Origin of the sequence: Rhodococcus sp. ACPA1 (assembly GCF_002300195.1) — a bacterium.
GTDB classification, from domain to species: Bacteria; Actinomycetota; Actinomycetes; order Mycobacteriales; family Mycobacteriaceae; genus Rhodococcus_F; species Rhodococcus_F opacus.
On record NZ_NSDX01000002.1, the window covers coordinates 169,517 to 226,131 of the forward strand.

The 56,615-nt window shown below is 67.1% G+C and carries 59 protein-coding genes and 1 pseudogene (2 of these 60 running past the window's edge); 40 read left to right on the forward strand and 20 right to left on the reverse strand.

The genetic code is table 11. The features are described 5' to 3' along the window. The 9 genes from CJ177_RS07405 to CJ177_RS07445 all read left to right on the forward strand — a co-directional run. Positions 1-186, forward strand: partial view of a TIGR02611 family protein gene (locus CJ177_RS07405; protein ID WP_061043632.1) — the final stretch only. The gene continues 246 nt to the left of window position 1, outside the view; only the last 186 of its 432 coding nucleotides appear in the window; the start codon falls outside the window, past its left edge; its stop codon occupies positions 184-186. A 95-nt stretch (positions 187-281) separates the two neighbouring features. After that, entirely contained in the window at positions 282-2,339 is a 2,058-nt protein-coding gene (gene thrS, locus CJ177_RS07410) for a threonine--tRNA ligase (protein WP_061043633.1), read from the forward strand. Between the two features lie 5 nt (positions 2,340-2,344). Further along, complete coding sequence (locus CJ177_RS07415; protein WP_061043634.1) at positions 2,345-2,920, forward strand: HIT domain-containing protein; 576 nt, start codon at positions 2,345-2,347, stop codon at positions 2,918-2,920. Between the two features lie 79 nt (positions 2,921-2,999). Further along, positions 3,000-3,665 carry a phosphatidylinositol phosphate synthase gene (gene pgsA / locus CJ177_RS07420; RefSeq protein WP_061043635.1) on the forward strand — a complete coding sequence of 222 codons (666 nt, stop codon included), beginning with the start codon at positions 3,000-3,002 and terminating at the stop codon, positions 3,663-3,665. Continuing rightward, a complete protein-coding gene (locus CJ177_RS07425; RefSeq protein ID WP_061043636.1) occupies positions 3,662-4,567 on the forward strand; it encodes a phosphatidylinositol mannoside acyltransferase in 906 nt (301 codons plus the stop codon). Before pgsA ends, CJ177_RS07425 begins: the two co-directional genes overlap by 4 nt. Beyond that, positions 4,564-5,691, forward strand: a complete 1,128-nt coding sequence (locus CJ177_RS07430) for a glycosyltransferase family 4 protein (protein ID WP_061043637.1) — start codon at positions 4,564-4,566, stop codon at positions 5,689-5,691. Before CJ177_RS07425 ends, CJ177_RS07430 begins: the two co-directional genes overlap by 4 nt. Further along, positions 5,688-6,710, forward strand: coding sequence for an NUDIX domain-containing protein (locus CJ177_RS07435; protein ID WP_061043638.1), 1,023 nt, complete (start codon positions 5,688-5,690; stop codon positions 6,708-6,710). Before CJ177_RS07430 ends, CJ177_RS07435 begins: the two co-directional genes overlap by 4 nt. Before the next feature lie 153 nt (positions 6,711-6,863). Beyond that, a complete protein-coding gene (pdxS, locus tag CJ177_RS07440) occupies positions 6,864-7,766 on the forward strand; it encodes a pyridoxal 5'-phosphate synthase lyase subunit PdxS (protein WP_011598631.1) in 903 nt (300 codons plus the stop codon). Between the two features lie 159 nt (positions 7,767-7,925). Beyond that, a complete protein-coding gene (locus tag CJ177_RS07445; protein WP_095867504.1) occupies positions 7,926-8,747 on the forward strand; it encodes an acyl-CoA thioesterase II in 822 nt (273 codons plus the stop codon). Between the two features lie 6 nt (positions 8,748-8,753). On the opposite strand, the gene CJ177_RS07450 is transcribed toward CJ177_RS07445, so the two are convergent. Continuing rightward, positions 8,754-9,377 carry a hypothetical protein gene (locus tag CJ177_RS07450; RefSeq protein ID WP_095867505.1) on the reverse strand — a complete coding sequence of 208 codons (624 nt, stop codon included), beginning with the start codon at positions 9,375-9,377 and terminating at the stop codon, positions 8,754-8,756. A 56-nt stretch (positions 9,378-9,433) separates the two neighbouring features. Between CJ177_RS07450 and tesB the strand changes: the two genes are divergently transcribed. Further along, positions 9,434-10,288, forward strand: coding sequence for an acyl-CoA thioesterase II (gene tesB / locus CJ177_RS07455; RefSeq protein ID WP_095867506.1), 855 nt, complete (start codon positions 9,434-9,436; stop codon positions 10,286-10,288). Then, positions 10,285-10,893 carry a pyridoxal 5'-phosphate synthase glutaminase subunit PdxT gene (gene pdxT / locus CJ177_RS07460; RefSeq protein WP_005240983.1) on the forward strand — a complete coding sequence of 203 codons (609 nt, stop codon included), beginning with the start codon at positions 10,285-10,287 and terminating at the stop codon, positions 10,891-10,893. The genes tesB and pdxT overlap by 4 nt, the downstream gene beginning before the upstream one ends. Here pdxT and CJ177_RS07465 read toward each other — a convergent pair. Together CJ177_RS07465 and CJ177_RS07470 are read right to left on the reverse strand one after the other, a co-directional pair. After that, complete coding sequence (locus tag CJ177_RS07465; RefSeq protein WP_061045222.1) at positions 10,890-11,810, reverse strand: hypothetical protein; 921 nt, start codon at positions 11,808-11,810, stop codon at positions 10,890-10,892. The genes pdxT and CJ177_RS07465 overlap by 4 nt on opposite strands. Beyond that, the gene (locus CJ177_RS07470; protein ID WP_005240987.1) at positions 11,807-12,163 is read right to left on the reverse strand and encodes a GntR family transcriptional regulator; all 357 of its coding nucleotides are present in this window, start codon (positions 12,161-12,163) and stop codon (positions 11,807-11,809) included. The genes CJ177_RS07465 and CJ177_RS07470 overlap by 4 nt, the downstream gene beginning before the upstream one ends. Before the next feature lie 144 nt (positions 12,164-12,307). Between CJ177_RS07470 and CJ177_RS07475 the strand changes: the two genes are divergently transcribed. The 10 genes from CJ177_RS07475 to CJ177_RS07520 all read left to right on the forward strand — a co-directional run bounded on the left by CJ177_RS07475 (position 12,308) and on the right by CJ177_RS07520 (position 23,758). Next, a complete protein-coding gene (locus CJ177_RS07475; protein ID WP_005260882.1) occupies positions 12,308-13,060 on the forward strand; it encodes a YebC/PmpR family DNA-binding transcriptional regulator in 753 nt (250 codons plus the stop codon). 130 nt (positions 13,061-13,190) lie between these two features. Continuing rightward, positions 13,191-13,760 carry a crossover junction endodeoxyribonuclease RuvC gene (ruvC, locus tag CJ177_RS07480; RefSeq protein WP_061045221.1) on the forward strand — a complete coding sequence of 190 codons (570 nt, stop codon included), beginning with the start codon at positions 13,191-13,193 and terminating at the stop codon, positions 13,758-13,760. Then, positions 13,757-14,359: a Holliday junction branch migration protein RuvA gene (ruvA, locus tag CJ177_RS07485; protein WP_061045220.1), complete on the forward strand. Its 603-nt coding sequence runs from the start codon at positions 13,757-13,759 to the stop codon at positions 14,357-14,359. The genes ruvC and ruvA overlap by 4 nt, the downstream gene beginning before the upstream one ends. Then, on the forward strand, positions 14,356-15,453 hold the full coding sequence (ruvB, locus tag CJ177_RS07490; RefSeq protein ID WP_005240995.1) for a Holliday junction branch migration DNA helicase RuvB: 1,098 nt from the start codon (positions 14,356-14,358) through the stop codon (positions 15,451-15,453). Before ruvA ends, ruvB begins: the two co-directional genes overlap by 4 nt. A 136-nt stretch (positions 15,454-15,589) precedes the next feature. Beyond that, positions 15,590-15,967, forward strand: coding sequence for a preprotein translocase subunit YajC (gene yajC / locus CJ177_RS07495; protein WP_061045219.1), 378 nt, complete (start codon positions 15,590-15,592; stop codon positions 15,965-15,967). Between the two features lie 144 nt (positions 15,968-16,111). After that, a complete protein-coding gene (secD, locus tag CJ177_RS07500; protein ID WP_005240999.1) occupies positions 16,112-17,782 on the forward strand; it encodes a protein translocase subunit SecD in 1,671 nt (556 codons plus the stop codon). Then, complete coding sequence (gene secF / locus CJ177_RS07505; protein WP_061045218.1) at positions 17,779-19,011, forward strand: protein translocase subunit SecF; 1,233 nt, start codon at positions 17,779-17,781, stop codon at positions 19,009-19,011. The genes secD and secF overlap by 4 nt, the downstream gene beginning before the upstream one ends. A gap of 1 nt (position 19,012) precedes the next feature. Further along, positions 19,013-20,749, forward strand: a complete 1,737-nt coding sequence (locus tag CJ177_RS07510; protein ID WP_061045217.1) for an ABC transporter substrate-binding protein — start codon at positions 19,013-19,015, stop codon at positions 20,747-20,749. Beyond that, entirely contained in the window at positions 20,746-21,279 is a 534-nt protein-coding gene (locus CJ177_RS07515; RefSeq protein ID WP_025432422.1) for an adenine phosphoribosyltransferase, read from the forward strand. Before CJ177_RS07510 ends, CJ177_RS07515 begins: the two co-directional genes overlap by 4 nt. A gap of 103 nt (positions 21,280-21,382) precedes the next feature. Then, the gene (locus CJ177_RS07520; RefSeq protein WP_005241006.1) at positions 21,383-23,758 is read left to right on the forward strand and encodes a bifunctional (p)ppGpp synthetase/guanosine-3',5'-bis(diphosphate) 3'-pyrophosphohydrolase; all 2,376 of its coding nucleotides are present in this window, start codon (positions 21,383-21,385) and stop codon (positions 23,756-23,758) included. A gap of 69 nt (positions 23,759-23,827) precedes the next feature. Here CJ177_RS07520 and CJ177_RS07525 read toward each other — a convergent pair whose 3' ends face one another. Together CJ177_RS07525 and CJ177_RS07530 are read right to left on the reverse strand one after the other, a co-directional pair. After that, on the reverse strand, positions 23,828-24,622 hold the full coding sequence (locus CJ177_RS07525) for a peptidylprolyl isomerase (RefSeq protein ID WP_005241007.1): 795 nt from the start codon (positions 24,620-24,622) through the stop codon (positions 23,828-23,830). A 21-nt stretch (positions 24,623-24,643) separates the two neighbouring features. Beyond that, positions 24,644-25,522: a peptidylprolyl isomerase gene (locus CJ177_RS07530; RefSeq protein WP_061045215.1), complete on the reverse strand. Its 879-nt coding sequence runs from the start codon at positions 25,520-25,522 to the stop codon at positions 24,644-24,646. 181 nt (positions 25,523-25,703) lie between these two features. Between CJ177_RS07530 and CJ177_RS07535 the strand changes: the two genes are divergently transcribed. From CJ177_RS07535 to CJ177_RS07545, 3 genes are read left to right on the forward strand one after another with little or no spacing between them, the layout of a single operon-like run. Next, a complete protein-coding gene (locus CJ177_RS07535) occupies positions 25,704-26,384 on the forward strand; it encodes an MBL fold metallo-hydrolase (RefSeq protein WP_005566972.1) in 681 nt (226 codons plus the stop codon). A 15-nt stretch (positions 26,385-26,399) separates the two neighbouring features. Further along, a complete protein-coding gene (gene hisS, locus CJ177_RS07540) occupies positions 26,400-27,671 on the forward strand; it encodes a histidine--tRNA ligase (RefSeq protein ID WP_005241014.1) in 1,272 nt (423 codons plus the stop codon). Beyond that, positions 27,634-28,293 (forward strand): hypothetical protein, encoded by a 660-nt coding sequence (locus CJ177_RS07545; protein WP_005241016.1) that lies wholly within the window; start codon positions 27,634-27,636, stop codon positions 28,291-28,293. The genes hisS and CJ177_RS07545 overlap by 38 nt, the downstream gene beginning before the upstream one ends. Before the next feature lie 4 nt (positions 28,294-28,297). Here the strand turns inward: CJ177_RS07545 and CJ177_RS07550 are convergent, their stop codons facing one another. Genes CJ177_RS07550 through CJ177_RS07560 form a run of 3 tightly spaced genes read right to left on the reverse strand, consistent with a single transcriptional unit; the run spans position 28,298 to position 30,782 of the window. Next, entirely contained in the window at positions 28,298-29,689 is a 1,392-nt protein-coding gene (locus tag CJ177_RS07550) for a hypothetical protein (protein WP_095867507.1), read from the reverse strand. Next, on the reverse strand, positions 29,686-30,015 hold the full coding sequence (locus tag CJ177_RS07555; protein WP_005241020.1) for a type VII secretion target: 330 nt from the start codon (positions 30,013-30,015) through the stop codon (positions 29,686-29,688). Before CJ177_RS07555 ends, CJ177_RS07550 begins: the two co-directional genes overlap by 4 nt. Positions 30,016-30,074: 59 nt before the next feature. Continuing rightward, positions 30,075-30,782, reverse strand: coding sequence for a TetR/AcrR family transcriptional regulator (locus CJ177_RS07560; protein WP_005241021.1), 708 nt, complete (start codon positions 30,780-30,782; stop codon positions 30,075-30,077). 221 nt (positions 30,783-31,003) lie between these two features. Here CJ177_RS07560 and CJ177_RS07565 point away from each other — a divergent pair, with 221 nt between their 5' ends. Genes CJ177_RS07565 through CJ177_RS07580 form a run of 4 tightly spaced genes read left to right on the forward strand, consistent with a single transcriptional unit; the run spans position 31,004 to position 36,030 of the window. Next, complete coding sequence (locus CJ177_RS07565; protein ID WP_095867508.1) at positions 31,004-32,548, forward strand: amino acid permease; 1,545 nt, start codon at positions 31,004-31,006, stop codon at positions 32,546-32,548. Position 32,549: 1 nt separating this feature from the next. Beyond that, positions 32,550-33,395 (forward strand): urea amidolyase associated protein UAAP1, encoded by an 846-nt coding sequence (locus CJ177_RS07570; protein ID WP_095867509.1) that lies wholly within the window; start codon positions 32,550-32,552, stop codon positions 33,393-33,395. Continuing rightward, positions 33,392-34,048, forward strand: coding sequence for an urea amidolyase associated protein UAAP2 (locus CJ177_RS07575; RefSeq protein ID WP_095867510.1), 657 nt, complete (start codon positions 33,392-33,394; stop codon positions 34,046-34,048). The genes CJ177_RS07570 and CJ177_RS07575 overlap by 4 nt, the downstream gene beginning before the upstream one ends. Then, complete coding sequence (locus tag CJ177_RS07580; protein WP_005241028.1) at positions 34,045-36,030, forward strand: 5-oxoprolinase/urea amidolyase family protein; 1,986 nt, start codon at positions 34,045-34,047, stop codon at positions 36,028-36,030. Before CJ177_RS07575 ends, CJ177_RS07580 begins: the two co-directional genes overlap by 4 nt. A 6-nt stretch (positions 36,031-36,036) precedes the next feature. Here the strand turns inward: CJ177_RS07580 and CJ177_RS07585 are convergent, their stop codons facing one another. The 4 genes from CJ177_RS07585 to CJ177_RS07600 all read right to left on the reverse strand — a co-directional run bounded on the left by CJ177_RS07585 (position 36,037) and on the right by CJ177_RS07600 (position 38,654). Further along, positions 36,037-36,660, reverse strand: coding sequence for a dihydrofolate reductase family protein (locus CJ177_RS07585; protein WP_082764862.1), 624 nt, complete (start codon positions 36,658-36,660; stop codon positions 36,037-36,039). A 14-nt stretch (positions 36,661-36,674) separates the two neighbouring features. Further along, positions 36,675-37,151 carry an SRPBCC family protein gene (locus CJ177_RS07590; RefSeq protein WP_005241031.1) on the reverse strand — a complete coding sequence of 159 codons (477 nt, stop codon included), beginning with the start codon at positions 37,149-37,151 and terminating at the stop codon, positions 36,675-36,677. Beyond that, positions 37,148-37,504: a helix-turn-helix transcriptional regulator gene (locus CJ177_RS07595; protein ID WP_005241034.1), complete on the reverse strand. Its 357-nt coding sequence runs from the start codon at positions 37,502-37,504 to the stop codon at positions 37,148-37,150. Before CJ177_RS07595 ends, CJ177_RS07590 begins: the two co-directional genes overlap by 4 nt. 64 nt (positions 37,505-37,568) lie before the next feature. Further along, the gene (locus tag CJ177_RS07600; protein WP_005241036.1) at positions 37,569-38,654 is read right to left on the reverse strand and encodes a dihydrodipicolinate reductase; all 1,086 of its coding nucleotides are present in this window, start codon (positions 38,652-38,654) and stop codon (positions 37,569-37,571) included. A 455-nt stretch (positions 38,655-39,109) separates the two neighbouring features. Between CJ177_RS07600 and CJ177_RS07605 the strand changes: the two genes are divergently transcribed. Next, positions 39,110-40,702, forward strand: coding sequence for an HD domain-containing phosphohydrolase (locus CJ177_RS07605; RefSeq protein WP_025432428.1), 1,593 nt, complete (start codon positions 39,110-39,112; stop codon positions 40,700-40,702). Between the two features lie 38 nt (positions 40,703-40,740). On the opposite strand, the gene CJ177_RS07610 is transcribed toward CJ177_RS07605, so the two are convergent. After that, positions 40,741-42,438 carry an ATP-binding cassette domain-containing protein gene (locus CJ177_RS07610; RefSeq protein ID WP_257014465.1) on the reverse strand — a complete coding sequence of 566 codons (1,698 nt, stop codon included), beginning with the start codon at positions 42,436-42,438 and terminating at the stop codon, positions 40,741-40,743. A gap of 177 nt (positions 42,439-42,615) precedes the next feature. Between CJ177_RS07610 and CJ177_RS07615 the strand changes: the two genes are divergently transcribed. Beyond that, positions 42,616-43,740 (forward strand): serine hydrolase, encoded by a 1,125-nt coding sequence (locus tag CJ177_RS07615; protein ID WP_179443167.1) that lies wholly within the window; start codon positions 42,616-42,618, stop codon positions 43,738-43,740. A gap of 109 nt (positions 43,741-43,849) precedes the next feature. Here CJ177_RS07615 and CJ177_RS07620 read toward each other — a convergent pair whose 3' ends face one another. After that, positions 43,850-44,116 (reverse strand): hypothetical protein, encoded by a 267-nt coding sequence (locus tag CJ177_RS07620; RefSeq protein WP_005241045.1) that lies wholly within the window; start codon positions 44,114-44,116, stop codon positions 43,850-43,852. Between the two features lie 868 nt (positions 44,117-44,984). Between CJ177_RS07620 and CJ177_RS07630 the strand changes: the two genes are divergently transcribed. From CJ177_RS07630 to CJ177_RS07665, 8 genes are all read left to right on the forward strand, one after another. After that, complete coding sequence (locus CJ177_RS07630) at positions 44,985-45,332, forward strand: hypothetical protein (RefSeq protein ID WP_005241050.1); 348 nt, start codon at positions 44,985-44,987, stop codon at positions 45,330-45,332. A 786-nt stretch (positions 45,333-46,118) separates the two neighbouring features. Then, positions 46,119-46,532: a hypothetical protein gene (locus CJ177_RS07635; protein WP_061045209.1), complete on the forward strand. Its 414-nt coding sequence runs from the start codon at positions 46,119-46,121 to the stop codon at positions 46,530-46,532. A 105-nt stretch (positions 46,533-46,637) separates the two neighbouring features. Further along, positions 46,638-47,093, forward strand: a complete 456-nt coding sequence (locus CJ177_RS07640; RefSeq protein ID WP_061045208.1) for a hypothetical protein — start codon at positions 46,638-46,640, stop codon at positions 47,091-47,093. Then, the gene (locus CJ177_RS07645) at positions 47,090-47,737 is read left to right on the forward strand and encodes a hypothetical protein (RefSeq protein ID WP_095867511.1); all 648 of its coding nucleotides are present in this window, start codon (positions 47,090-47,092) and stop codon (positions 47,735-47,737) included. Before CJ177_RS07640 ends, CJ177_RS07645 begins: the two co-directional genes overlap by 4 nt. Positions 47,738-47,747: 10 nt before the next feature. After that, positions 47,748-48,281 (forward strand): hypothetical protein, encoded by a 534-nt coding sequence (locus CJ177_RS07650; protein WP_061045207.1) that lies wholly within the window; start codon positions 47,748-47,750, stop codon positions 48,279-48,281. A 52-nt stretch (positions 48,282-48,333) separates the two neighbouring features. Further along, a complete protein-coding gene (locus CJ177_RS07655) occupies positions 48,334-49,038 on the forward strand; it encodes a hypothetical protein (protein ID WP_061045206.1) in 705 nt (234 codons plus the stop codon). Then, positions 49,038-49,685 (forward strand): hypothetical protein, encoded by a 648-nt coding sequence (locus CJ177_RS07660; protein WP_061696996.1) that lies wholly within the window; start codon positions 49,038-49,040, stop codon positions 49,683-49,685. The genes CJ177_RS07655 and CJ177_RS07660 overlap by 1 nt, the downstream gene beginning before the upstream one ends. Positions 49,686-49,740: 55 nt before the next feature. Beyond that, a complete protein-coding gene (locus CJ177_RS07665) occupies positions 49,741-50,265 on the forward strand; it encodes a hypothetical protein (protein WP_025432432.1) in 525 nt (174 codons plus the stop codon). Positions 50,266-50,449: 184 nt separating this feature from the next. Here CJ177_RS07665 and CJ177_RS07670 read toward each other — a convergent pair whose 3' ends face one another. The 3 genes and pseudogenes from CJ177_RS07670 to CJ177_RS47290 form a co-directional block, all read right to left on the reverse strand. Then, on the reverse strand, positions 50,450-51,331 hold the full coding sequence (locus CJ177_RS07670) for a phytanoyl-CoA dioxygenase family protein (RefSeq protein ID WP_257014415.1): 882 nt from the start codon (positions 51,329-51,331) through the stop codon (positions 50,450-50,452). A gap of 301 nt (positions 51,332-51,632) precedes the next feature. Then, positions 51,633-52,321 (reverse strand): annotated as a pseudogene (locus CJ177_RS07675) (enoyl-CoA hydratase-related protein). 283 nt (positions 52,322-52,604) lie between these two features. After that, positions 52,605-52,748: a hypothetical protein gene (locus CJ177_RS47290; protein ID WP_009760382.1), complete on the reverse strand. Its 144-nt coding sequence runs from the start codon at positions 52,746-52,748 to the stop codon at positions 52,605-52,607. Positions 52,749-53,048: 300 nt separating this feature from the next. On the opposite strand from CJ177_RS47290, the gene CJ177_RS48115 reads away from it, so the two are divergent. Next, the gene (locus tag CJ177_RS48115; RefSeq protein ID WP_226955734.1) at positions 53,049-53,531 is read left to right on the forward strand and encodes a hypothetical protein; all 483 of its coding nucleotides are present in this window, start codon (positions 53,049-53,051) and stop codon (positions 53,529-53,531) included. Between the two features lie 120 nt (positions 53,532-53,651). After that, entirely contained in the window at positions 53,652-53,774 is a 123-nt protein-coding gene (locus CJ177_RS48120) for a hypothetical protein (RefSeq protein ID WP_257014416.1), read from the forward strand. Positions 53,775-54,082: 308 nt separating this feature from the next. Here the strand turns inward: CJ177_RS48120 and CJ177_RS07685 are convergent, their stop codons facing one another. From CJ177_RS07685 to CJ177_RS07695, 3 genes are all read right to left on the reverse strand, one after another. Continuing rightward, complete coding sequence (locus CJ177_RS07685) at positions 54,083-54,439, reverse strand: hypothetical protein (RefSeq protein ID WP_061045204.1); 357 nt, start codon at positions 54,437-54,439, stop codon at positions 54,083-54,085. Between the two features lie 180 nt (positions 54,440-54,619). Next, complete coding sequence (locus tag CJ177_RS07690) at positions 54,620-55,624, reverse strand: AraC family transcriptional regulator (protein WP_143548646.1); 1,005 nt, start codon at positions 55,622-55,624, stop codon at positions 54,620-54,622. A 41-nt stretch (positions 55,625-55,665) separates the two neighbouring features. Continuing rightward, positions 55,666-56,615 carry the 3' portion of an FAD-dependent oxidoreductase gene (locus CJ177_RS07695; protein ID WP_095867513.1) on the reverse strand. The gene runs 481 nt beyond the window's last position, so 950 of the gene's 1,431 nt are visible here — the last part of the coding sequence; its start codon lies off the right edge, out of view — the gene reads right to left on this strand; its stop codon occupies positions 55,666-55,668.

Below are 56,615 nucleotides of genomic sequence, written 5' to 3' on the forward strand. Positions count from 1 at the left end.
CACTACGCGCGCCGGCGCTACGACAAGTTCATCGACTGGTTCTCGCGGCAGTCGCTGGTGGTCAAGGGGGCGGGTGCGCTGCTGACGTGTGCCGTCGTCCTCGCCACGTTGTGGTTGCTCGGGACGTTCGGTCTCGTCGGAACGTGGATCGGTCTCGACTACCCGTGGCTGGAGAGCCCGCTCTAGCCGGACGCATGGTTGGGTGTGACTGCTGGGCCGATAACATGGGCTGGCACATTCACCATGTCTGCACCGCACACCTCACCTAGGAGAACATCGCCGTGAGCACCCCCGCATCCGCCGCCCCAGCCGCCCTCGTCCGGGTGCCCGCGGGGACTACGGCCGGTACAGCGGTTCGGGAGGCCGGCTACCCGAGCAAGGGCCCGGACGTCGTCGTCGTGGTCCGTGACGCGGAGGGCCAGCTCAAGGACCTGTCCTGGGTGCCCGACACCGACGTCGAGGTCGAGCCGGTCGCGTCGAACACCGACGACGGCCGCAGCGTCATCCGCCACTCGGCGGCCCACGTGCTCGCGCAGGCCGTCCAGCAGGAATTCCCCGAGGCGAAGCTGGGCATCGGTCCGCCGATCAAGGACGGGTTCTACTACGACTTCGCCGTCGATCGCCCGTTCACCCCCGACGACCTCGCGAACCTCGAGAAGCGGATGAAGAAGATCATCAAGGGGTCGCAGCGGTTCTCCCGCCGCGTCGTCGAGTCGCTCGAGGACGCGCGTGCCGAGCTGGCGAAGGAGCCCTTCAAGCTCGAACTCATCGACGACAAGTCGGGAATCGACGATCCGGAGATCATGGAGGTGGGCGGCAACGAGCTCACCATCTACGACAACCTGGACCCGCGGACCGGCGAGAAGGTGTGGGGAGACCTGTGCCGCGGCCCGCACATCCCCACCACCAAGCACATTCCGGCCTTCAAGCTCACCCGCAGCTCGGCGGCGTACTGGCGTGGTAACCAGGACAACGCCGATCTCCAGCGCATCTACGGCACCGCATGGGAGTCGGCGGAGGCGCAGGACCAGCATCTGGAACTGCTCGCCGAGGCGGAGCGCCGCGACCACCGCAAGCTGGGGTCGGAACTCGACCTGTTCAGCTTTCCCGACGAACTCGGCTCCGGACTGCCCGTGTTCCATCCGCGGGGCGGGATCATCCGCACCGAGATGGAGGACTACTCCCGCAAGCGGCACGTCGAGGAGGGGTACGAGTTCGTCAACACCCCCCACATCACCAAGGGGCATCTCTACGAGGTGTCGGGCCACCTGGACTGGTACCGCGACGGCATGTTCCCGGCGATGCACATCGACGAGGAGCTGAACGAGGACGGCACCGTGCGCAAGCCGGGCCAGGACTACTACCTCAAGCCGATGAACTGCCCGATGCACAACCTGATCTTCCGCTCCCGCGGCCGGTCGTACCGCGAACTGCCGTTGCGGCTCTTCGAGTTCGGCTCGGTCTACCGGTACGAGAAGTCCGGTGTCGTCCACGGTCTCACCCGCGTGCGCGGCATGACGCAGGACGACGCGCACATCTACTGCACCCGCGAGCAGATGCGCGACGAACTGGCGACCACCCTGCAGTTCGTCCTCGGCCTGCTGAAGGACTACGGACTCGACGACTTCTACCTCGAGCTGTCCACCAAGAACCCGGACAAGTTCGTCGGCGACGACGCCGTGTGGGAGGAAGCGACGGCGACGCTCGCCGAGGTCGCGGAGTCGTCGGGGCTGAACCTCGTTCCCGATCCGGGCGGCGCAGCGTTCTACGGACCGAAGATCTCTGTGCAGGTGCAGGACGCCCTGGGCCGCACCTGGCAGATGTCGACCATTCAGCTCGACTTCAACCTGCCCGAGCGTTTCGACCTCGAGTACACGGCCAACGACGGCACCAAGCAGCGTCCGGTCATGATCCACCGGGCCCTGTTCGGTTCCATCGAACGGTTCTTCGGCGTGCTCACCGAGCACTACGCGGGTGCGTTCCCGGCGTGGCTGGCGCCGGTCCAGGTGGTCGGCATCCCGGTCGCCGAGACGTTCGCCGACCACCTCTTCGACGTGGTGAAGCGGCTGAAGGCGGCCGGTATCCGCGCCGAGGTCGACGCGAGCGACGACCGCATGCAGAAGAAGATCTTCAACAACACGGCGCAGAAGGTGCCGTTCATGTTGCTGGCGGGTGCGCGCGACGTCGAGGCGGGCGCCGTCAGCTTCCGATTCCGCGACGGCACCCAGGTCAACGGGGTGCCTGTGGACGACGCCGTGCGCATCGTCACCGACTGGATCGGTCGCCGCGAGAACGCCTCGCCGACGGCCGAACTGCTGCAACCCGGCAAGGAAGGGTGAGGCACATGACCGGAGGTGACGACGTGACGGCCGACGAGATGCTCGGCGGCCCCGGCCGCCTCGTCGACCGCGGCCCCGGCGAACCCGATCACCTTCAGCGGATCTGGTCGCCGCACCGCATGTCGTACATCGCCGAGGCGCCGAAGTCGCGGGACACCCCCAACGAGCCGTTCATCGACATCCCGAAGATGGACGACGAGGACGGGTTGATCGTCGCCCGGGGTGAGCACGTCTACGCCGTGCTCAACCTGTACCCGTACAACCCGGGGCACCTGATGATCGTTCCCTACCGCAAGGTCGCGGCGCTCGAAGACCTGACGGAAGAGGAAAGCGCCGAGTTGATGTCGTTCACGCAGCAGGCTCTGCGCGTGATCAAGCGGGTGTCGCGGCCGGACGGTTTCAACGTCGGCCTCAATCTCGGTGCGGCGGCAGGCGGTTCGCTCGCCGAGCACCTGCACCAGCACATCGTTCCGCGCTGGGGCGGGGACGCGAACTTCATCACGGTCCTCGCCGGGGTCAAGGTCATGCCGCAGTTGTTGCGCGAGACCCGGGGGCTGCTGGCGAAGGCCTGGAATGAATGACTCGATAGATGAATGACGCGCGAGTCGCTGACTCACGCGTTCGGGGTTCCTGGCAGGAAGTGAAGAACGGGGTGGAGAGGTGCTGAGCTTCTTCGGACGGGCATCCGTGTCCAAGGTGACGGCGCCATTGGGGAAGGCCCTGGTGAAGACCGGGCTCACGCCCGATTCCGTCACCGTCATCGGCACCGTGGCGACCGTGGCCGGCGCGGTCACGCTGTTTCCCAGCGGACATCTGTTCTGGGGAGCGATGTTCATCTGGCTGTTCGTCATGTTCGACATGCTCGACGGTGCCATGGCCCGCGCCCGCGGCGGCGGCACCCGGTACGGCGCCGTTCTCGACGCCACCTGCGACCGGGTGGCCGACGGTGCGATCTTCGCCGGTCTCGCCTGGTGGGCGGTGTATCACGAGAACAGCAAGCCGCTGCTGATCGCGACTCTGCTGTGCCTCGTCACCTCGCAGGTGATCTCGTACGCCAAGGCGCGCGCCGAGGCGAGTGGATTGTCCGCCGACGGCGGACTCATCGAACGACCCGATCGGCTGATCATCGTGCTGGTCGGTGCCGGCGTCACCGGGCTCGGAGTCCCGTGGGCCATTCATGTCGCGATGTGGTTGCTGTCGGTGGGCAGCGTCATCACGGTGTTCCAGCGGGTACTGGCGGTCCGCCGGTCGCCGGGCGCGCGCGACGTGCTGCCCCTGCCTCCGACGGACACGACGCCGGAAGACGGACAGGCGAGCGAGCAGTGAGCGGCGTGTCGGAACGCATCAGTGATCTGGGGTACGCGGTCGGCTGGCGGCTGGTCCGCGCGCTGCCGGAGAAGGTCGCGGTCGCCTTGTTCGACAGGGGAGCCGACTTCGCCGTCCGGAACGGCGGGCCGGAACAGTTGCGCCGCAATCTTGCCCGCGTGCTGGGTGTGCCCGCCGCGGAGGTGCCGGACACCCTGATGCAGGCCTCGATGCGGTCCTACGCGCGCTACTGGCGGGAGGCGTTCCGGCTGCCTTCGATGGACCTCGTGAAGACCGGCGCGGCCCTCGACGAGCTGATCGAAGGGCAGAAGCACCTCGACGCCGCGAAAGAAGCCGGCCGGGGCGCGATTCTGGCGCTGCCGCACAGCGGAAACTGGGACATGGCGGGTGTGTGGTGCGCCCAGCACTGGGGCGGTCTGTCCACGGTCGCCGAGCGGTTGAAGCCCGAGTCGCTGTACCAGCGGTTCGTCGACTACCGCGAAGGGCTCGGTTTCGAGATCTTCCCGCTCAGCGGGGGAGAGCACCCACCGTTCGTGGAACTGTCGGCCCGACTGCGGGACAACGGGATCGTGTGCCTCCTCGGTGAACGCGACCTGGCGAAGAAGGGTGTCCCGGTGACGTTCTTCGGGGAACCGACGCGGATGCCCGCCGGTCCCGCCAAGCTGGCGATCGACACCGGCGCGCCGCTGCTGCCGGTGCACTGCTGGTTCACGGACGGCGGGTGGGGTTTCCGCATCGACCCGCCGATCGACACCACCATGGGGGTGGCCGCGGCGACCCAGGCACTGGCGGACCGGTTCGAGACCAACATCGCGGCACATCCGGAGGACTGGCACATGCTTCAGCCGCTGTGGCTCTCCGATCTGTCCCAGGCGAGGCTCTCCCGCATGGAGAACTCGTGAAGATCGGAATGGTCTGCCCGTACTCGTTCGACGTCCCGGGCGGAGTGCAGGCTCACGTCGTCGACCTCGCGGAGGTCCTGATCGAGCGCGGGCACAAGGTGAGCGTCCTGGCGCCGGCGTCCGACGACGTCGACCTGCCCGACTTCGTCGTCTCCGCGGGCCGCGCCCTCGCCATTCCCTACAACGGCTCGGTGGCCCGGCTGAGTTTCGGCCCCGCCGCGAGCGCCCGCGTGCGGCGCTGGATCTCGGACAACAACTTCGACGTCCTGCACATCCACGAGCCCAACGCGCCGAGCCTGTCGATGCTCGCCATGCGCGTGGCCGAGGGGCCCATCGTGGCCACCTTCCACACGTCGACCACGAAGTCGTTGGTGCTGAGCACGTTTCAGGGTGTGCTCCAGCCCTACCTGGAGAAGATCAGCGGCCGCATCGCGGTGTCGGAACTCGCGCGACGCTGGCAGGTGGAATCACTCGGCTCCGATGCGGTCGAAATCCCCAACGGCGTCGACGTCTCGGCGTTCGCGAACGCCGAGCCGCTGCCCGGCTACCCGCGTCGCGGAAGAACCATCCTCTTCCTCGGACGCTACGACGAGCCCCGCAAGGGCATGGCGGTGCTTCTCAAGGCGCTGCCCACCCTGGTGGAGAAGTATCCCGACCTCGAGGTGCTGGTGGTCGGCCGCGGCGACGAGGACAAGCTGCGCCGGGAGGCCGGCCCGGTCTTCGGGCACCTGCGTCTGCTCGGCCAGGTCGACGACGCCGAGAAGGCGTCGGCGCTGCGGAGCGCCGACGTGTATTGCGCACCCAACCTCGGCGGTGAGAGCTTCGGCATCGTGCTGGTGGAGGCGATGGCCGCGGGTGCCGCCGTCGTGGCGAGCGAACTGGACGCGTTCCGCCGCGTCCTGCGGGACGGGCAGGCGGGCGTCCTGGTGCCGGTCGGGGATGCGGCGGCGCTCGCTGCCGGGATCGACTCGGTGCTCGGTGACCCCGAGCGCAGCGCCGCGCTCACCGACTTCTCTCGGACGGTGGTCACCGAATACGACTGGCCGGTGGTGGCCGAACAGATCCTGCGCGTCTACGAGACGGTCACCGTCGGCCGCGACGGCGTCCGGGAGGTCGGCTCGTGACGTTCTCCGCCCTCACGATCCTGGTTCTCGCCCTGGTCGCAGCCGTCGTCCTGGCGATCGGCCTGTGGGCGTACGGGACGGCCAACCGCCTCGACCGCCTGCACGTCCGCTCCGATCTGTCCTGGCAGGCCCTCGACGCGGCCCTCGCGCGCCGGGCGGTGGTCGTGCGTGCGGCCGCCGCAGCGATGGACCCACCCGAGGGCAGGTCGCTGGCCGCGCTGTCGGCCCGGGCGGAACGGTCGGACCGGGCAGACCGGGAGATCGCCGAGAACGCGCTGTCCAGTGCGCTCTCGTCCCTCGACCCGGACACCCTGCGCCCCCAGCTGGTGGCGGAACTCGCCGATGCGGAGGCGCGGGTGCTGATCGCCCGCCGATTCCACAACGACGCCGTCCGCGACACCCTCGCTCTCCGCACCCGGCGACCTGTCCGATGGCTGCACCTCGGGGGCACGGCACCGCTGCCGACGTACTTCGAGATCACCGAACGCTCGTCCGCCGCGGCGGTCACCGAGGGTCTGGCACTCGACTCCGTCCGGACATCGGCCCGGGTGGTGCTGCTCGACGGCGAGGGCCGGGTCCTGCTGCTCCGGGGTCACGACCCCACCGTCCCCGATGTCTACTACTGGTTCACGATCGGCGGTGCCGTCGAGAAGAGGGAGAACCTGCGGGCGGCCGCTGTCCGGGAGATCGCCGAGGAGACCGGGCACACCGCGTCGCCCGAACAGCTGCGCGGACCCATGTGGCGTCGGGTGGCCATCTTCTCGTGGAACGGGCAGCTCATCCGCTCCGAGGAGCTGTTCTTCGCGCTGCGCACCGACGGGTTCGAGCCGCACCACGGGGGCTTCACCGAACTCGAGAGCCGCACCATCACCGGTCACCGGTGGTGTACCGCCGACACGGTTCGTGAACTGGCGGCGGCAGGTGAAGCCGTGTACCCGCACGATCTCGCGGATCTCCTCGACGAGGCAGACGCGGTCGCGTCGGCCGCGGACGAACCCGAGGTGCGCGCGATCACCTGAGCCGCCCCGCCAGTCCGAAGAAAGCCAGCAATCGCGGACTGGCTACGGAAGTGGACTGCCGCTCTGTCCTAGAATCGGGTACTGCAGCGTGAACGTCGTCGTTCACGCATGCCGCTATCGAAATCAATCCACGCCACAACCCAGGAGTTCGCTGTGAGCACCCCCGACACCACCCCCACCACCGGTACGGCGCGCGTCAAGCGTGGCATGGCCGAGATGTTGAAGGGCGGGGTCATCATGGACGTCGTCACCCCCGATCAGGCGAAGATCGCCGAGGACGCCGGTGCGGTGGCGGTCATGGCGCTCGAGCGGGTGCCGGCGGACATCCGGGCGCAGGGTGGGGTGTCCCGGATGAGTGATCCGGACATGATCGACGGCATCATCTCGGCGGTGTCGATTCCGGTGATGGCCAAGGCCCGGATCGGGCACTTCGTGGAGGCGCAGATCCTGCAGTCCCTCGGGGTCGATTATGTCGACGAGTCCGAGGTGCTGACCCCGGCGGACTACGCCAACCATATCGACAAGTGGCAGTTCACCGTCCCGTTCGTCTGTGGTGCCACCAATCTGGGTGAGGCGCTGCGGCGGATCACCGAGGGTGCGGCGATGATCCGGTCCAAGGGTGAGGCCGGTACCGGTGACGTGTCGAACGCGACCACGCACATGCGGACGATCGGTGGGGAGATCCGCCGGTTGACCTCGCTGAGCGAGGACGAGCTGTATGTGGCGGCGAAGGAGCTGCAGGCGCCGTACGACCTGGTCGTCGAGGTCGCCAAGGCCGGGAAGTTGCCGGTCACGATGTTCACTGCCGGTGGCATCGCCACCCCGGCGGATGCGGCGATGATGATGCAGCTCGGTGCGGAGGGTGTGTTCGTCGGGTCGGGCATCTTCAAGTCCGGTAATCCGGCCGAGCGGGCCGCGGCGATCGTGAAGGCGACCACGTTCTTCGACGACCCGGACGTGCTGGCGAAGGTTTCCCGCGGGCTGGGTGAGGCGATGGTCGGGATCAACGTCGACGACATCCCGGTCCCGCACCGGCTCGCCGAACGCGGCTGGTGATCCCCGCGATCGATCTGTGATCGATCGCGGCGCTCCCGGCGCCGCACTGTTTCCATTCGCACCGCACGAGGCCCCGACACGGGACTCGTGCGGTGCGGTGCGCCGGTGCCCAGGACCCGTGTGAGAGTGTCAGCCGACGAGCATCGGAAGGGGCCGTGGATGGCGACGATCGAAGAGATCCTGGAAGTGGAACGCCTCGAGGAGAACATCTTCCGAGGCATAGCGACCGAAACCATGCTTCCCCGGACGTTCGGTGGGCAGGTGGCCGGTCAGGCACTGGTGGCAGCGGTCCGCACCGTCGACCCCCGCTTCATGGTGCATTCGCTGCACGGATACTTCCTCCGACCCGGAAACCCCACGATGCCGATCGTGTACCTCGTCGACCGCATCCGGGACGGTAGGTCGTTCGTCACCCGGCGGGTCAGCGCCGTCCAGGACGGTCAGGCGATCTTCACGATGTCGGCGTCGTTCCAGGTCGAGGACGACGGCATCGAGCACCAGGACGAGATGCCCGTGGTCCCACCGCCCGATGCGCTGCCGTTCGCCAGTGACTCCGACGACCCGGAGATCGCCTGGCTCGCCCAGGAGTGGTCCGACTGGGACATCCGGATGGTCGGACACGGCGAGGTCGACCGCCGGCGCGGTGCGGCCGCTCAGCAACAGGCGTGGTTCCGGTCCCGCAAGACGCTGCCCGACGACCCGGTCTTCCACGTCTGCGCACTGGCCTACATGAGCGACATGACGCTGATCGGTTCCGCCATGACCCCGCACCCCGGTGTCGAGATCAACGGTGCCTCACTCGATCACGCGCTGTGGTTCCTGCGGCCGTTCCGGGCCGACGAGTGGCTGCTGTACGACCAGACGTCACCGTCCGCCGGTTTCGGTCGGGCGCTTGCGCAGGGCCGGATCTTCGACCGGAAGGGCAACCTGGTCGCTGCCGTCGTGCAGGAAGGGCTGACCCGGTTCCTGCGCACGACGTGAGCGGGCTCAGCGGCCCGCCCGAACGGCGGGCCTCGGCGGATGGTCGTACCGCACCAGCAGGTCGGGTTCGACCGTGACGTCGGCAGCGCGGCGCAGCAGAGCGGGGACGGTCCATCGTTGATCGGCCGGGGTTCGGCGGATCAGGGCCCCCTCGCCCAGATGGAGTTGCACGGTGACGTCGAAGTCGAGGTCCCGGCCGAGCAGCATCGGGCCGGCGACGAGAAGCACCTGACCGTCGGCCGCGGGGACGCGGGCGCAGCGGGCGGAGCGATCCTCGGCCTCGTCCCACAGGCGCGGCAACCACCGGCGGTCGGCGCGGACCGATCGCACCACCTCCCGATTCAGGGCGTCGTAGTCGAACCAGAGGGTGCGGTAGCTGAGTTCGTCGTCGCGTCCGTGCTCGAACCGCAGGGAGGCGGGCCGGACGTAGTCGTGGAGGGACACGACGTCACACGGGCGGCCCTGCTCCCGCAGTGACGCGCACACCGCGTCCGCGAGGGGCAGGGGCTGCGCGCCGTCGGGCGCGTCGATCGCGACGACGGCGGTGCCCTGAACGGCGAGGCAGCGTTCGGTGACGAGGGCGACGAGACCGTCCGGGCTCGTCGGTGTGAACATCGTCATGGCACCCATGGTGCCTCGAGCCCGAACCGGGCGGATAACCTTGACCAGGCACAGAAGGAGGGCCCATGGCGAGCATCGAGGACGTTCTCGAACTCGAAGCGCTGGAGAAGGACATCTTCCGCGGCGCGGTTCATCCGTCTGTTCTGAAGAGAACGTTCGGCGGGCAGGTCGCGGGTCAGTCGCTGGTGTCCGCGGTCCGTACCGTCGACGAGGCGTTCAAGGTCCACTCCCTGCACGGGTACTTCCTGCGCCCCGGAAATCCGCTGAAACCCACCGTGTACCTGGTCGACCGGATCCGGGACGGCAGATCCTTCTGTACGCGGCGCGTCACCGGGATCCAGGACGGCAAGGCGATCTTCACCATGTCGGCGTCGTTCCACAGCGAGGACGAGGGCATCGAGCATCAGGACACGATGCCGACCGTCCCCGCGCCCGAGGAACTGGTCGACGCACAGACCCTCGAGGAGTTCGCCGCCACCGATCTCTACCGGGAGTGGAAGGAATGGGACGTCCGCATCGTTCCGGCCGACTCCACCGGGAAGACTCCCGGAGTCGCCGCGCAGCAACGGGTGTGGATGCGGTACCGCAGCAAGCTGCCGGACGATCAGGTCTTCCACATCTGCACCCTCGCCTACCTCAGTGACATGACCCTCCTCGGTGCGTCGAAGGTCCCGCACCCGGGAGTGGTCACGCAGACGGCGTCGCTCGATCACGCCATGTGGTTCATGCGTCCGTTCCGTGCCGACGAGTGGCTGCTCTACGACCAGACCTCACCCTCCGCCGGCTTCGGCCGCGCCCTCACCCAGGGCCGCATGTTCGACCGGAACGGCACCATGGTCGCCGCCGTCGTCCAGGAGGGGTTGACCCGCATCCAGCGCGATCAGGACAAGCGCGACATCGAGACAGGAAACATGGCATGACCCGTCCCCTCGTCGGAGTACTCGCCCTGCAGGGCGACGTCCGTGAACACCTTGCTGCACTGAACGATTCGGGTGCCGACGCCGTCGGTATCCGGCGCCCGGAGGAGCTCGAGAAGATCGACGGCCTCGTCATTCCGGGCGGCGAGTCGACGACGATGAGCAAGCTGCTGCAGATCTTCGAACTGCTCGAACCGCTGAAGGCGCGCCTGCACGACGGGTTGCCCGCCTACGGGTCCTGCGCCGGGATGATCCTCCTCGCGAGCGAGATCCTCGACACGAGGCCCGACGCGCAGCACCTCGGTGCGATCGACATGACGGTGCGCCGCAACGCCTTCGGTCGTCAGGTCGACTCCTTCGAGTCCGACCTCGAATTCGAGGGCATCGTCGGCGACCCGATGCGGGCCGTGTTCATCCGGGCACCGTGGGTGGAGCGCGTCGGCGACGACGTGCAGGTTCTCGCCCGCGTGCCCGAGTCGGGTGGCGCGGCCGCCGGACGGATCGTGGCCGTCCGGCAGGGTTCCGTGGTGGCCACGTCGTTCCACCCGGAGGTGACGGGCGACCGGCGGGTGCACGAGTTGTTCGTCGACATCGTCCGCGGGGTCTAACTCGCCGGGCGGGGTGCGACGAGTGTGTTGAGGAGCGCCGCACCCTGCGCGGCGCCGTCGACGGTGACCGCGAACGGGCGGCCGCCGGAGCGGGTCACCACGATGCCCTCGCCGGCGCGGATCACGACCGTGGTCCCGCGCGGCGTGAACCGGTAGCCCCACCCGCCCCATTCTGCGGGGCGGATCTCGGTGACCCGGGCCTCGGCGATGGAGTCGAGCGGGATCTTCCGCCAGCGGACGTTCCACGACGAGAGGGTCAGTCCCGTGCGGTCGATCTGCACGGTCACCGAGGCGAAGCCGCCGCCGGCGATCGCCAGGACGAGGAACAGGACGGCGAGCCAGAGCGCTCCCACCAGCGCGGAGACGACGGCGGCCACGGCCATGGCGAGAGCGAGCACGCCCGCCCACCTTCCGCGGGCATATCCGGTCCAGGCTGCCCGCTCGCCGGGCGCAAGGGGGACGGGCAGCGTCGGCGCTGCACCGTTCTCTGCGGAGTGCGACGTCCGGGGGAGCAGGGCGAACGTGGCGACGGCCCACACGATTCCCAAGAGGGGAACGATGATCCACCAGCCCAGCGTCGCCGCTTCGGGTGAGCCGGCCTCGATCGTGGCAGCGACACTGACGATCCAGGCCGTGGCCACAGTCCACCCGATGAGAACGGTGGCGGGAAGCCAGAGCGCGGCGTCGGTGCGGGCCCGCACCGCCACGACGCAGGCGATCGCGGTGGCGGCCGCGCAGACGGCGGCGGCGATCCAGAAGTAGGTGGTCGTCTCGCTGAATCGGTCGGGTTCGGTGCCGGACCAGTGGCTGGCCACCGTCGGCGGCAGTTCACCGCTCCAGGCGAGTCTCGCGATCACGAGCGCGAGGAGCGGCACAGCCGAGGTCGCGGCGAGGAGGCGCGTTCGGGAGGTCGTCATTGTCTGGTGGTCTCCTTGATCACGTCGAGCATTTGTTCGGTGTCGAGTCCGAGGCGTCGTGCCTCGGACACGAAAGTGCGTGCGGCTTCGGTCAATCCGGTGTGTACCGGGTCCGTGTCGGCGCGGACGACCGCGCCCCGGCCCCGGCGGAGGTCGATCAGGCCCTCGTCGCGCAACGCGGCGTACGCGCGCAGCACGGTGTGGAGGTTGACGTCGATGGACTCGGCCAGCGCCCGGGCGGAGGGGAGCCGATCGCCCGCGCCGATCTCGCCGCGCAGGAACGCGCCGCGCACATTGGCCGCGATCTGTTCACCCAGTGGGGTGGTGGAGCTGTGGTCGACCCGCATCAACATGTTTGCATTCTATGCAAACAATGCCGACTTATGCGAGTTGTTACCCCGGGAACGCGCAGGGGCGGCCGGGCTGCGGGTAACATCGTCAAAGCTGAAACCGCGCATTCGGCGTGCCAAAGGCAGCAGGAAAGGGGCTTGAATCGCATGAGCGGCCACTCCAAATGGGCCACCACCAAGCACAAGAAGGCTGTGATCGATGCCAAGCGTGGCAAAGCCTTCGCGAAGCTGATCAAGAACATCGAGGTGGCGGCCCGTACCGGCGGTGGCGATCCTGCGGGAAATCCCACCCTGTACGACGCCATCCAGAAGGCCAAGAAGACGTCGGTCCCCAACGACAACATCGAGCGCGCCCGCAAGCGCGGCGCCGGTGAAGAAGCGGGCGGCGCCGACTGGCAGACCATCATGTACGAGGGCTACGGACCCAACGGTGTCGCCGTCCTCATCGAGTGCCTGACCGACAACCGCAACCGTGCGGCAGGCGAGGTACGTACCGCGATGACCCGTAACGGCGGCAACATGGCCGACCCGGGTTCCGTGTCCTACCTGTTCACGCGCAAGGGCGTCGTCACCCTGGAGAAGGGTGACCAGACCGAGGACGACGTGCTGATGGCGGTCCTCGATGCGGGTGCCGAAGAGGTCACCGACCTCGGCGACACGTTCGAGATCGTGAGCGAGCCCACCGACCTCGTCGCCGTCCGCAGCGCTCTGCAGGAGGCGGGAATCGACTACGACTCCGCCGAGGCAGACTTCCGCGCGTCCGTCGAGGTTCCGGTCGACGCCGACGGAGCCCGCAAGGTCTTCAAGCTCGTCGACGCGCTCGAGGAGTCCGACGACGTCCAGAACGTCTACACCAACGTCGACCTGTCCGACGAGGTGCTCGCGGAACTCGACGACTGATCGCACGACGCACGGGGCGGGGGAGCGGTGCTCGCCCGCCCCGTCCCGTCCTGCGTGTTGGTGCGCCGACTCGTCCGACCCCACGGCTAAGCTATCGAACAGCTGTTCGGCGTGGGAGAGGTGGCTTTGCGTGCGTGTGCTGGGTGTGGATCCCGGTCTGACCCGGTGCGGATTCGGAGTGGTGGACGGCGGCACCGGCCGCACCGTCACCCCGATCGCCGTCGACGTGGTCCGGACCCCGGCAGACCTCGAGTTGGCGTCCAGGCTGTTGCGCATCTCCGAGGCGGCCGAATCGTGGATCGATCTGCACCGGCCCGAGGTCGTGGCGATCGAGCGGGTGTTCTCCCAGCACAACGTGCGCACCGCGATGGGCACCGCGCAGGCGGGTGGCGTCGTCGCCCTCGCCGCCGCGCGCCGCGGCATCCCCGTGTGTTTCCATACCCCCAGTGAGGTCAAGGCCGCAGTCACCGGGAGTGGCTCCGCAGACAAAGCTCAGGTGACGGCGATGGTGACGCGCATCCTCAAACTGGCGGCCGCACCCAAACCGGCCGACGCGGCGGACGCGCTGGCGCTGGCGATCTGCCATTGCTGGCGGGCGCCGATGATCGAACGCATGGCCCGCGCCGAAGCCGCCGCTGCCGAACAGAAACGTCGCTACCAGGCCCGACTGGCCGAAGTGAAGAAGGCAGGTACACGATGATCGCGTCCGTCCGCGGCGAGGTGCTCGAGATCGCCCTCGACCATGCGGTGATCGAATCCGCCGGAGTGGGATACCGCGTGAACGCGACGCCGGCCACCCTCGGCGCACTGCAGCGAGGAACCGAGGCCAGGCTGGTCACGGCGATGATCGTCCGCGAGGACTCGATGACGCTGTACGGGTTCCCCGACTCGGAGTCCAAGGAGTTGTTCGGGCTGCTCCAGACCGTGTCCGGAGTCGGCCCGCGCCTGGCGATGGCGACCCTGGCCGTGCTCGAACCCGACGCGTTGCGGGCGGCACTGGCCGAGGGCAACGTCACGGCGCTCACGCGGGTGCCGGGCATCGGCAAGCGCGGGGCGGAGCGGATGGTCGTCGAACTGCGCGACAAGGTCGACGCCGTCACGGCCACGTCCGGGGCGGTGCCGCTCGGTGCGGGCGGCGGCGGATCGGTCCGTGACCAGATCGTCGAAGCCCTGGTCGGGCTCGGATTCCCGGCCAAGCAGGCGGAACAGGCCACCGACGCCGTCCTCGCCGAGGCGCCCGAGTCGACCACCTCGTCCGCGCTGCGCTCCGCCCTCTCCCTGCTCGGGAAGACCAGATGAATCCCGAACCCGGCGGCGACTACGACGAGGAGTCCCAGGTCTCGGCTGATCTCGTCGCCGGCGACGGCGACATCGAGGCCAGCCTGCGGCCGAAGAACCTCCACGACTTCATCGGGCAACCGCGGGTCCGGGAGCAGTTGCAACTCGTCCTGACCGGCGCCAAGATGCGCGGCGGCACCCCCGACCACATCCTCCTCTCGGGCCCGCCCGGGCTGGGGAAGACCAGCATGGCGATGATCATCGCGGCCGAACTGGGCTCCTCGCTGAGGCTGACGTCGGGTCCGGCGCTGGAACGGGCGGGCGATCTGGCCGCCATGCTGAGCAATCTCGTCGAGGGTGACGTGCTGTTCATCGACGAGATCCACCGCATCGCGCGGCCTGCCGAAGAGATGCTCTACCTCGCGATGGAGGACTTCCGGGTCGACGTCGTGGTCGGCAAAGGGCCCGGCGCCACCTCAATCCCCCTCGAGGTCGCGCCGTTCACCCTGGTCGGGGCCACCACGCGCTCCGGGGCACTCACCGGACCGCTGCGCGACCGGTTCGGCTTCACCGCCCACATGGACTTCTACGAACCCGCGGAGCTGCAGCAGATCCTCATGCGATCGGCGGGCATTCTCGGAGTGCAACTCGGCGAGGAGGCCGGCGCCGAGATCGCGAGCCGGTCCCGGGGCACGCCCCGCATCGCCAACCGCCTTCTCCGCCGCGTTCGCGACTACGCCGAGGTCCGGGCGGACGGCGTCGTCACCCGCGAGATCGCCCATGCGGCCCTCGCCGTCTACGACGTCGACCAACTGGGACTCGACCGTCTCGACCGGTCCGTTCTCAGTGCCCTCGTGCGCAGCTTCGGCGGCGGCCCGGTCGGGGTGTCCACCCTGGCCGTCGCGGTCGGTGAGGAGCCCGCCACCGTCGAGGAGGTGTGTGAGCCCTTCCTCGTCCGCGCCGGAATGATCGCCCGGACACCCCGCGGCCGTGTCGCCACGGCCGCCGCGTGGACGCAACTGGGCCTGATCCCGCCGCCCGACGCTGTGACCGGCGGAATCGAGGTCCGCGTCAACGAGCCGCAGGCCTCCCTGTTCGATCCGGAAGACCCCTGATCGACCCCCGGAGAAACGCCCGCCTCGTGCCGAGCGAACCGGTGTCCGGGCCGGTGATGGCACACTGGTGTATTGCATCGGTCCAACCGGGACCAGTGCTTCGGACCGTGCGACATACCTCGAGGTTGACTTACAGATGGATTTTCTCTTCCCGCTCCTGATTCTGGCGCTGCTCGTCCCCATGTTCCTGGGGATCCGCCGACAGAAGAAGGAGGCGGCCAAGGTGACCGCTCTGCAGGACTCGATCTCGGTCGGCGACCGCGTCCTCACGACTGCCGGTCTGCACGGCACCGTCGTCGCACTCGGCGACGAGACGATCGACCTCGAGATCGCTCCCGGCGTGGTCACCACGTGGTCGCGTCTCGTCGTCCGCGAGCAGATCGTCGACGCCCCGCTGCAGGGTGACGGTTCCCTCGATCACGAATCGATCGACGCCGAGGCCCCCGCCACGGACATCGTGCGCGAGGATCGTGAGAACGGCGGCGACAGCACGCCGCGGCTGAACAAGGATTGATCGACGCTTCCGCGGCGTAATTCCGCAGCCGTCGCGTCGCAGGCGCCCCGGGCGCGGCAACCGGGGCACAGCCCTGCGTCTGCCGGCCCGGTGCGCTGTGAACGTTCCCACCCGAACTGCACGTACTGAGGAGACATAGAGATCGTGGCACCTTCCACAGGATCGGTGCATCCCGTCCGCTACCTCACCGTTTTCGCGGTGCTCGTGGCGGTTCTGTATGCCCTGGTGTTCTTCACCGGCGACAAGTCCGCGACACCCAAGCTGGGCATCGACCTGCAAGGTGGGACCCGAGTCACCCTCACCGCACGCACCCCGGACGGCAGCAAGCCGACGCCGGACAGCCTGCGGCAGGCCCAGGAGATCATCGAGACCCGTGTGAACGGACTCGGCGTGTCCGGCTCCGAGGTGGTCATCGACGGCGACAACCTCGTCATCACCGTCCCCGGCGACGACAGCGCACAGGCGCGTTCGCTCGGCCAGACGGCGCGGTTGTACGTCCGTCCCGTCCAGACGTCGCAGGCCGCGGCTCCTGCCGGCACACAGGCACCCGCCGCCGGTGAGACGCCCGCGCAGACTCCCGCCGGAACCGAGACTCCCGCGCCCCAGAACCGGCCGTTCCCGGCTCAGGATCCGTCGACCTCTCCCGAGCCGGCTCCGACGGCGGAACCGGCGCCCGCCGACGCGTCCGGTACCGAGACCGCCGAGGCGGCCGACGAGATCGCGGCAGCGCGGGCCACGCGTCAGAGCACCGACCCGGCCGTGCAGCAGCAGGCCATGGCGACACTCGACTGCAGCGTGCCCGACCCGCTGCGCGGCAACGACGACCCGGCCCTGCCGCTCGTCGCGTGCTCCACCGACGGTCAGGCCGTGTATCTGCTCGAACCGGCGATCATCGACGGTCAGGAGATCGCCGACGCGACGTCCGGCTACAACTCCCAGCAGTCGCGGCACGAGGTGAGCTTGACGTTCAAGTCCGAGGGCAGCAACACCTGGGCCACGTTCACGTCGCAGAACATCGGCAAGCAGGCCGCGTTCACGCTCGACTCCAAGGTGGTGAGCGCACCGGTCGTCCAGGGCGCGACACCCGCAGGCAGCTCGACGTCGATCACCGGCTCGTTCACCGCGGAAAGCGCGAAGGAACTCGCGAACACCCTGAAGTACGGCTCGCTGCCGCTGTCGTTCGCGGCGTCGGAGGCGGAGACCGTGTCCGCGACGCTGGGTCTCGCCTCGCTGGAGGCCGGTCTCATCGCCGGTCTGGTGGGTCTGGTCCTGGTGCTGCTCTACTGCCTGCTCTACTACCGCATGCTCGGGGTGCTCACGGCGCTGTCGCTGGTGCTGTCGGGTGTGATGGTCTACGCGATCATGGTGCTGCTCGGCCGGTACATCAATTTCACCCTCGATCTCGCGGGCATCGCCGGTCTGATCATCGGTATCGGTATGACCGCCGACTCGTTCGTGGTGTTCTTCGAGAGAATCAAGGACGAGATGCGGGAGGGACGCAGTTTCCGGTCCGCGGTTCCGCGCGGCTGGGCCCGTGCACGCCGGACCATCCTGTCCGGTAACGCGGTCAGCTTCATCGCCGCCGCGGTGCTGTACGTCCTCGCAATCGGCCAGGTGCGCGGCTTCGCGTTCACCCTCGGCCTGACCACCGTCCTCGATGTCGTCGTGGTGTTCCTGGTGACGTGGCCGCTGGTTCACCTGGCCTCGAAGTCGCCGTTCTGGTCGAAGCCCGGTGTCAACGGGCTGGGTGCCGTGCAGCAGATCGCCAAGGAACGCAAGGCTGCCGCAGCGTCGGCGAAGGAGTCACGAGTATGAGCGAATCGACCACGTCCCAGTCTGCGTCGCAGACGGACCCCGAGTCTTCGCTGTCCGATTCGGGCGTCAATCAGTCGTCGATGCCCCAGCACAGCCTGCTCTCGCGGCTCTACACCGGAACCGGCGCCTTCGAGGTGGTCGGGCGTCGGCGCTTCTACTACATCCTGACCGGCACCATCGTGCTGATCTCGTTGCTGAGCATCCTCGTCCGCGGGTTCACCCTCGGTATCGATTTCGAGGGAGGATCGCGGATCCAGTTCCCCGCCGGCGGCGGGGTGGAGACCTCGCAGGTGGAGGAGGTCTACTCCGAGGCGCTGGGCATGGATCCCGTCTCGGTGCAGACGGTGGGCTCGGGTTCGAGCGCGACCGTGCAGATCCGCTCCGAGGCACTCGACGCGGCGCAGGTGGTGACGCTTCAGGACGCGTTGTACGACGAGTTCCAGCCGAAGGACAGTGACGGCAACGTCAGCAAGAACGTGATCAGCATCGCCGACGTCAGTGAGACGTGGGGCGGGCAGATCACCCAGAAGGCGCTGATCGCGCTGCTTGTGTTCCTGGTGATCGTGAGCGTGTACATCGCCGTCCGGTTCGAGCGCGACATGGCGATCGCCGCGATCGTCGCGCTGTTCTTCGACATCGCCGTGACCGCCGGTGTGTACTCGCTCGTCGGCTTCGAGGTGACCCCGGCGACCGTCATCGGTCTGCTGACGATTCTCGGTTTCTCGCTCTACGACTCGGTGGTGGTGTTCGACAAGGTCGAGGAGAACACGCGCGGGATTCTGCACCTGACCCGTCGCACCTACGCCGAGCAGGCGAACCTGGCGATCAACCAGACGCTGATGCGGTCCATCAACACCACCCTGATCAGCGTGTTGCCGGTGCTCGCGCTGATGGTGGTCGCGGTCTGGATGCTCGGTGTCGGAACGCTGAAGGACCTGGCGCTGGTGCAGCTCGTCGGCATCATCGTCGGCGCCTACTCGTCGATCTTCTTCGCGACACCCCTGCTGGTCACACTGAAGGAGCGGTGGGGTCCGGTGGCCGCGCACACGCGCAAGGTCCTCGCTCGCCGAGCGACCCTGGCACACGGCGGTGCCCAGAAGTCCGGTACCCCGGCCGCCGAGGTCGCAGCATCCGCGGCCGACGCCGCCGTCCCGCGCCGCCGGTCGGCGGCGACCGCACCCACTCCGGGCTCACGTCCCACCGGGAAGCGCAACAAGAAGAGGCACTGACATGCCCGCATCGCACAGCACCCGGCGCGGTGCGCACACCCGACGCGGCCGGATTACGGCCGTGTCGGGTGCCGGCCTCCTCGCGACCGTGCTCCTCGCCGGATCGCTCGTCGGATGTTCCGAGGAGGGTGAGCAGATCCCGTCGATCGGCTACGCCATCGACAACACCGTCACCACCTACAACGCCAACAGCGTCGCGGGTGCGGTGTCGGGGGCGCGTCAGGCGTTCGCGCGGGTGCTGCCGGGGTTCAACTACACGGGGCCGGAAGGCGGACCGGTGGCCGACACGGACATCGGCACCGCCAACGCGATGCCCGGGGACGCCCTCACGATCCAGTACAAGCTCAATCCCAACTCCGTCTACTCCGACGGCGTGCCGATGTCCTGCGACGATCTGGTGCTGACGTGGGCGGCGAACAGTGGCCGTTTCCCGATGTTCGATGCGGCGAGCACCGCCGGCTACTCGGACATCGACCGCGTCGACTGCCAGACGGGCGCGAAGGATGCCGTCGTCACGTTCAAGGCGGGACGCAATGTCACCGACTGGAAATCGCTGTTCGGCGCGACGTCGATGATGCCGGCGCACGTGGTCGCCAGCGCTGCCGGCGTGCCCGACGTCGTGGCCGCCGTGCAGAATTCGGACGTGGATGCACTGACGCGCGTCGCGGACTTCTGGAACGACGGATGGACGATGGCGCCCGGCGACCTCGACCTCGCCAAGTTCCCCGCGTCCGGCCCCTACAAGGTCGAATCGTTATCCGAGGACGAGGGCCTCGTGCTGGTGGCCAACGACCGCTGGTGGGGGAACCGTCCGGCCACGTCCCGGATCGTGGTGTGGCCCAAGTCTTCCGACGTGAGCGCGCGGATCGGTGACGGTTCGGTCGAGGTGGTCGACGTCGCCGCCGGATCGGCGCCGGACCTGGACCTCGGCGGGTTCGACGTGACGGAGGTGCCCTCGCGCAGCGTCGAGCAGTTTGTCCTGTCCACCTCGGGCCTGTTCGAGAACGCAGCCGGACGGCGGGCGTTCGCGGCGTGCCTGCCCCGAGAGGAGCTGGCGTCGAAGTTCGGGATCGCCACGGAGTCGGACGAGGCCGGTGCGGCGGCCGGGGGCCCGGTCGACACCCGGGTCACCGCCCCCGACAGTCTCGTTCACGAGTCGGTGGCCGGTGCCGTCGGCGGGCGGTACGAGACGCCGGACACCGCAGCGGCGGCGGACGCACTGGCCGACACCGGCAACACGTCGGCGACCGTCCGTGTCGGATATCTGGGCCCGAACCCGCGCCGCGCCGAGATCGTGGCGGCGGTGGCGGCGGCGTGCGCCCCGGCCGGTATCACCGTGCAGGACGTCGCGTCGCCCGAGTTCACGCCGTCGATGCTGCGCGACGGTCAGGTGGACGTGGTCCTCGCGGGCACGGCCGCCGCTCCCGGCGCCGCGGGCACAGCGGCGGCCACTACCGCGATGTACGCCCTCCGCAGCGGAATCCGATCGAACTTCGGGGACTACAGCAACGGCCGCGTCGATCAGATCGTCGATCAACTCGCGGTCGACAGCTCCACCGCCACCCAGCTGTCGTTGTCGACGGAGGCGGAGAACATCCTGTGGTCGGACGTGCCCACGGTGCCGCTGTTCGACCAGCCGCGGACCGTCGCGTTCGCGACAGGTTTGCAGGAGGGAGCAATCAATCCGACGCGTTCGGGCGCCGGCTGGAACATGGACAGGTGGGTCTTACGCAGGTGATCGACCATTCTTCGGCGCGTGACGCCGTCACCCGGCTCACCCGGTGGGCCGACGACTTTCCGCAACCCGGGGTGCGCTTCGCCGATCTGACGCCGGTCTTCTCCGACGCGGAAGGTTTCCGCGTCGTCGTCGACGCGCTCGCCGCCTGCGCCCCGGAGGCGGACGTGATTGCCGCCGTCGACGCACGAGGGTTCCTCCTCGGCGGCGGCGTCGCCCGGGAACTGGGCTCCGGTGTGGTGGCCGTGCGGAAGTCGGGCAAACTGCCACCGCCCGTGCTGTCGCAGTCGTACACCCTCGAATACGGAACGGCCACGCTGGAGATTCCGAGCGGATCGATCGGTCTGGACGGGCGCTCGGTGCTCGTCGTCGACGACGTCCTGGCCACCGGCGGAACCCTCGACGCCACGGCGCGACTGGTGGAATCCGCAGGTGCCCGGGTGATCGGTGTCGCCGTGGTCCTGGAGATCGCCGCGCTGGGTGGCCGGGAGCGGCTCGGAAAGTACCCGCTCACGTCCCTCGTCACGGTCTGAGTACTAAAGTTGTGCCTGGTGGTCGTCACGGCCACCAGGGCGCATGCCCGAGACCAACCAGGGCCGAACGGCCCGAGCCATTTCAGTGGTAGGAGGTGACGGCATGACTTCGAATCTTGATCGGTCGCAGAACACGGGATCAACCTCGTCTGCGCAATCCGATGCCGAGTCACCTGCAGCGAACCCGGCTTCCGGTAACAACCGTGGAGCACAGGGATTCGCCGTTCCGGCGTCCGCATCGCGCCGGGTACGAGCGCGACTCGCCCGGCGCATCACGGGTCAGCGGAACACGACCATCCGGCCGGTTCTCGAACCGCTCGTCAGCCTGCATCGCGAGCTCTATCCGAAGGCGGACCTGGCGCTCCTGCAACGCGCCTACGACGTCGCGGAGGAGCGGCACGCCAGCCAGCGCCGCAAGTCGGGCGACCCGTACATCACGCATCCGCTCGCCGTCGCCAGCATCCTCGCCGAACTGGGGATGGACACGACCACGCTGGTCGCCGCCCTGCTCCACGACACCGTCGAAGACACCGGCTACTCCCTCGAGCAGTTGACCGACGAGTTCGGCGAAGAGGTCGCCCACCTCGTCGACGGCGTCACCAAACTCGACAAGGTGGTGCTCGGCAACGCCGCCGAGGGCGAGACCATCCGCAAGATGATCATCGCGATGGCCCGCGACCCCCGCGTCCTGGTGATCAAGGTGGCCGACCGGCTCCACAACATGCGGACCATGCGGTTCCTGCCGCCCGAGAAGCAGGCCCGCAAGGCCCGCGAAACCCTCGAGGTGATCGCGCCCCTGGCCCACCGGCTGGGCATGGCGACCGTGAAGTGGGAACTCGAGGACCTGTCCTTCGCGATCCTGCATCCCAAGAAGTACGACGAGATCGTGCGGCTCGTCGCAGACCGTGCGCCGTCCCGCGACACCTACCTCGCGAAGGTTCGTGCGGAGATCAACGCGACGTTGACGGCGTCGCGCATCAACGCCGTCGTCGAGGGCAGGCCGAAGCACTACTGGTCGATCTATCAGAAGATGATCGTCAAGGGCCGCGACTTCGACGACATCCACGACCTGGTCGGCGTGCGAATCCTGTGCGACGAGGTCCGCGACTGCTATGCGGCCGTCGGCGTCGTCCACTCGCTGTGGCAGCCGATGGCAGGCCGGTTCAAGGACTACATCGCGCAGCCGCGCTACGGCGTCTACCAGTCGCTGCACACCACCGTGGTCGGGCCCGAGGGCAAACCCCTCGAGGTGCAGATCCGCACCCACGACATGCACCGGACCGCCGAGTTCGGTATCGCCGCGCACTGGCGGTACAAGGAGACCAAGGGCAGGCACTCCGGTGACGTCGCCGAGGTCGACGACATGGCGTGGATGCGTCAGCTCCTCGACTGGCAGCGTGAGGCCGCCGACCCGGGGGAGTTCCTCGAGTCGCTCCGCTACGACCTCGCGGTCAAGGAGATCTTCGTCTTCACGCCCAAGGGCGACGTGGTGACGCTGCCCGCCGGGTCGACACCCGTCGACTTCGCGTACGCCGTGCACACGGAGGTCGGGCACCGGTGTATCGGCGCCCGGGTCAACGGCAGGCTGGTGGCGCTCGAACGCAAGCTCGAAAACGGCGAGGTCGTGGAGGTCTTCACGTCCAAGGCCGTCAACGCCGGCCCGAGCCGCGACTGGCAGACGTTCGTCGTCTCCCCGCGCGCCAAGACGAAGATCCGGCAATGGTTCGCCAAGGAACGCCGTGAAGAGGCGCTCGAGGCGGGCAAGGACGCCATCGCGAAGGAAGTGCGGCGGGTCGGGCTGCCGCTGCAGCGCCTGATGAACGCCGAATCGATGGCGTCCATCGCGCACGAACTGCACTACACCGACGTGTCGATGCTGTACACCGCCGTCGGTGAGAGCCACGTGTCGGCGCAGCACGTCGTCCAGCGTCTGGTTGCCCATCTGGGCGGTGTAGGCGACGTCGAGGAGGAGCTCGCCGAGCGGTCGACTCCGTCCACGATGCCGATGCGCCCTCGGAGCACCGGCGACGCGGGCGTGCTGGTTCCCGGCGCGGAGGGCACGGTCGCCAAGCTGGCCAAGTGCTGCACACCGGTTCCCGGCGACGAGATCATGGGATTCGTGACCCGGGGCGGCGCGGTCAGCGTCCACCGCACCGACTGCACCAACGCGGGCTCCCTGCAGGAGCAGTCCGAGCGCATCATCGAGGTCAAGTGGGCGCCGTCGCCGTCGTCGGTGTTCCTGGTGGCCATCCAGATCGAGGCGCTCGATCGGCACCGGCTGCTGTCGGACGTGACGAAGGCGCTCGCGGACGAGAAGGTCAACATCCTGTCGGCGTCCGTGACGACGTCCGGCGACCGGGTGGCGATCAGCAAGTTCACGTTCGAGATGGGCGACCCGAAGCACCTCGGGCACGTGCTGAACGTGGTCCGCAACGTCGAGGGCGTGTACGACGTATACCGGGTGACGTCCGCCGCGTAGCAACGACGAACGGGACGGTCGTTCGATCTGATCGAACGACCCTCCCGTTCGTGTAGCCGGAGGAGTGGGTCAGCCGACCGTCGCGGTCTCGATCTGAACCGGGGTGTTGGGCTTGCCGCCGCCCGCGGACATGGATCCGTCGTCGCCGTCCGCCGCAATCTTCTCGACGGTCGCGAGGCCCTCCTCGGAGATCGAACCGAACACGGTGTAATTGGGCGGGAGCACCGAGTCGGCGTAGACGAGGAAGAACTGGCTGCCGTTACTGCCGGGCGTCCCGCTGTTCGCCATCGCGACGGTGCCGCGCGGGTAGACCACCGGATTCGCGAGTGCCGGATCGTTCGGCGCGAACGCCGTCTCCGGGTACTCGGTGGTGAAGCCGTAGCCAGGTCCGCCGGTGCCCTTCCCGCTGGGATCGCCGCACTGCAGGACCTGCAGTCCCAGCTCCGTCGTCAGCCGGTGGCAGGGTGTGTCGTCGAAATAGCCCTGCTGGGCCAGGCTCGTGAAGCTGTTGACCGTGCACGGGGCCTCGGCGCGGTCGAGGACAAGGCCGATCGGTCCGGCGCTGGTCTGGAGGTCGACCGGGACGGTGCCTTCGGTGGAGACACCGGACGTGGGCGGCGGGGTGACATCCTTGACGGCGGGCTGCCCGGCCGGATACGTGCAGTCCACGGTGGCCGCGGCGGGCGCCGGGACCGGCGGCAGCGTGCCGAACTTGGACAGATCGAGCGACTGTTCCGCCGCGCTCGTGGGCGCCGCCTTCGACGAGGTGCCGGTCGACGTGCCGCCCGAGTCGGACGAATCCGAACAACCGGCGAGGAGGACCGCGAGGCTCACGCCTGCGACGAGGATCGAGGTGCGTTTCATCGGTCCATCCTCACACGAGACTCAGTCCATCCGGACGGACGTGATGTCGATGGGCAGGTTGGGCTTGCCGCCGCCGGCCTGCATCGATCCGTCGTCGCCGGCCGCCGCGACCTTCTCGATGGTCGCGAGACCCGTATCGTCGACCTTCCCGAACGCGGTGTACTGCGGGGGAAGCTGCGAGTCGGCGTAGACGAGGAAGAACTGGCTGCCGTTGCTGTCGGGCTGACCGCTGTTGGCCATCGCGATGGTGCCGCGCGGGTACGTCACCGGCACCTGCAGGGACGGATCCGACGCCTCGTACTGGTCGGTGGGGAATTCGTTGGCGAACCCGTAACCGGGACCGCCGGTGCCTGCGCCCGTGGGATCACCGCACTGCAGGACCTTCAGTCCTTCGGACGTGACGAGCCGGTGGCACGGGGTGTTGTCGAAGTAGTTCTGGCTCGCCAGGCTCAGGAAGTTGTTGACGGTGCACGGGGAGTCGGCGTTGTCCAGGATCAGGCCGATGTTGCCCTGCGTCGTCTGCATGCTGACGCTGACTTCCTGGAGGGTGGTGTCGATGTCGTCGGTGCGCGGCGGGTTCACCTGCTTCGCGGGCGGCTGAGTGCCGGGGGTGTACGTGCACGACACCTTCTCGGGCAGCGGTTCGGACCGCCCCGCCGGCATCACGCCGGGCGACTGCGGCGACGCCGACACCGACTCGGCCGCCGACGCTTCCGTCGCGTCGTCGTCGCCGCTGGTGAGGGCGAAGACGACGGCGCCCGCCGCCACCACGAGCACGACACCGAGCACCGAACCGGCGATCGTCAGCTGCTTACGCTTGCGTGCTCTGTCGGCGCGGCGTTCGAGCTGACGCTCGAGCTTTCGTTTGGCTGCTTCCCGGCGCTGCTCGTTGCTCGGCACTGCGGTGGTCCTCCCGTATCGGTCTGTCTGGCAGTCGGTCGATCGATATAGCAGTTGGTCGGTGCGAACTACCCCCGGCACACGACCTCCAGAGTCTGCCATCCGAACCTGAGAACATCCTGGCGGGGCGGCGGCTTAGGCTGTACCGACTGCAATGTCCACTCGAACAGGAGCCTCACAGGTGCTCGTCACAGGATTCCCGGCCGGGATGTTTCAGACCAACTGCTACATCCTCGCGCAGGACGATGCCCAGGAATGCGTCGTCGTCGACCCAGGACAGGATGCCGCCGAACCGTTGTTCGAATTCCTGGACCAGTCGAATCTCACGCCGACCGCGGTGCTCCTGACCCACGGTCACCTCGACCACGTCTGGAACGCCTACGACGTCTGCGAGAAATTCGGGATCCCCGCGTACATCCATCCCGAGGACCGGTACATGCTGTCGGACCCGGGCCGCGGCATCGGCCCGACGATGAAGCCGTTCATCGAGGGCATGACGTTCGTCGAGCCCGGCGAGGTGATCGCACTGGCCGACGGCGACGTGATCGAGCAGGCCGGGATGTCGTTCGCCGTCGACCACACCCCGGGGCACACGCAGGGGTCCGTGGTCTTCCGGACCCGGGTCGCCACCGAGAACGGCCCCGTCGAGATCGCCCTCACCGGTGACACCCTGTTCCAGGGATCGATCGGTCGCAGCGACCTGCCCGGCGGCAACCACGAACAGTTGTTGCAGTCCATCGCCGACAAACTTCTGATCCTCGCCGACGACACCGCGGTCCTCCCCGGGCACGGCGGATCGAGCACCGTCGGCGCCGAACGTGGGTCGAACCCCTTTCTCGTTGGACTCTCGGGATCGAAATAAGGAAAAGTAACGACAGTGAGCAAAGCCAGCACCTTCTCCGCCCCCAAGGGCGTCCCCGATTACGTCCCGCCGCAGTCGTCCGAGTTCGTCGCGGTCCGTGACGGACTCACGCGCGCTGCGCGACTGGCCGGATACGGCCACATCGAACTTCCCATCTTCGAGGACACCGGGCTGTTCGCCCGCGGCGTCGGCGAGTCCACCGACGTCGTCAGCAAGGAGATGTACACGTTCGCCGACCGCGGTGATCGTTCGGTGACCCTGCGGCCCGAGGGCACGGCGGGCGTCATGCGGGCCGTGATCGAACATGGCCTGGACCGCGGCCAGTTGCCGGTGAAACTGAGCTACGCCGGACCGTTCTTCCGTTACGAGCGCCCGCAGGCCGGTCGTTACCGCCAGCTGCAGCAGGTCGGGGTGGAGGCCATCGGCGTCGACGACCCCGCCCTCGACGCCGAGGTCATCGCGATCGCCGACGCCGGTTTCCGCGGCCTCGGCCTCGACGGGTTCCGGTTGGAGATCACCTCCCTCGGTGACGACACGTGCCGGCCGCAGTACCGGGAACGGTTGCAGGAGTTCCTGTTCGCCCTTCCCCTCGACGAGGAGACGCGTCGGCGGGCGGAGATCAACCCGCTGCGCGTGCTCGACGACAAGCGCAAGGAGGTGCGCGAGATGACGGCGGACGCACCGCTCATGCTCGATCACCTCTCGGACACGGCGAAGGCGCACTTCGACGAGGTGCTCGCACACCTCGACGCGCTGGGTGTTCCGTACGTGGTGAACCCGCGGATGGTTCGCGGCCTCGACTACTACACGAAGACGACGTTCGAATTCGTCCATGACGGGCTCGGCGCGCAGTCGGGTATCGGTGGCGGCGGACGGTACGACGGTCTGATGGCGCAGCTCGGCGGGCAGCCGTTGTCCGGCATCGGTTTCGGGCTCGGCGTCGACCGGACCGTCCTGGCGCTCGCTGCCGAGGGCAAGACCGCAGGCTCGACCGCCCGCTGTGAGGTCTTCGGCGTTCCGCTGGGCGAGGAGGCGAAGGCGAAGCTGGTGGTGGTCGCTCAGCAGTTGCGCGCCCAGGGGATTCGAGTCGATCTCGCGTACGGCAACCGCGGGGTGAAGGGCGCGATGAAGGCCGCCGACCGATCCGGCGCCGCGCTGGCACTCGTGCTCGGCGACCGAGACATCGCCGACGGGACGGTGGGAATCAAGAATCTCGCCACCGGAGATCAGGAATCGGTCTCCTCGGCGGATGTCGTCGCACGCGTCGGAGCCATCCTTGGCGCGTGACGACACCGCGCCAGTGTCACTCGACCTCGTTCCGATCGAGTTGATCGCACCGCGACTCAAGCGAGTCGCGGCGATCGCCGTGCTGATCGGTGTGGTGGTCGGCGTCATCGTCGGGTTCTTCGGGCCCGTGTGGGTCGGTGTGACAGTCGGGGCCGTGATCGCGGTCCCGACCGCCGCGTCCGCGCTCCTCACGTTGCGGCGTCGCGTCACACTGCAGACCGGGCGAATCCGGTCGACGGGAGGACTGCGCAGCCGGCACGTCGACGTCACGAGGGCGGTCGCGGCGGAACTGGTGGTCCGTTCGGCGCGGGTCAGCGAGGTGAGTGTCCGGATCACGGATCCCGACGGGAGCCTCGCGATACCGCTCGCCCTCTACACGACCGACGGCGGCCGTGAACTCGAGATCCTCGGGCTCCGCAAGCTGGCCGACGCGCTGACGACGAGCGAACTGGTGCCGGCCGCCGCGATCGCGTCGGTGCTCATCGAGCAGCTCCGTGCGGAAGCGCGCGGCGCGGGCCTTCCCGAACGCCCCCTGTTCCGGGCCGTGGAACTGGTGCGTTCGGAAGGCCGCGTGCCCACCACCACGCTCACCGATCACGAGGTGGCAGCGCTCCTCGACTGAGCAATCAGCTCTGGTCGCCGAACGGAGTGTCGTCGAGGTCCTCGCCGATCACGGCGGGCGCGACCATGGGGAGATCGCCGACAAACGCGTTGTTCTCCCCGGAGTTGACGAGGTAGCTCGGTGTGGACCGGCCGCTCAGCTGGTCGTCGCCGCCGCGCCCGGCGCCCGCCATCCCGGCGCCGCCCATCCCGCCCACGGCTCCACCGGGTGTGAGAGGGGACGAGGCGGCGGCCGGAGCGGCGCCGGGTGTGGGAGTGGTCCCCGGTGTCGCCGGGGGCACAACCGCCCCGGTAATCGTTCCGCGGGGTACGGAACCGCTACCCGCGGAGACGCTTCCGCCCGCGCCGCCGCCGTACATGCCGATGCCAGCGCCGCCGGCGATGCCCACCGCACCCGGAACTCCGCCCGCTGACCCGTGCGCGGGGGTGACCGCGGATTTCGCCGACAGGGCGTCGGCAGGCAGATCGGACGAGGAGACGCTCGCCGCCTGGGTGCTCGCCGACACCAGGTCGCCGACACTGTCGGTGACGGTGGAGATCATCGGTTTGCCCACACCCTCGATCACGCTGGACGCGATGGCGAACGGTGACGTCGGTGCGGCTCCCGCCACGGCTCCGCGCGCCGGGGGCGGCGGCACCGGAACCGGGGCGGCCAGACCGTTCATCGTGAGGGTCTGTTCGTTGAGTTCGGTGCGCGTCTGCGTCACGACCCCGATGGCCGCCTTCAGATGCTCGGCTGCGGACGCGAGCAGCATCGCCTGACCGGGCGGCGTCATCACCATCGGCGCGGCGGCGACCGCGGTGGCTGCGAACGACTCCGAAATCGTCATGAGGTTCGCGTTGCCCCGCGCCACGGACGCGGCGGCGGTCTGCGTCGTCGCCGAGATCTCCGTGCCGCGTTCGCTCAATTCCGTGCCGCTGGACTGAGCCTGCAGGCCTTGCGACTGCGCCGCCTGTGCTGCCTGGCTCTGCCAGATCTGGTCGAGCACCTTCAGCCCCGACATACTCATCGACATCGCCTGGTCGATCATGCCCGAGGACATGTCGAGGAGGGACGTCGGATCGAACGAGCCGAACGTGCCGGTGCCGAAACTCCCGGCGAGATCGGTGAGCGGCCTGAACAACTCGTCCACACCCGGCAGTCCGGGCAGCACGTGACCCTGCAGCAGCGCCTCCACCGGGTTCGGCGGCAATGGAGGGAGCGGCGGAAGGGCCGGTAACGGCGGCAGGTCACCGAGCGGCGCATCGAGGAACGGACCGAGCGGAGAGTTCTGCAGGGCTTCGAGTGGAGTGCTCGGCAGTGGCGTGGCGAGGGCGTCGCCGACGGGCGTTCCCTGGATCAGGTCGAGGATCGACCCGTGCTCCACAGGATTTCCGGTGGATTCGGGGGACGTCATGCGAGACCTCCCATCCCGTCGCCGACGGCACCGAGCGCAACGCCGTTGGCGCCGTCGACGGAATCGTAGGAATCGGCGGTGGCATCGGCGGCGACCGCGGTCTGCGCGTAGTGAGACGCGAGTTCGGCGACCGACTTGGCGTGATTTGCCTGTGCGGCAGCGAAGGACGCGAGAAAGTCGGCGCCGATCGGGCCGAACACGGGCGCGAGTGCCGCGAGATTCGCGCCGAGATCGAGTGCGGCGGCGCTGCTGATCTGTTCGGCGGCCTGCGCAGCGGTGGCGCCGTAATTCCTGATGCCGTCCGTGACGACAAAGACATCGCTCAAGATAACCCCCCAGTGATAAGCGTTCGCCAGACTTTATCTCACGGGACCGACGTGCACGGCTAGAGGCGAAGGGGTGTTCCGCCTGCCGCCTCGGCGAGCAGTGCCCGCGACTTCGCCCGGATTTCGTCCATCGGCTTCGTCCATCCGAGAGCGCGGAGGCAGGCGTCGGCGAGGAGTCCGGCGGCGCCCTCGTTCTCGGGCCCGGGAAGCAGTCCGCGTTCGATGTCGGCGCGGGTTGCGATGGCGCTCTCGACTATTCGGAACGGCAGGTCGGTCAGGGCGGGGGAGGTGTCGCCGGAATCGTCGGTGATTTCCGTGAGGGCCTGGTCAGCCAGCTGCCGGTAGTGCCGGCGCAGCAGGGTTCGCTGGGCGCGGAACGGCTCGAATCGCTCGGTCAGCAGTTCCGGAAGAAGATACAGCGCACCGAGATTCCATTTGGTGGCGGTGAGTTGCGTGACGTCGTAGGTGGCCAGCGCGTGCAGGCGCACCGCGGCGGGCGCGGCGGCGTCTGCGAGCCGTCCGGCGGCGGCGAGCGCGGGGGACACCGTCTCCTCGAGGAGGGCCACCAGGATCTCCTCCTTGTTGGGGAAGTGGTGGTAGAGCGATGCCTGCCGGATACCGACCATCTCGGCGATCTGCCGGGTGGACGTGGCTGCGAAACCCTTGGTGGTGAACAACTCTCCGGCGGCGTCGAGTATCTCCTCGGGAGTGGTCTGCCCTGGTCTGCGCTGACTGGTCAGTCGGGGTCGTCCCGGCCCTGTGGTCACCGCTCCATGATGTCAGGTCGCTCTCGGGAACGGCGGTCTCCACCCCTCGTGAGGGTTTCGTCATGCTCCCGAAACGTAGGCAACGATGCTGTTACGGCCGGCCGCGATCTGGATACGCGGGCGTCACCCATCGAGGCCTCTCCGCGAGAAAACTATCGAGCGACAGATATTGCTCTCGCCGAAGGAGTAAGCCCTTGAGTACACCCACAAGGACTGCGCAAGTGCTGACCGCGCCGGCCACACCTCCCCGCCCGTCCGGCGGAACCGGCGTCGACGACACGGGCGACCTCGGCGAATTCGGCTACGAACAGCAACTTCACCGTTCCCTCGGTAAGTTCGCGTCGTTCGCCGCAGGCTTCTCATTCGTTTCCATCCTCACCACCATCTTCCAGCTCTTCGGGCTCGGATTCGGATTCGCCGGCCCCGCCTTCTTCTGGACGTGGCCGGTGGTGTTCGTCGGCCAGTTCATGGTTGCGCTCAATTTCGCCGAACTGGCCGCCCGGTACCCCATCTCGGGGGCGATCTACCAATGGTCACGCCGGATGGGCGGTGAGGTGGTCGGCTGGTTCGCCGGATGGTTCATGATCCTCGCGCAGATGGTGACCGCCTCCGCCGCGGCCATCGCCCTGCAGGTCGTGCTCCCCAACGTGTGGAGCGGATTCCAGATCATCGGTGAGGACAGCACGTTGACGTCCGCTAGTGGCGCCGCCAATGCGGTGCTGCTGGGTTCCGTCCTCCTCGTGCTTACCACGTTCATCAACTGCATCGGCGTCAACTGGATGTCCAGGATCAACAACATCGGCGTGACCTGCGAGATCGTCGGGGTCATCGCGGTGATCGGCATGTTCCTCACCCACGCCCAGCGCGGACCGGAGGTCGTGTTCGACACGGGCACGGCAGGGGCGTCACCCGGGTACGGATGGGCGTGGATCGTGTCGGGACTGATGGCGGCCTACGTCATGGTCGGGTTCGGCTCCGCGGGCGAACTCGCCGAGGAGACGCGGAATCCGCGCCGGGTGGCGCCGCGCACGATCCGCCTCGCGCTGTCCGTGTCGGCGCTCGGCGGTGGACTGATGATCATCGGCGCGCTGATGGCCGCGCCGAGCCTGACCGACGGCCGGCTCGCCGCCGAAGGCCTGCCATACGTGCTCTCGTCGATCCTCAGCTCGCCCTGGGGCACCCTCCTCCTCGTCGACGTCGCGATCGCCGTGTTCGTCTGCACGCTCGCCATCCAGACGGCGGCGTCCAGGCTGGTGTTCTCGATGGCCCGCGACGGACGGCTGCCCGCCTCGCAGATCCTGTCGACGGTGAACACCCGCACCGGAACGCCCATCGCGCCGTCCGTCCTGATCGGCCTGGTCTGCATCGGCATCCTCGCGGTCAACGTCGGGAACTCCGCGATCTTCGCGACCCTGTCGAGCGTGTGCATCATCCTGATCTACCTCGCCTACCTGATGGTCACCGTGCCGCTCCTGCTGCGCAGGCTGAAGGGCTGGCCGCACGGTGGACCGCAGGTCGATGCGGACGGCCGGAAGCTGTTCTCGCTCGGACGGTTCGGCCTTCCCGTCAACATTCTTGCGGTCGGCTACGGCGTGCTGATGGTCGTCAACCTGTCCTGGCCGCGCGCCGAGATCTTCGACCCCAGCGGCGACTACCCCCTCCTGCGGTGGGCCGTCTCCGTCACCGTCGCCGCCGTGGTCGCGCTCGGAATCGCGTGCTTCCCGCGCGGCCGCACGACCCCCAACCCCGTCACGATCGGAGCCTGACATGACCTCAGTGGACACCTCGACCACCAGCGCCGCGAAGGAACACGCGCGTGCCCAGTCGGGAGTGGTCACCGACTCGATGCCGGTGGTCCCGGCGTCGTCCTGGCCCACTCCTCCGTCCGACATCGATCCGGCACTGCTCACGTGGGCGGAAACGGTGCCCGGTGGCCGGTACACCACGAAGGTGCTGAGCCGTGGCACACGACTGCGACTGCGTGACCTCGACGGCCGGGCCTGCGCCCACCTGCTGCTGTACCGGGCGGACGCGCCGTGGGAGCGGCTCAACGTCGCCGACACCGTGAAGGTGCCGTGGCAGGCGTACCTGGGGGTGGGGCATCCGCTGCTCTCCGATCAGGGGCGCGTGCTCGCGACGCTCGTGTCGGACGGGTCCGGGCGGCACGACGCCCTGTGCGGCACCACGTCGCTCGCCTCGAACACCGCGAGATACGGTGACGGCAGCCTGCATTCGGCGTCCCCGGCCGGCCGTGAACTCTTCACCGTGGCGGCGGCGAAGCACGGACTCGAGCGGCGCGACCTCCCGCCCTCGCTGTCGTTCTTCCACGGGGTGCGGGTGGGGGAGGACGGGTCGCTGAGCAGCATCGGATCCGCCGGCGCGGACACCGCGATCGATCTCGTGATCCACCTCCCGGTGATCGTTCTGATCGCCAACACGTCGCACCCGCTCGATCCTTCGCCGACGTACGACACGACCGCGCTCGAAGTGCTCGCCTGGACCGGCGCCGACGTGGCCGAACCCGTCGACGCCGATCCGGAGTACCGACGCGCCTTCCTCAACACCGAAGACGTCTGGGCTGCAGCGCAGCGCCAGGGACGGGAGCAGGCATGACCACCACCATCGAGGCCGCACCGCTGGTACCGGGAACGGTGATCCTGGACGAGGAAGTCGGCGCCCGCGGACCCTGGTCCACCGTCGTCGTGGCCGGTGACGTCCTGACCATCGTCGATCTGTGCGGCAACCAGGCCGTGGACACTCTGATCTACGCGGCCGACGATCACCGGCAACGCTACTCGGCCGCCGCGACGGTGTCGGCGCAGCGGAATCTGTTCCTGACCACGGGAAGTGTCCTCCGCACCGACGATCACGACGCGCTGATGACGCTCGTCGCCGACGAGGTCGGTTCCCACGACACGGTGGGCGGCGCCTGCTCGCAGGAGTCGAACACCCTGCGGTACGGCCACCACACCAAGCACCAGCACGCCTGCGTCGAGAACTTCCTCGCCGAAGGATCCCGGTGGGGGATCGGCAAGCGGGACCTGGTGTCGAACATCAACTTCTTCATGAACGTTCCCGTCGACGCCGACGGCACGCTCGGAATCGTCGACGGCCTGTCCGCGCCCGGCCGCCGCCTGGCACTCCGCGCGGAGCGCGACGTTCTGGTACTGGTGTCCAATTGCCCGCAGATCAACAATCCCTGCAACGGTTTCGACCCGACCCCGGTTCGGATGATCGTGACCCGGCCGACGGGAGCGCAGGCATGAGCGCCAAGATCACCGTGCACCGGCCCGGCATGCTCACCACGGTGCAGGACTTCCCTGGACGGACCGGGTACTGGCACGTCGGTGTGCCGCCGTCGGGGCCGATGGACGACCTGTCGTTCCGGCTCGGCAACACCGCGCTCGGCAACGACGAGGGCGCGCCCGGAATCGAATGCGCCATGTCGGGTCCTGCACTGCAGTTCGACGAGGACACAGTGGTGTGTGTGACGGGCGCGCCCGCCCCGGTCACCGTCGACGGAGTGCTGCAGGCGCAGTGGCGTCCGGTACGGGTTCCGGCAGGCGCAGTCCTGGACGTCGGCGCGGTGGCAGGACCCGGCCTCCGCATCTACGTACTCGTCCAGGGCGGGCTCGACGTCGACGACTTCCTCGGCAGCGCCTCGACGTTCACGCTCGGCAAGTTCGGTGGACATCAGGGCCGCACGCTGCGGCAGGGCGATGTTCTCGCGGTCGGCGAGCACACCGGCGCCCGCGCGGCCGCCGTTCCCGCCGAATACGTTCCGGCCCTGTGTAGTCGCTGGGAGATCGCGGTCACCGAGGGCCCGCACGGCGCACCCGAGTTCTTCACCCGCGCCGACATCGACACGCTGTACCGGACCGACTACGAGGTGCACTTCAACTCGGACCGCACCGGGGTGCGGTTGATCGGACCCAAGCCCGACTGGGCCCGCACGGACGGCGGCGAGGCGGGACTGCATCCGTCCAACATCCACGACAACGCGTATTCGGTCGGCGCCCTGGACTTCACGGGGGACACCCCGATCCTCCTGGGCCCGGACGGACCGAGCCTCGGTGGGTTCGTGTGCCCTGTCACGGTCGTCTCCGCGGAACGCTGGAAGCTCGGACAACTGGCCCCCGGCGATACGGTGCGTTTCGTGCCGATCAAGGCCGACCGGGCCGCGTCCGCACGGACGCTGGGGCCCGCGCGGCGGGCGGCGCACTCGACGGTCTTCTCCACCACCGGCGATCGCGACGACGGCGTGATCGCCCGGCGCGACGGCGAGACCGCCGTGACGTACCGGCGCTCCGGCGACGACAACGTCCTGGTCGAGTACGGCGACATGACCCTCGACCTCGCACTACGGGCCCGCGCCCACGCGCTGCACCAGCGTCTCGAGATCGAGAAGCCGGCCGGGCTCCTCGACCTGACACCGGGCATCCGCTCACTGCAGGTCCGGGTCGACCCCGACGTGCTGCCGATCCCGAAGCTCATGGGGCTGCTCGGCGAGGCGGAGGACGCGCTACCCGCGGCGAACGAACTCGTGGTGCCGAGCCGGTCCGTGCGGATGCCGCTGTCGTGGGACGATCCCTCGACGCGTGAGGCGATCCAGCGCTACATGCACGGTGTCCGTTCCGACGCACCGTGGTGCCCGTGGAACATCGAGTTCATCCGCCGCATGAACGGGCTCGGCAGCGTCGACGACGTCTTCGACACCGTCTTCGGAGCGGAATACATGGTGCTCGGGCTCGGTGACGTCTACCTCGGCGCACCCGTCGCGACACCACTCGACCCGCGGCATCGGCTGGTCACGACGAAATACAACCCGGCCCGCACGTGGACGCCGGAGAACGCGGTCGGTATCGGCGGGGCATACCTGTGCATCTACGGAATGGAGGGTCCGGGCGGCTACCAGTTCGTCGGCCGAACCACCCAGGTGTGGAACCATCGGCATCCCGAGAAGTCGGGACCGTTCGAGGACGGTACCCCCTGGCTGCTGCGCTTCTTCGACCGGATCTCCTGGTACCCCGTGGAACCGGACGAGTTGATGGACCTGCGATCCGACGTCGCAGCCGGTCGCGGCGGCGGTATCGAGATCACCGAGGGCACGTTCTCGCTCGCCGAGCACCAGCAGTTCCTCACGGCGAACGCCGAATCGATCGGCGACTTCCGAGCCGAGCAGGCCGTCGCGTTCGCCGCCGAGCGGCAACGATGGTCTGCGGCAGGGGAGTTTGCGACGGTGGGCTGATCCGCGTTACGCGAGCATGTCGGTGAAGCTGTCCGGCCTGGGTGCGTCGGCGCGTTCCCTGGGCACGTAATGCACTTCGACCACCCCGTTGCCGTACGACTCCGTGCTCACTAGTCGGAGGTCGCGCTGGTCGGATATCTCCGAGAACCAGGGAACACCCGGCGACACGACCGGATAGACGAAGAAGTAGAACTCGTCCACCAGCCCCAGCGCGAGGACCGATCGCGCGAAGGACGAGCCGCCGGACAGGTGAATGTCTCTGCCCGGCCGGCTCTTCAGGTCCTCGAGGTACGCCGCGAGCTCGTCGTCGGTGGCCACGACGACCTGTTCGGTGTTGGTCCATTCGGTCACCGGGTCGTCGCCGGAGCGGGAGAACACCAGCTTCCGGTAGGTGTTCATCCGTTCGGCCATGACCTGATTGGTTTCGGTTCCGGCATGCTCGGCCAGCGCGCGAGGCCAGTAGGCGGCCATCTCCTCGTAGGTGGTGCGCCCGACCAGCACCGTGTCGTAGCTCGAATAGATTCGATCGATCTCGCGGTACTGGTCGTCGACGACGTCGTGGACCCACGCCGCGGGGTCGTCGAGGCGGCCGTTGAGTGTCGTCATCATCTGCAGGACGATCTTGCGCATGTCGGCCCCCTCGATTACGCGTGTCGCTCGGCCAGTTCGGCGAGCTGCTCGGTGACGGTGCCCCAGCCGTCGTAGAAGCCCATTTCTTCGTGGGTGTTGCGGTCGGCGTTGTTCTTGTGCATCACGTGGGCGACGTACTCCGTGCCCGTCGGATGGTCGTTCAACGTGATGATCGCGGTCATGAACGGCTGTTCGGCGGGTCGCCAGCCACCGACCAGCGAGTTGGTGAACACGATGCGTTCGAGTTCGTCGACGGCGAGGAAGCAGCCACTGATGTGCGGCACGAATTCGCCACCGTCCTCACTGATCTGGGTCGTGAACGCCCCGCCCGGGCGTAGTTCCATGTCGACGACCCGGCACCGCGACGGCGCGGGGACCCACCATTGCTCGAAGCTGGCGGGGTCGGTCCAGGCGCGCCACACGACCGGACGGGGTGCCCGGATGATGCGCGAAATCGTGAGGTCGAGATCGGGTCTCGCAGTGTCGGTCATTGCGGTGTGTCCTTTGCGGGTGTCGTGACGGTGTGTTCGGTGACGAAGTGTTCGAGTCGGTCGGTGCGGCTCTCCCACAGTTCCTGTTGCTCCGCGAGCCACGCCTCGACGGCCGTGAACGGTTCCTTCTCGATCGCGCACGTCCGTACGCGGCCCTCCTTGTGCGTCCGGATCCATCCGCTGTCCTCGAGGAAGTGGATGTGCTTCATGAAGGAGGGCAGGGCCATGTCGAACGGTTTCGCCAGTTCGCTGACCGTCGCCGGGCCCCGGCTCAGACGGCCCAGCACGGCCCGCCGGGTGGGGTCGGCGAGCGCTTGGAAGATGCCGTTCAGCTGCTCCGGATACTGAGCCATAAGGCAAAGTATCCACCGCAACAATGGTTAGTGCAAGGGCTAAGTGTGGCCCTCGTGGGTGGTGTCAGCCGAGCTTGCCGTGACCGGGGGTGAGCGGGACGTCCAGGGCGTCGTAGAGCCCCGGCGCGGCCGTCCGCAACCACGGGATTGCGTTGACCAGGCGCCCCACCGCGGTGGCGTTGCCACCCGCCGCTCGGTTGCCGCCCTCGTCGGTGGCCTCCACGTTCACCTCGATGCGCGGTCGTCCCTCGATGATCACCTTGTGAGCGCCGTCCCCGCCGTCGGGCGGCACGGGCCAGTCCGGGGCGCACGACGGGTGGATCCGCGTGACGTGCTCGATGACGATCAGAGGCTCGCCGCGCACGATGCCCTGGACTTCGAAACGCAGCGCTCCCTGGGTACCGGCCTCGAACTCGCCCATGAGATCGGTGGTGATCGTCTCGTCCAGCGGCCGGCGCAGCAGCGTCTCCCGGATCTCGTCGAGCTCCACACCGAGGGCCCGGGCGATGAGCCGAATTTGGCCGCCCCACACCATCGTCGGTACCGTCGCCGCGACCATCGGCGGTTCGTAGTCCATCGGCTGGCCCATACCGACGAGGTACCGCACAGAATCGTGCTGGTCGTACGTGGTGTAGTCGAAGATCTCCTGGCAACGGATCTGATCGATCGTGCCGGCCAGGCCTGTCAGCAGGATCGGCAGGATGTCGTTGCCCCATCCCGGATCGACGCCCGACACGAACAGGGCGCCGCCGCCGGACTTCGCGGCCGCCTCGATCGGGTCGCGCAACTCGGCCGGCGCGTTGCGCTGGTCGTAGAGCGCATAGATCGACGGGGTCACGACGACGGCCCCGGCGGAGAGTGCGCGGGTGATGTCCGCCGCCGCATCGTCCGGGCGAATGTCGCCCGACGCGGCGTAGACGACAGCGCCGGGGGACGTCGCGAGCACGGCATCGGCGTCGTCGGTTGCTGCCACCCCCACCGAGCGGCCCAGGCGGGCGAGGTCGCCGGCATCGCGTCCGACCTTCTCCGGGTTGGCGACGATCACTGCGGTCAGCTCGAGTCCGGGATGTGCATCGATCGCGCGGATCGCGGCGCGCCCCGCATTCCCGGTGCCCCACACCACGGTCCGGATCTTCCCCTGGTCAGCCATGGAATCGGACCCTACCCAGTTTGCGAGGTGGGCATTGCCCGAATGGGGCAACATCGGGTCCCCTGGAACAGGTGTACGAAAGGGCTCGAGGGTGAGCTTCGGGCTTGCCGAGACGACAGACACGGAGTGGGTCCGCCCGTGCGAGGGTGCTTCGCACGGGCGGACCATCCCCGACACGCACCGGTCGGCGGTGCGTCCTTGGGTGCAGCACTGATCCCTCATAAGGGGCGCATGTTTCCTGTCTGCGCGGGGTGTGCTGCCTGCGTGACTGCGAGTGAAGTTGTGGGTCGGAAGCTTTGTCCGCGGCCTCCTTGCTGTGGTTCGGTGTATCGGTTGGTCACAATTGTGGGTTGACCTGCGCGCATCCACACCGGTCGTTCGGCGTATGTGGGTACCTGGCTTTTCGGGTTGCTTCCAGGTCTGGCCGTGTTCAGGTTCAGGTGGACAATGGGAAGATGCACCCACACGGGACGCTGCCCGGCTCGGGAACAGGTCTGAGCAGAGCCGAACTGCTTGCCGCGGTATCGCTGGCGATCGACCTCGGTCTGGGTCAACCGATGGAACACATGCTTCGGTCGTCGTTGATCGCGACACGGATCGCGGAGCGGATGGGACTCGACCCGCAACAGCGAGCGACCGTGTATTACGCCAATCTGGTCGGGTGGATCGGTTGTCACGCCGACTCCCACGAACTCTCGGCGCTCTTCGGCGACGACATTGCCTTCCGGGCCGACACCTACGCGGTGGACATGACCGGCCTGCCGTTTCTGCGCCTGATGATGAGTCATGTGGGACGCGGATTGCCGGGCTGGGAGCGCGGCATCCGTGCTGCTGCCCTTCTGGTCGCGGCTCGCAGCCAGGTTGCCACACTGATCCATTCGCATTGCAGTTCCGCCGGGGTTCTTTCCGATCGGATGGGCTTGGACGGGCAGGTCGGAAAGGCGCTGGCCTACGTCTTCGAGCGCTGGGACGGCCGGGGGTTACCCAACGGTTGTCGCGGAGAGGGCATCCCGGTCGAGATCCACATCGCTCACGTGGCAGACGTCGTCGAAGTGCACCTGCGGACGGGTGGGCTCGAGCACGCGAAGGACGTTCTCCGTTCCCGGCGCGGTAGTCAGTTCAGCCCGGCCGTGGCGGACGTATTCGAACGTGACGCGGCGGCGATCGTGGACGGGTTGCTCGAAATAGACGTCTGGGTCGCGGCGTTGGCTCGAGCACCCGATCGTGATCGAACCCTGAAGGCCGACGAGAGCGACGAGTTACTCAGGGCCATGGCCGATTTTGTCGATCTCAAATCTCCGTTCACTCTGGGACATTCGCGTGGCGTCGCGAATCTGGTGGCCGGGGCGGCACGCCACGTGGGCATGTCGCCGTCGGACATCACGCATCTCTACCGTGCCGGCCTCGTGCACAGCCTCGGCAAAATGGGAGTGTCCAACCAGATCTGGGAGAAGAAGGGGCCGCTCACTACGGCTGAATGGGAACGGGTACGGATGTATCCGGATCTGACCGGCCGGATATTGAGCCGGGTCAACGGCTTGGAGGCGGTGGTGTCCGTCGCGATGAAGCACCGGGAACGGATCGACGGGTCCGGCTTTCCCCGGGGGATCGCCGGCGCCGAGCTGACCGCGCAGGACCGACTGCTTGCCGCGGCGGAGGTTTATCAGGGACTTCTCGAGCCACGTCCACACCGGCCGGCGCTCGATCCTCGCGGCGCTGCCGATCGGTTGAGAGAAGAGGCGCGCGCCGGACGCCTCGACGCCGAGTCGGTGGCGGCCGTGCTGGCGGCGGCCGGGCAGCGGCTGTCGCGGCGGACGCCCTGGCCGGCCGGGCTGACCGACCGCGAGGTCGAGATCCTGCGACTCGTCGCGCAGGGCCGGTCGAACCGAGAGATCGCCGCCGAACTGTTCATCGCCGAGAAAACGGCACGCAACCATGTCGAACGTGTCTACACCAAGCTCGGGGTGAACAACCGCACGCAGGCCAGTCTCGCCGCGATCGATCGGGGTCTGGTGGGCTTCCCGGTCAACACGGCCGTGGGGAAGTGACGCATCCGCCATCTGGTGGGACCGGTCGTGCGGGGCCGTCATCGCCGGGATGCGCCGGGCCGGGACCGCCGGTCCAGTACCCACACCGTGGCGAGCGTGAGGCCGACGGCAAACGAGGCGAGCGCGATGAGGCTGGCGCCGGTGCCTCCGTGGAAGGTCTCGCCGTAGGCGGACATGGCCGGCAGCGTGGCGCTGTACCGATCGAGATCCAGGTCGCGTCCCAGTGCTTCGAATGCGTGGCGGTTGGATAGGCCGAGGCTCATCAGGCGTCCAGGGATGGCCATCTCGTCGACGGGGACGATGGCGCCACCGAACAGGACCTGAGGGAAGCAGAGCATCGGCAGGGCGAGGGCGGCCTGCGCGGCGTTGGAGACCGCGGCCGAGGCGAGCAAGCCCAGGGCCAGTGCCGAGGTCGCCTCGATCACAATCGTCACGAACAGGAGGGCGGACACGTCCCATCCGACGGCGGGGAGCCGACCGAGCGCCCGCAGCACACCGAGCAGCAGCGCGCTCACCCCAGCCAGCACCGGAAGCAGCGCTGTCACCTTGGAGGCCACGTAGGCGCCCACGCTGAGCCCGGCCAGGCGCTCCTGCCGGAAGACGGCCATCTCCCCGACGATCTGGAGCAGGCCGTACGTGAGGCCGAAGAAGAAACCTGCGAATGCGATCCAGAACACGATCTGGGCCGGGCCGAGGTCGGCTGCGCTCCGCGGATCGAACGCGCCGCGCTGGAACAGTGTCGCCATCATCGCCGTGACCAGCACCGGTGAGCCGAGCAGGACGGCCAGGGTCAGCCGGTTGCGAAGGAGGACATCTACATTGCGTCGGGTGAGTAGCCACCATTGCCGCACCATGCCTGTGCGTGTGACGTCTGTAAGGGCGGCCGCGACGGGCGGGACAGGCGGTAGTACCGATCCGGGCCGGGCTTCGGACGTCACACCACTGTCCGCGAAACGCTCCGCCCAGATCTGAGGGGTGTGCTCACGAGCCAGCCGGTCGTACACTTCGGCGAGATCCTCTACGCCGAAGTAGCGCCGTGCCTCGGTCGGGCTGCCGGTGAAGGCCAGGTGACCGTCGCGAGCCAGGAACACCACCCGGTCACACCGGTCGATGCCGGCCGGCTCATGCGTCGTGAGGACGACCGTGACCCCGCGCCGGCTGAGTCGACGCAGCAGGCGCATCACGTCGGCTGCGGTCGACGGGTCGAGCCCGGAGGTGGGTTCGTCGAGGAAGAAGAGGTGTGGCCGGGTCAGTAGCTCCACGGCGATACTGGCCCGCTTGCGCTGGCCGCCGGACAGTGCACGGACCAGCACCTCGGCCCGATCAGCCAGGTCGAGGTCCTGCATGGTCTCCTCGACTATCCGATCCGCTTCGGCCGCCGATGTGCCCGCGGGCAGCCGGAGCCGCGCCGCGTACCGCAGCGTGCGGCGCAGGGGCATCTCGAGGTGGATGATGTCGTCCTGGGGCACGTAGCCGATACGGGAATCGGCGCTGACTCGGGCACCGCGAACGACACCGTCGTGTCGAACCTCCCCGGCGGACGGTGGTTGCAGTCCCGCGAGGATCTCCAGCAATGTGCTCTTTCCTGCTCCACTGCCGCCGGCAATGGCGACCAACTCGCCGGGTTCGACCGACAGCGACAGCTCCTGGAGGATCCGCCGCGCCCCGACCTGCCGGCTCACGTCGACGGCATCGACCCGCCCCACGGTCGGTGGTTCCAATGTCGATGCGGTCATGTCGGGTGATCTCAGTGATTCCTGAACTCGCTTTGTCATGCCCTGATCATCGGCCCGCCGGTTCGGTGGCCGCATGGGGCGTTTGCCTCAAATCGGGCGCCCGAAACCGATCCGAGGCGGAGCCGATGAGGCAAGCTTCAAGTAGACCGATACTGAACGCACGGATTGGGGAGCGGGGTGGCACGAACATTCTCGGGGCGGCGGATCGTCGCCGTCTTGGCGATCTCGGTGACGGGACTGGTGGGATGCGGTGAGTCGGCAGTTCAACCGGCCGGGCCAGGTGCACAGCTGACCGAAACGATTCCGAGGACGATGGAGCACGCCTCGATTCCCGGGGCCATCGTCGGTATCTGGCAGGACGGCGCCGAGCCCTACGTCCAGGCGTTCGGGGTACGCGATACGGCCACCGGCGACCCCATGGCGCCCGACCTGTTCATGCGCATCGGCAGCGTGACCAAGACCTTCACCACCACCGCCGTGCTGCAACTGGTCGATCAGGGAAAGGTCGGCCTCGACGATCCGATCGACCGGTATGTGCCCGACGTTCCCAACGGGGACACGATCACCATCCGCCAGTTGGCGGCCATGCGCAGTGGGCTTCCCGACTACTCGGACGTGGTGATCCCGGCGCTCCCGAGTCAGCCGCAGCGTCAATGGACGCCCCAGGAACTGCTCGAGATCGGTTTCAGCCGTCCACCGCTGTTCGTACCGGGCACCGAGTTCGACTACTCCAACACCAATACCGCGCTCTTGGGCCTCGTCGTCGAGAAGGTGTCCGGGCAGCCGCTGAACGCCTATATCGACGAGTACATCGCGCGACCCGAGAGTCTCGGCCACACCTCGGTCCCGACCGATGCGGCCTTTGCGTCACCGCACGCTCACGGATACACGAAAACAATTGACGGCGAGACGGTGGACGCGACCGACTGGAACCCGTCGTGGGGATTCGGTGCGGGAAACATGATTTCGACGCTCGACGACCTGCGTGTGTGGGTGCGCGACTTGGCAGGAGGAACGTTGCTCTCGCCGGCAACTCAGCGCGAGCGGGAGCAGTTTCAGCCGGCGCCGTCGGAAGGTACGGATTCGATGTACGGACTGGGGGTCGAGTACCAGAACGGCTGGATCGGCCACAACGGAAATATCGCGGGCTACCAGACCTACGCCTATTACCTTCCGCCCGAGGGCAAGACGGTGGTAATGCTGGTCAATACGAACGTCGACCCGCTGGGCGTGTGGAACTTCTTCGCTGAGATCGTGAAGATCATCAGCCCCGACCATCCCTGGCCGGCGCCTCCGTCGTAGAGGTCGGATGAAAAGGAGTGCGGCCGCGCGGATCAGGTACGTCTTCGCCTTCGGAGTCGGGCTCTCCGGCAGGTGGCAGCCAGTGGTGGGCGCCGACGGGGGTCTGCCTTCAACCAGCTGACATCAGCAATCCGACGAGTGCAATCGCGATCGCCGAGGCGGCACCACAGATTGTCCAGGCCCGCACAGCGGTCCGGCGCCAGCGGGGATTGCGGATCCGGGTGGTCGGCGCGGGGGCAGCGCCCGATCCACCGGCACGTGACGGTTCGGGTTCGCGTCCGTGACGGTGCGACATCGCATCCGCGGCGAGCGCTGCGCCGAGAGAGGCGACCACCACGATCAACGTGACGGCGATGACCACAACAGTCCAGGGCATAGTTGTACCGAGCCTTTACGATTCCTGGGATGTCGACGGGTTGCGGTCGACGTCGGCCTTTCGGTCGCCGTCATCCGTCGACATGGAACGGCACGCCGCGCGGGCGGCGTCCCTGGGGCGCGTCATGGAGAAGGTCGGAGCATCACAGCTGCCGCGATGAGGCCGGCGAATGTCGCGGCGACGATCGCCGCGGTGGCGCCCAGTGAGTTGGTGACCATCCACGCGGGCATGGCTACGGATAGTGAGGCACCGGCACCGATGACTGGCTGTGTGAGGCGTTCTGTACCGCCGGGTATCCACTGCTTCATGGGTAGCGAGGGATGCATTCCATGCTCCTTTCGCAAGGATAGATGCAGGCGGTGGCGATGTCGGGTCCGATCGGCAGGGGCCGCCTGCGAGGTTTGTCTGTCTCCTCCGGTAACGATTAAGAGTGATTTGGATCACAATTGAGTTGCAGAGCTCGTTTGTACCGCATTCCTGTCAGGAGCGCCACTGGGCAACCGTCCATGTTGGGGAAGCCCCGAAACCGTCCGGTGTGACTCGCGGTAACCGACATCGACCGCGAGCGGGAATCTCTCCGCGTTGACGGGGTGCTGTGATCCGGATCGGAGAGTCGGACAATGAAGTGAGCCGCTGTCATCACAGATCGAGGTATGGACTTCATGTGGGGGAGGAGCTGGGGCCCAATACGATTGGCTCCGGTGCCTGCCTGGAGGGGTCGACGGTGGGCTTCGAGGCCGATGTCACGTGGCATGGCGATCCCGACGACAATCCACACGGCATGAGCGCTCCGCGGAAGGCGCGGATATCAACGACGGGACTTAAGACTCTATCCGCAAGTGCTTTCGTCGAGCTTACGATTCCGCGTGTGACACTCGGCTCCCTGTCCTTGGCCCTACTACGCGTGAACTACCGACTTGCGCGGCTTCCGCTGCAACTGTTCGAAGACGTGGCGGTGTCTCGGCTCGACGAACAGGAGCCGGTACGGCTCGCCTACGAGCAGATCCTGATCGACTGCGACCGTGCCGCGGCGTACCTGCTCAACGATGAGAACGCGGCCAGGCGCGCGGCCGAGCTGGAACGGCGGACCACGTCGGTACGACTGCTGATTGCCCGTGAACATCACCGCGTCCAGCGTCGTGGTGTGATCTTGCTCGATGAGCAGCGCGAGCGATTTCATCAACGCCGTCAGCAGGACGCGGGTCCGCCGACATGACGTGTGCCGGTTTCGCCGTTACGGTGGTGCGCGGTCAGCACGATCGACCGGTGAGCCGACGGGCCCGGGTGGGGCGTAGCGAAGTTTCGCGCATCATCAGGGCGCGCCGGCTGCGCTGACCTTCCACGTTTCATCCCGCTGAGCGTGCGCATCGCACATGACGTCCGTCGATCACTGACCATCGGTCCCCCATCTCGGTGATGCTAGAAAGTGGCGTTGATGGTGGTTTTGGGCAGGGTGGAGCGTACGGCGGGTCGCCGCCGCCCCGTCGGCTTCCATTTGGCGGGTTTCTCCTACTTTCACGTCCACCATGCTCTTGTGGATTACACACTGGTGAGGAGACGTGGACCAGTGCAGCGCTGATTCGGTGGCGGAATGTGCGACGAGTCAGCAGGATTCCTCTACTCGTGTCGGGCGCTCCGGATGCCTGGCACAGGTGCGCGTGGGCGTTCGTCGGTCGAGGCGCACCGTGACCCGTCGCCGACCGAGCCAGTTGCCGCACCTGAACGAGGGTTGATCGTCCGGCGCCGGATCCACCTTTGACCTCGTTGTATTCCGGTGGTGTCGCTCTCTGCGGTTCGATTCGGGAGACCGTTCATGCCGCAAAAGCTGACAGGAATTGGTAATTGACGAGTGAAAAATCAATGCCTACGGTAATTCTGGATGTGAGCGGTATCACTCGGGAATGTCGTGTGGTGATGTACGCCAGCACCGAGTCGCCATCCGAGCGAAATGCGCATTTGCACAATCCCTTTGAGGCAGAGTCATTGAACAGGAGTCGAACCGATGAGCGACAAGCTGAAGTTTTTCTCGCAGGAGTGGTGTGAACTGGCGCTCGGGGCCGTCAACGCGAACGCGGACGTATACAAGGGGTTCAAAGACCCCGATTCGTTCACCAACCGCATGGAGTTCGGCACCATCGGCAAAGACGATGTGGCCTGCCATATCGAGTGGGAGAAAGCCAAGATCGTCTCCTGGACGATCCGCAAGTTCGACGAGAGCGACCTGTGGTTGAAGATCAACGGGACCCTCGAGACGTGGCAGCGCGCAGCCGAGGGCGACGCAGAGGGCGGAAAACTGTTGCTGGCCGGAAAGGTCAAATTCGCCAAGGGGCCGATGTCGGCGGCCATCGAGAATGCTGGAGCCTTCAACAATTTCCTGTTGTCGTGGGGTCAGGTGCCCACGGACTGGGACGTGTGACCCACTAGCAAACGGCCCGTGTGGGACTCGCGTGTTCTCCAGGCGAGTCCCGCGCAGGGGCCGATAGGACATCTCGCTGACCCCTGCTGTGAAAGGCCATGATCGATGACCACTGTTGAAATTGAGACATACCCGGTAACTCTGTACGACGGGGACGACGCGAACGGCGTCGCCAGCATCGTCGGGATGCTGATCGGGCAGAACGTCGAGAACTTTCCGTCCCGAGTCAAGTTCGCACGTAAGATCTCCCGGCCGGTGTCGATCTACAGCACCGACACCGACAGCGCCTGCACGATCGTGTTCGGCACCGACGCGGCAATTGTCTACAACGACATCGTGGGTCGGCCGAGCGTCACCATCAGTGCCAGCGTGGACCAGATCCTAGATGTGTCACAGTTGCCTATGAAAGCCGGCGGGTTGATCCCGGTGGGCTTCTTCACCAACCGTGGGATGAAGGTGCTCGGCGGAATCCTCACGCACAAGCTCGTGGTGAAGGGTCTTCTCACACACACGCTGACGGCGTTGCGCACTATCGCGCTGGTCTCGGTTGTCGAGTCATGACGGCGATTTCGAGCCGGAACCGGCACACCCTCGATAGCGAGGCCACCATGCCGATCGCATCTCCCGATGAGATCGCACCGGACGGATTCGCCGATCCGCCGCGGCGCGGCTCGACCACAACGAATGTGGCGCGCGTGCTCATGGTTCTCGCGCTGATTTCAGTGGGTGCGTTATACCTGTATCCCCGGATCTACGACTTGACGGCCACGCCCTATCGGCTCGACCAGGCGGTGGTGTCCGCCGGCAACTACAACCCGGCCCTGGATCAGATTGTCGAGCACGAGAAGGTCACGCTGGCCGCGTTCGACGCGCTCGAGAAGATGAAGGCGTCACTGGCGAGTGTCCTGAGCACCGATGCGGCCGTGACGGCGGAACTGAACACCCTCACCGGGCAGATCACCGGCGACGTGCAGAAGACCCTCGACCTCGCCGGTGCGAACGTGACCGATCTCGTCGCCTCGCTGGATACGTTGACCGCGCACATCAGCTCACTGCAGGCGCCGGTCGACGGCGCCACTGCGGCTGTCGCCGGCGACCGCGCCACCTTGGACGCAATCCTCGCCGACGCACGATCAACCGCCGCGAAGGTCCACAGCGCCCGCCTGTCGGCGGAAGAATCCGCGAACGACCTGTCTGGAAAGTAGGACAAGAACCTTGATTTTCTTCGGACGCCGCGGCGGACCGGCGCGCCTGGTCCTGTCGATCGTCGCGGTCGGGGTTCTCGGCCTGCTCACCTTCGTCGTGTTCAACCTGAACACCCGACTCGACAACCAGCAACGCGCCAACGAAACGAGCATCACCGCCTCCCAAGGCATCGTCGACGTCAACGACCGACTGACCAAGCAACTCGCACAATTGACCGAACTGACCCACACCGCGCAGACCGCACTCGATGCGACCGCCGCGCTCGGGCCGCTGCTGACCAGACTCGATGAAGCGATCGCCCCGGCAGCGCAGATGCTTGCCAGCAGCACCGACGGGGCGCAGTTGACGAACGATCAGCTGACCAACATCCAGGGCATCCTCGGGGAAGTTCAAAACACTGTGCTCCCGCTCGTGGACTCGGCGCAAGCGTTCGGTGATCAGGGCCGCCAATTGTTGGCCATCGTTCAGGGGCTCGTCAGCGACCTGCAGGGCTCGGTGGCGGCCGCGCAGACCATCAACCAGATGCTTCCGCTCCCGGGCTGAGCCCCACTTCGCTCCTCCAACCGATCTGTACCTACTCTCGACTGGACGTGACATGCAGCAGGGCACCGACTTACCGGACGAGGCGTACCCGCGCCGAGGCCTGGCCGGACTTCAGCGACTCGACATCCCAGCATCGGCGCTGCCATATCGAAAGGGCTTACTCCCCTACCGACTGGACATATCCACCACTGCGACACCGAGTTCCAGCGGGTTCGCCGTAGCCACCGAATGGATGGGCCGCCTCGCCGCGGTTCTGGCTGTGGTCCTGTTCGGGCTCGTGTTGGCGGCCATCCACAAGGGCCAGCTCGTGCAGGACAGCGCGCGCACGATCGTGGACAACTTCCGGCTGACCAACGAGTACTTCGCCCAACGGGCAGATCTCACCGCCCCGGCGACGGCCCATAGGCAACTCGATGAATTGGCGGGGGTGTTGGCCCAGCTCAATACCGCAACTGCCGCCGACGTCGAGCACCTGGCTGCCTTGCTGCCGGATGCACGAGCGTTGCTCGCCGCCGGTCAGGGCGACACCGCGATCGCCGGACAGCTCGAGACCGTCGCCACCACGTTGCAGGGCTCCGCAGCGTCGCTGCATCAAATTTCGGCGGACGCGAACACCACCGTGAGCGATGTGAACAACGAGCTCACCACGGCGATCGATCTTGTGAATGCACTCAACGCGGAGCTGACGCGGACGACGAACAAACTCGCGCTGGTTCCCGAACAGGGAGCCTTAATTCCAGCACCGGGGGGGAACTGATGATCACCAAGAAGGCATGGCTCGGCGTAGTGCTCGGGCTGGGGCTCGCGCCCGCCGTGCTGCTCTGCGCCGTCAACGGGTTTCTTCCCGGACTCGACGACGTGGTCGACCCCCTGGGACGACCGTCGCAGCTGAGTCTCGAGGTCATCGATTCCGCCGGCCAGTTCGACACATTGACCTCGATTCTCGTTCCCAAACACGCCCGGCTGGCCTCCGACATCCAGGCGTTGGACCCGCTGGCCAACGACCTGGAAGGCCTGACAACCAAGGCCGGAGAGCTGACGGGACAATCCAAGACACTCAATGCCTCCACCGGCACAGTCAGCACGATCGCGGAGCCCCTGCCGGGCCTGGTCGCGAACGTGACCGACCGCGCCAACCAAGCGAGCCCGACGGTGGCGGGACTGTCGACGGCGGTCGGCTCGGTCACCACGCAACTCGAGGCCATCAACACCGGACTGACCACGATCGAAGGCACCCTGGGCACGCTCGGCCCCAAGGCCACCGCCATCGCCGCGACCCTCGCGAACGTCGAGGAAGAAGCCCGGCACATCCAGGAACTCGGGCCGCTGCTCGCGGTAGTCGGGCCCCCGGTCAATTCCCTGAACCTCCCCCCTCTCGGCGTCGCGACCACCCCCACCCCCTAAACGCTCGGACTGGTCAGGAAATGACACGGAACGAGTGAAAGGCAGAACACACACCATGTTTCGGCTCTCCTGGGCGATTGCCCTGGCATTCACCATCGCACTCCTATGCGGCATTCTCATCGTCACACGAGACTTGAGCATCACCAACGACATCTTCAAAGACGGTGTCAATCAAGCGAAAACCGTGGACAAGACCACCAACGACGCACTGTCCGGGGCGATGGAATTGCCTCCGGCGAACGCCGCCATCAACCAGGGCCTTCCAGAAGTCGTCGGGGTGCTCGACTCCCTCACCCGCGCTGACCAGACCCTCGGGGATCTCGGCACCCAACTCCAGGCGCTCGGTGACGCCCTGAAATCCGCAGACGCCCCTCTCGGCGGGATCATCAACGCGGGTGCATCTGCAACCGATCAGGCAAATGCCGCCGCCGTTCCAGCGGGGCAAATCGTGCACACCCTGGCGGACGCCGACGCGAAAGTTCAAGCACTCGCCCCCTTGTTGGACCGATCACTCGCCCTGGGGCAAACGATCGACCAGAAACTGCGGATCGCGCTGATCCTGCCGGTTATCGGAAACTGACACGACACCGATACAGGTGAGCGACACGACCTCGGATACTCCGGGCAGAGAGTCGGAGTATCCGGGGCGGTGTGAATCTGGGCTTGATGCCTCGGTCCACATGTGGTCGGGAGTTGGCTGAGCCACCACCGGGCACGTGATCAGCTATCGCTTCGTGGGAGACGGCAGGTGGTGCCGGAACCTCTCAGTCATGGCGCGGGTTCTGCCACACAACGGGGAACAGGTCGCCGCCGATCGGGGAGCCGGGGGTCATCGGCGGGACAGAGAACCCGCCGATGTCGGCAATGTGGTCGAAGCTGGTGCCCGGCCTCGGATCCCAGACGACTTCGTCGCCGGTGAAGATCGTTGTTACGGCACGGCGGGGGCGACTGGAATGGTTGGCGGGCGATCCGTGGACGGTCTTGGGATGGTGCAGTAGCGCATCGCCCGGCTCGGCGTCACCGATGAACCATTCATGGCGGTCGTAGTCGGCGGAGAAATCGGGTAGTTCAGGGTAGGGCGAACGTTGATAAACGGCAGCAACCTCAGGATTGCCGCTGAAACTGCGGGGTCGGTAGACCGGACCGAGGTGTGAGCCTTTCAGGTAGTGAACGGCACCGTTGTCGGTCGTGACGGTGTCGAGCGGGACCCAGATACGGAAGTACTGATCGCCGTCGATAGGCAGATAGGCGTAGTCCTGGTGGAAGGGCGCACCCTCGACCGCCCCCGGCTCCTGCGCGAACACCTGGTCGTAGAAGAACCGCAGCGACCTCACTGCAGGATGGATCTGGCGGGCAATGTTCTTGGTCGGTCCGCACAGAGCCCAGGCGTCGAACGCCGAGTCGACGAAGCGAGGAAAGGCCTGGGAGAAGAAGCGAGGCTGACCCGGGGACGTGTAGTTCTGAGAGGTGGCGTGAACGTCGGTCATCAGCCGATCCACCGCGGTCCGGAGGTAGTCGATCCACGACGGAGCGATCACGGCCTCGAGGCGAGTAACTCCATTGGCAACGAAGTCCGCTCGCTCCTCGTCGGTGATCTCGCGGAGCAGTCCCTCTGTGGGGTGGTCGATATGATGTTGGGTGGTCATTGGCATTCCTTTGCAGGTGGTGACCGCGGCAGCGCGGCGGGACATCGTGATAGCGGCGTTTCCGCCCCGGGCAGTGATGTCGCGGAACGGTGCCTACCGGGACGGTCCTTCTGATTACACAGAGGCGGAGCAGGGTGGCGGTGGCCGTCCGCGTGATCATCGGGGAATCTGCAACGAGTCAGCAGAATCGTTGTGCCCGCATGGCGCGCGCGGACCTGGTGATGCTCTGCGGAGTGAGAAACCGGCCGTGGCGCGATGAATGGCCGGGCGGGGTGGGACGCGACAGAGGCCCCGTCGGCACTCAGCGGTGGATGAGGGTCGGCGCGCGCGTCTCGAAGAACGCGGACACGCCTTCCTTCTGATCGTCGGGTCCGAACGCCGAATGGAAAGCCCGCCGTTCGTAGCGCAATCCCTCGCCGAGAGTGGTCTCGAAGGAATGATTGACTGCTTCCTTCGCCAGCATCGCGACCGGTAACGACATCGATGCGATCGCCTCGGCGATACCTGCGCCTCGCCGAGCAGTTGCTCGGCGGGAACGATACGGCTGACCAGTCCGGAGCGCTCGACCTCCACCGCGTCCATAGTGCGTCCCGTCAGTAGTAGGTCCATGGCCTTGCCTTGCCGATCGCCCGCGTAAGGCGCTGTGAGCCAACGCGACCGGGAATCACGCCCAAGGTGACCTCGGGCTGGCCGAATCTCGGGTATCAGCGGCGATGACCAAGTCGCACATCATCGCCACCTCGCAGCCGCCGCCGAGCGCATTCCGGCTACGGCAGCGATGGTCGGCTTACGTACCGCCGCCAACCGTTCCCAACCTGCGAGAAAGTCGCTGGCGAACATATCGATGTAGGTTCGGGGACGCATCTCCTTGATGTCGGCGCCGGCCGCGAGCATCGCAGTGTTGAGGGCGTTGAGCGCCTTGGTCCGGTTCAGTGTGACCGTACCGACCCGCCCGGTACGCTCGAGCAGGATCGTGTCGAACTCGTTCACCGCTGTTCCTTTCGGTCCATCTTGATTGTGGCCTGTGTTGAGCTTGTGAAAATGTCGATGTCATGGCGGTCAGAAGCCGCGGCGCTCCGTCATCCTGTGTTGGTTGGAACGTTGGCAGAGTGCATCCACGCGCGCTCGCGCAGGGGGCTGCCGAATCCTGCGCAGCAGCATGTCGGCGGGCCCGGCCGGTGAACCGGGCCAGGCGGTCAGCCGCGGCTTCGGACTGCGGGCAGAGAAACCGGAACTCATGCGGCCTACTACTGGTAGCTGCGGTGCGGCTTGGTCATCGGGCGGTGAGCACCGCCGCAACACCTACCGCCGCTGCGATCACGATCACCGACCAGAGGATCAGATCCCACAGTCGGCATTGTGATCCGGGCTCGTCCCCGCGGATGGCCGGCGCCACCAACTCTGATTGTCTTTTCATTCGTACACACCTCACGACCCGTCGACTGGTCCGGACCGGAAGTCGCATGACGCAGCAGCGCGCCCTGGGGTCTGTTGGCATGGTCCGGTATTGCATCCGACCGACCGGGCGTCCTGATTGCTGTGCCAGTTCTGCTGGGCTAGCATCTGCCTGGAGAAATCTTTCACTACTAAGAAAGTTTATACGGTGAATAATTGACTGGCGATCTTTTCACTCCTATGATTATGTGATCCACAACACAATGTTGGGATCGGGTGCAGGCCCGGCAGGACGATCGGATGCACAGAAGAGGCGCGACCAATGGACGCGACAGACGAATTTTTCAGCTGGACCTCACGGCGAACCGTCATCGGGGCGGGGCATCGAGCCTCGACAGCGTCGGGACTGCTACGGGTCCAAGGTGATACGGCGGGAGATCTGCTACAGCGCGGCCTGGACGTCAGACTCGTGGTTGCCGGGCGCCACTGCCGATTGATTACCTTCACCCATGACGGCGACGACTACGTCGTAGTGATCATCGGTTCGGTACGCCGCCGACGCGACGTGCCCATCCGGGCGGTCGACGAGGAATCGTTACTGGTAGATGCGAGCCGGAGTGCAACGTCAGCGGAAATACTGATCGGGATCCCGATCGATCCGAGGACCGCACATCCCGAGCGGTGCCGCGAACGAATGCTGGCTTCGCAGCTGTGCCAAGGCGGCCCGATCCGGCAGATGCTCAGTGTGACGGGGGTTCACTCGGTTCTGGTGCCGATGCTGGCGCCCGCCAATTACGCGGCGTAACCGCCTGTCCGTCCCAATGCCCATGCTTGCTTCGGCGAATCACCGGGGCGGCAGGCGCGGGGGCAGCGCCGTGCAGCAACTAACTCACATGATCCCATTGGGGACAGAGAGCAGACTTTCGTGCCATTCTTGGAGAAGTTCTTCACCGCGATTCTCACTCTGACCGGCGCCACCTTCGGCGGCTGGCCTCTGGGCGAGGACGAGGATTCAGAGGCCGACGCACTCTGGTGGGAACAGGAATGATCGAGCCGGGCTGGGCTGTGCAGCTGGCGCAGGAGTACATATAGCCGACTGCGGCAGAGCAATCGGCCGTTGATCTCGCCGGAGCTCCGGTGGATCGATGGTGTAGCGGGCGTTCAGTATTCGAGACCCCGGCATCGCATTCCTCGGTGTGTGAGGCGTCTGAGTGGTCCTCGGTTGGGATCTCTTGTCGAGGGCTGACCGGACTTCCACCACTCACCCCAGCCCTCGCCCGCGTGGGCACCGCATGGCGTGGGGGTGAGTGCACTAGAGCACTCACCCCCACTCCCGCCGGCCGATCGCACCTCCTTTCAGGGGACGGCGAGCGAACTTTCGCGGGGCCTCGGCTGGGGGCGATTGGTCTCACGAAAAGCCAGCCCGAGCACGCCGGCGGCCACCGAGGCCGCGCCCGGAACAAGGAACCACAGGGTCCGGGTGGTCGTCGCCGTATGGGAAGTGGGAATACCGGATGCCAATTGGAACCTCCCGACGTTCCCTTCGATGCCGCCGACAAGTCCCTGGAAGCGGGGGAGTGCGGTGTTGAGAGCTCCGACGCCGGTGGCCACGTCGGGGCAATTCTGCGACAGGAAGTTCTGGAACTGCGCCGGGTCCATCTTCAAGGCTCCCGCGAGCGCTGGGAGTGTCTGCTCGTGCAAATGATCGGACATGGCTACCACCTCCAGAACGATCTTCTTCGCCGGATTTTAGATCTCCCCATTCTTTGAGTTCGGCTCCGCAGCAACTGTTTTAGTTCGGAAGTCTACCGAGATTCAGTGCCGCACAGATTGTGTCTATGAGATGCGTAGCGGCGTCAGATCGACCGTACGATATCCGCCGGCCTTCGCGTATCAGTTGCCTGCGGGAGAGTGCGCTATTTCTGCTGTTCTGGCGTGGGTGCCGTCCTGACGGTCGAGGGCCTCCAGTGCATCGCAGGAGTACTTCCCGTTCGCATATTCGCGGGGTGTGACTGCGTACCGGCGCTTGAACTCTGTAATGAAGTGGGACGCGCTCGAATAGCCCACGGCGCGTGCAACTTCGCTCACACTGATGCCGGAACGGGAGATGAGCATGCGTCGAGCAGCGGCCAGCCGCTCGGATTTGAGGAACTGGTAGGGACTCACGCCGATCGTCGCACGGAAGGTATGCGCAAACGCCGACTCACTAAGCTGAACCTCCCGCGCGATGTCGCTCACACTCATCGATTCAGTGAGATGAGACCTGATGTACTCGATCGCCGCCCGCGTAGGATCGACGTCGGACTCGCGTGAGGCAACCTCGAGCGGATCCTGACAGTTGACGATCTGCAGAAGGCGATACACGATCTCCTGCAAACAGATCGGTGCGAGCACTCGCTCGTCCAACTCGCCATCGAGTGCATGAAGGAACCGGAGAACGGAGTGGAGTAGTCGCGCATCGACACCGAAGGTGCCGCTGCACTGATTGCCACCCGCACGGCCACGCCGGGCCATCGGCACCGCCGCGGCATCGCTGACCAAGACATCCGTCGAGATGCGGCGAATGATCGCCGCGTCGATCTGCAGAAACATCGCGAGGAAGGGATGGTCGGCGGAGGCCGCGACTACTTCGATCGCGGGGCACAGACGGTCCGTGAAGACGACTCCCTCGAGTGGGCCGCATCCGTGCGCGGTGCGATCGATGTCCACGGACAGTCGCCCCTGGGCGACGAGACCGAAGGTGACGCCATGGGCCGGCTCCCACGAATACGGACCCGGCTCCTCGAACCGGCAGACGGTCACCCCCGGCCGCGCCTCCCGGGCCCCGATCCCACCGGCCCAACAGTTCAGTTCGACGAGCAGGTCTTCCATCGGCATCGGCTCAGGCACACGGTCCACAACTGCGCCTTCCGTCCCGAAGCGGTGCTGGTTCGGCGCGGTCACATCCGATCCGACAATCGGCGGGCGGCGAGCTGAATCGCTTCCCACACGGTGGCGAACGGTGGGGCATACGAGAGATCCATCGCGGCAAGGTCGTCGACGCTCATCTCGCCCCACAGCACCGCGGCGGCAGTGTCGATCCTCTTGGCTGACTGCGCCCCGCCCACGATCTGCACACCGAGCAACCGGCGCGTACGACGGTCGGCGATGATCTTGGTGGCGATCGGTGATCGCTCCGGCATATATCCGCTCGCCGTGCCGCCGACAGTGACCAGGGACTCCACGTCGTACCCCGCCTCGGTCGCCTCCCGCGTGCCGAGGCCGGTACGGGCGACCTCCACGTGAGTGCCGGCGGACACGAACCGGGTAATGGCGGTGCCCAGAACACCAGGGAACTCGTGCGATCCGCCAACCGTGTTGTACCCACAGATACGACCCTGCTTGTTGGCGTGGGTGCCGAGGGGCGCGAGGACGTACTTCCCCCGGATTCGGTCGATGACTTCGCAGCAGTCCCCGGCCGCCCATACGCCCTCGGCGACCTCTTGCCGCTCGTTGGGCAAGTAGCCGCCGCGTTCGCCGATGGGCAATCCGGCGGCCACGCCGAGTTCGGTGGCCGGGTGCACACCGAGTCCGAGGACGACGACGTCGGTGGGGTAGACCTGTCCGTTGCTGCCGGTGACCGACCGAACGTGGCCGTCGACGCTGTCGATGTCGATATCGGCGACCGTGGTGTTCGTGACGACGTCGACTCCGCCGGCTTGGACGGTTTCGCGGACCCTCTCACTCATCTCGCTGTCGAGGCTGCTCATCACAGCACTGCGCGTCAGGAGGGTGGTGCTGAATCCGCGTTGGACCATCGCTTCGGCCATTTCGACGCCGATGTACCCGCCGCCCACCACCACCGCGCGGCGGCCGATGGCTATTCCGCCGCGTGCCCGGCGGGAGACGA

Bases quoted from the DNA above. Each gene is read 5' to 3' on its own strand.
- CJ177_RS07550 (WP_095867507.1), bottom strand. From the start codon at position 29,689: ATGACGTCCCCCGAATCCACCGGAAATCCTGTGGAGCACGGGTCGATC.
- yajC (WP_061045219.1), top strand. From the start codon at position 15,590: ATGGATTTTCTCTTCCCGCTCCTGATTCTGGCGCTGCTCGTCCCCATG.
- CJ177_RS07570 (WP_095867509.1), top strand. From the start codon at position 32,550: ATGACCTCAGTGGACACCTCGACCACCAGCGCCGCGAAGGAACACGCG.
- CJ177_RS07545 (WP_005241016.1), top strand. From the start codon at position 27,634: ATGTCGTCGCACGCGTCGGAGCCATCCTTGGCGCGTGACGACACCGCG.
- CJ177_RS07660 (WP_061696996.1), top strand. From the start codon at position 49,038: ATGATCACCAAGAAGGCATGGCTCGGCGTAGTGCTCGGGCTGGGGCTC.
- CJ177_RS07620 (WP_005241045.1), bottom strand. From the start codon at position 44,116: ATGCCCTGGACTGTTGTGGTCATCGCCGTCACGTTGATCGTGGTGGTC.
- CJ177_RS07685 (WP_061045204.1), bottom strand. From the start codon at position 54,439: ATGTCCGATCATTTGCACGAGCAGACACTCCCAGCGCTCGCGGGAGCC.
- CJ177_RS07575 (WP_095867510.1), top strand. From the start codon at position 33,392: ATGACCACCACCATCGAGGCCGCACCGCTGGTACCGGGAACGGTGATC.
- CJ177_RS07465 (WP_061045222.1), bottom strand. From the start codon at position 11,810: ATGACGACCTCCCGAACGCGCCTCCTCGCCGCGACCTCGGCTGTGCCG.
- pdxT (WP_005240983.1), top strand. From the start codon at position 10,285: ATGACCCGTCCCCTCGTCGGAGTACTCGCCCTGCAGGGCGACGTCCGT.
- CJ177_RS07665 (WP_025432432.1), top strand. From the start codon at position 49,741: ATGTTTCGGCTCTCCTGGGCGATTGCCCTGGCATTCACCATCGCACTC.
- CJ177_RS07475 (WP_005260882.1), top strand. From the start codon at position 12,308: ATGAGCGGCCACTCCAAATGGGCCACCACCAAGCACAAGAAGGCTGTG.
- CJ177_RS07655 (WP_061045206.1), top strand. From the start codon at position 48,334: ATGCAGCAGGGCACCGACTTACCGGACGAGGCGTACCCGCGCCGAGGC.
- CJ177_RS07450 (WP_095867505.1), bottom strand. From the start codon at position 9,377: ATGGGTGCCATGACGATGTTCACACCGACGAGCCCGGACGGTCTCGTC.
- CJ177_RS07415 (WP_061043634.1), top strand. From the start codon at position 2,345: ATGACCGGAGGTGACGACGTGACGGCCGACGAGATGCTCGGCGGCCCC.
- CJ177_RS07585 (WP_082764862.1), bottom strand. From the start codon at position 36,660: ATGCGCAAGATCGTCCTGCAGATGATGACGACACTCAACGGCCGCCTC.
- CJ177_RS07510 (WP_061045217.1), top strand. From the start codon at position 19,013: ATGCCCGCATCGCACAGCACCCGGCGCGGTGCGCACACCCGACGCGGC.
- CJ177_RS07635 (WP_061045209.1), top strand. From the start codon at position 46,119: ATGAGCGACAAGCTGAAGTTTTTCTCGCAGGAGTGGTGTGAACTGGCG.
- CJ177_RS47290 (WP_009760382.1), bottom strand. From the start codon at position 52,748: ATGAAAAGACAATCAGAGTTGGTGGCGCCGGCCATCCGCGGGGACGAG.
- CJ177_RS48115 (WP_226955734.1), top strand. From the start codon at position 53,049: ATGGACGCGACAGACGAATTTTTCAGCTGGACCTCACGGCGAACCGTC.
- CJ177_RS07590 (WP_005241031.1), bottom strand. From the start codon at position 37,151: ATGACCGACACTGCGAGACCCGATCTCGACCTCACGATTTCGCGCATC.
- CJ177_RS07640 (WP_061045208.1), top strand. From the start codon at position 46,638: ATGACCACTGTTGAAATTGAGACATACCCGGTAACTCTGTACGACGGG.
- ruvB (WP_005240995.1), top strand. From the start codon at position 14,356: ATGAATCCCGAACCCGGCGGCGACTACGACGAGGAGTCCCAGGTCTCG.
- CJ177_RS07605 (WP_025432428.1), top strand. From the start codon at position 39,110: ATGCACCCACACGGGACGCTGCCCGGCTCGGGAACAGGTCTGAGCAGA.
- ruvA (WP_061045220.1), top strand. From the start codon at position 13,757: ATGATCGCGTCCGTCCGCGGCGAGGTGCTCGAGATCGCCCTCGACCAT.
- CJ177_RS07610 (WP_257014465.1), bottom strand. From the start codon at position 42,438: ATGACCGCATCGACATTGGAACCACCGACCGTGGGGCGGGTCGATGCC.
- CJ177_RS07525 (WP_005241007.1), bottom strand. From the start codon at position 24,622: ATGAAACGCACCTCGATCCTCGTCGCAGGCGTGAGCCTCGCGGTCCTC.
- CJ177_RS07470 (WP_005240987.1), bottom strand. From the start codon at position 12,163: ATGTTGATGCGGGTCGACCACAGCTCCACCACCCCACTGGGTGAACAG.
- secF (WP_061045218.1), top strand. From the start codon at position 17,779: ATGAGCGAATCGACCACGTCCCAGTCTGCGTCGCAGACGGACCCCGAG.
- CJ177_RS07580 (WP_005241028.1), top strand. From the start codon at position 34,045: ATGAGCGCCAAGATCACCGTGCACCGGCCCGGCATGCTCACCACGGTG.
- CJ177_RS07645 (WP_095867511.1), top strand. From the start codon at position 47,090: ATGACGGCGATTTCGAGCCGGAACCGGCACACCCTCGATAGCGAGGCC.
- CJ177_RS07600 (WP_005241036.1), bottom strand. From the start codon at position 38,654: ATGGCTGACCAGGGGAAGATCCGGACCGTGGTGTGGGGCACCGGGAAT.
- tesB (WP_095867506.1), top strand. From the start codon at position 9,434: ATGGCGAGCATCGAGGACGTTCTCGAACTCGAAGCGCTGGAGAAGGAC.
- CJ177_RS07670 (WP_257014415.1), bottom strand. From the start codon at position 51,331: ATGACCACCCAACATCATATCGACCACCCCACAGAGGGACTGCTCCGC.
- CJ177_RS07595 (WP_005241034.1), bottom strand. From the start codon at position 37,504: ATGGCTCAGTATCCGGAGCAGCTGAACGGCATCTTCCAAGCGCTCGCC.
- CJ177_RS07520 (WP_005241006.1), top strand. From the start codon at position 21,383: ATGACTTCGAATCTTGATCGGTCGCAGAACACGGGATCAACCTCGTCT.
- CJ177_RS07445 (WP_095867504.1), top strand. From the start codon at position 7,926: ATGGCGACGATCGAAGAGATCCTGGAAGTGGAACGCCTCGAGGAGAAC.